Origin of the sequence: Roseateles saccharophilus (genome assembly GCF_031458095.1) — a bacterium.
Lineage (GTDB): Bacteria > Pseudomonadota > Gammaproteobacteria > Burkholderiales > Burkholderiaceae_C > Pelomonas > Pelomonas saccharophila_A.
Window position 1 is genome coordinate 1,684,051 of record NZ_JAVDXU010000001.1, and the last position, 57,226, is coordinate 1,741,276.

The 57,226-nt window shown below is 67.6% G+C and carries 48 protein-coding genes (2 of these 48 running past the window's edge); 29 read left to right on the forward strand and 19 right to left on the reverse strand.

Features of this window, described 5'->3' with window-relative positions; translation table 11 throughout:
- From J2X20_RS07805 to J2X20_RS07825, 5 genes are all read right to left on the reverse strand, one after another.
- Positions 1–655 carry the 5' portion of a methyl-accepting chemotaxis protein gene (locus J2X20_RS07805; RefSeq protein ID WP_310263107.1) on the reverse strand. The gene continues 1,721 nt to the left of window position 1, outside the view, so the window shows 655 of its 2,376 coding nt (coding positions 1–655); the start codon lies at positions 653–655; its stop codon lies off the left edge, out of view.
- Between the two features lie 81 nt (positions 656–736).
- A complete protein-coding gene (locus tag J2X20_RS07810) occupies positions 737–1,267 on the reverse strand; it encodes a chemotaxis protein CheW (protein WP_310263109.1) in 531 nt (176 codons plus the stop codon).
- Positions 1,268–1,269: 2 nt separating this feature from the next.
- On the reverse strand, positions 1,270–1,635 hold the full coding sequence (locus J2X20_RS07815; protein WP_310263111.1) for a response regulator: 366 nt from the start codon (positions 1,633–1,635) through the stop codon (positions 1,270–1,272).
- 26 nt (positions 1,636–1,661) lie between these two features.
- Positions 1,662–2,051, reverse strand: coding sequence for a response regulator (locus tag J2X20_RS07820; protein ID WP_293501545.1), 390 nt, complete (start codon positions 2,049–2,051; stop codon positions 1,662–1,664).
- 52 nt (positions 2,052–2,103) lie between these two features.
- Entirely contained in the window at positions 2,104–2,256 is a 153-nt protein-coding gene (locus J2X20_RS07825; RefSeq protein WP_119043521.1) for a rubredoxin, read from the reverse strand.
- 181 nt (positions 2,257–2,437) lie between these two features.
- Between J2X20_RS07825 and thiD the strand changes: the two genes are divergently transcribed.
- Genes thiD through mpl form a run of 3 tightly spaced genes read left to right on the forward strand, consistent with a single transcriptional unit; the run spans position 2,438 to position 6,080 of the window.
- Positions 2,438–3,385 carry a bifunctional hydroxymethylpyrimidine kinase/phosphomethylpyrimidine kinase gene (gene thiD, locus J2X20_RS07830; protein WP_310263114.1) on the forward strand — a complete coding sequence of 316 codons (948 nt, stop codon included), beginning with the start codon at positions 2,438–2,440 and terminating at the stop codon, positions 3,383–3,385.
- An 18-nt stretch (positions 3,386–3,403) separates the two neighbouring features.
- Positions 3,404–4,690 carry a glutamate-1-semialdehyde 2,1-aminomutase gene (gene hemL, locus J2X20_RS07835; RefSeq protein WP_310263116.1) on the forward strand — a complete coding sequence of 429 codons (1,287 nt, stop codon included), beginning with the start codon at positions 3,404–3,406 and terminating at the stop codon, positions 4,688–4,690.
- 28 nt (positions 4,691–4,718) lie between these two features.
- A complete protein-coding gene (gene mpl, locus J2X20_RS07840; protein WP_310263118.1) occupies positions 4,719–6,080 on the forward strand; it encodes a UDP-N-acetylmuramate:L-alanyl-gamma-D-glutamyl-meso-diaminopimelate ligase in 1,362 nt (453 codons plus the stop codon).
- 602 nt (positions 6,081–6,682) lie between these two features.
- Here mpl and J2X20_RS07845 read toward each other — a convergent pair.
- A complete protein-coding gene (locus J2X20_RS07845; protein WP_310263120.1) occupies positions 6,683–7,093 on the reverse strand; it encodes a PaaI family thioesterase in 411 nt (136 codons plus the stop codon).
- Positions 7,094–7,177: 84 nt separating this feature from the next.
- Complete coding sequence (locus tag J2X20_RS07850; RefSeq protein ID WP_310263122.1) at positions 7,178–9,865, reverse strand: zinc-dependent metalloprotease; 2,688 nt, start codon at positions 9,863–9,865, stop codon at positions 7,178–7,180.
- Between the two features lie 113 nt (positions 9,866–9,978).
- Here J2X20_RS07850 and J2X20_RS07855 point away from each other — a divergent pair, with 113 nt between their 5' ends.
- The 13 genes from J2X20_RS07855 (at position 9,979) to J2X20_RS07915 (ending at position 21,358) form a co-directional block, all read left to right on the forward strand.
- On the forward strand, positions 9,979–10,572 hold the full coding sequence (locus J2X20_RS07855; RefSeq protein ID WP_310263124.1) for a YqiA/YcfP family alpha/beta fold hydrolase: 594 nt from the start codon (positions 9,979–9,981) through the stop codon (positions 10,570–10,572).
- A gap of 5 nt (positions 10,573–10,577) precedes the next feature.
- Positions 10,578–11,318 carry a 3-oxoacyl-ACP reductase FabG gene (fabG, locus tag J2X20_RS07860; RefSeq protein ID WP_310263126.1) on the forward strand — a complete coding sequence of 247 codons (741 nt, stop codon included), beginning with the start codon at positions 10,578–10,580 and terminating at the stop codon, positions 11,316–11,318.
- Positions 11,319–11,336: 18 nt separating this feature from the next.
- On the forward strand, positions 11,337–13,442 hold the full coding sequence (locus J2X20_RS07865) for a ribonuclease catalytic domain-containing protein (protein ID WP_310263129.1): 2,106 nt from the start codon (positions 11,337–11,339) through the stop codon (positions 13,440–13,442).
- Between the two features lie 2 nt (positions 13,443–13,444).
- On the forward strand, positions 13,445–14,299 hold the full coding sequence (locus J2X20_RS07870; RefSeq protein ID WP_310263131.1) for an energy transducer TonB: 855 nt from the start codon (positions 13,445–13,447) through the stop codon (positions 14,297–14,299).
- A gap of 2 nt (positions 14,300–14,301) precedes the next feature.
- The gene (gene aroE, locus J2X20_RS07875) at positions 14,302–15,114 is read left to right on the forward strand and encodes a shikimate dehydrogenase (RefSeq protein ID WP_409034159.1); all 813 of its coding nucleotides are present in this window, start codon (positions 14,302–14,304) and stop codon (positions 15,112–15,114) included.
- Entirely contained in the window at positions 15,114–15,827 is a 714-nt protein-coding gene (gene mtgA, locus J2X20_RS07880; RefSeq protein ID WP_310263134.1) for a monofunctional biosynthetic peptidoglycan transglycosylase, read from the forward strand. Before aroE ends, mtgA begins: the two co-directional genes overlap by 1 nt.
- Positions 15,824–16,408: a hypothetical protein gene (locus tag J2X20_RS07885; RefSeq protein WP_310263136.1), complete on the forward strand. Its 585-nt coding sequence runs from the start codon at positions 15,824–15,826 to the stop codon at positions 16,406–16,408. Before mtgA ends, J2X20_RS07885 begins: the two co-directional genes overlap by 4 nt.
- The gene (locus J2X20_RS07890) at positions 16,405–16,926 is read left to right on the forward strand and encodes a TlpA family protein disulfide reductase (RefSeq protein WP_310263138.1); all 522 of its coding nucleotides are present in this window, start codon (positions 16,405–16,407) and stop codon (positions 16,924–16,926) included. Before J2X20_RS07885 ends, J2X20_RS07890 begins: the two co-directional genes overlap by 4 nt.
- 116 nt (positions 16,927–17,042) lie before the next feature.
- Entirely contained in the window at positions 17,043–17,492 is a 450-nt protein-coding gene (aroQ, locus tag J2X20_RS07895; protein WP_310263140.1) for a type II 3-dehydroquinate dehydratase, read from the forward strand.
- 56 nt (positions 17,493–17,548) lie between these two features.
- Positions 17,549–18,016: an acetyl-CoA carboxylase biotin carboxyl carrier protein gene (gene accB, locus J2X20_RS07900; protein ID WP_310263142.1), complete on the forward strand. Its 468-nt coding sequence runs from the start codon at positions 17,549–17,551 to the stop codon at positions 18,014–18,016.
- Between the two features lie 13 nt (positions 18,017–18,029).
- Positions 18,030–19,379, forward strand: a complete 1,350-nt coding sequence (accC, locus tag J2X20_RS07905) for an acetyl-CoA carboxylase biotin carboxylase subunit (RefSeq protein WP_310263144.1) — start codon at positions 18,030–18,032, stop codon at positions 19,377–19,379.
- A 39-nt stretch (positions 19,380–19,418) separates the two neighbouring features.
- Positions 19,419–20,306 carry a 50S ribosomal protein L11 methyltransferase gene (prmA, locus tag J2X20_RS07910; RefSeq protein WP_310265132.1) on the forward strand — a complete coding sequence of 296 codons (888 nt, stop codon included), beginning with the start codon at positions 19,419–19,421 and terminating at the stop codon, positions 20,304–20,306.
- A complete protein-coding gene (locus J2X20_RS07915; RefSeq protein WP_310263146.1) occupies positions 20,303–21,358 on the forward strand; it encodes a zinc-ribbon and DUF3426 domain-containing protein in 1,056 nt (351 codons plus the stop codon). The genes prmA and J2X20_RS07915 overlap by 4 nt, the downstream gene beginning before the upstream one ends.
- Before the next feature lie 332 nt (positions 21,359–21,690).
- On the opposite strand, the gene J2X20_RS07920 is transcribed toward J2X20_RS07915, so the two are convergent.
- The 7 genes from J2X20_RS07920 to J2X20_RS07950 all read right to left on the reverse strand — a co-directional run bounded on the left by J2X20_RS07920 (position 21,691) and on the right by J2X20_RS07950 (position 31,512).
- Positions 21,691–22,248 (reverse strand): histone, encoded by a 558-nt coding sequence (locus J2X20_RS07920; protein ID WP_310263147.1) that lies wholly within the window; start codon positions 22,246–22,248, stop codon positions 21,691–21,693.
- A gap of 208 nt (positions 22,249–22,456) precedes the next feature.
- Positions 22,457–23,629: a ribonucleotide-diphosphate reductase subunit beta gene (locus tag J2X20_RS07925; protein ID WP_310263149.1), complete on the reverse strand. Its 1,173-nt coding sequence runs from the start codon at positions 23,627–23,629 to the stop codon at positions 22,457–22,459.
- Positions 23,630–23,786: 157 nt separating this feature from the next.
- Positions 23,787–26,690, reverse strand: coding sequence for a ribonucleoside-diphosphate reductase subunit alpha (locus J2X20_RS07930; RefSeq protein WP_310263151.1), 2,904 nt, complete (start codon positions 26,688–26,690; stop codon positions 23,787–23,789).
- A gap of 587 nt (positions 26,691–27,277) precedes the next feature.
- Positions 27,278–28,726 (reverse strand): sigma-54-dependent transcriptional regulator, encoded by a 1,449-nt coding sequence (locus J2X20_RS07935; protein WP_310263153.1) that lies wholly within the window; start codon positions 28,724–28,726, stop codon positions 27,278–27,280.
- On the reverse strand, positions 28,723–30,396 hold the full coding sequence (locus tag J2X20_RS07940) for a sensor histidine kinase (protein WP_310263155.1): 1,674 nt from the start codon (positions 30,394–30,396) through the stop codon (positions 28,723–28,725). Before J2X20_RS07940 ends, J2X20_RS07935 begins: the two co-directional genes overlap by 4 nt.
- Position 30,397: 1 nt before the next feature.
- The gene (locus tag J2X20_RS07945; protein WP_310263157.1) at positions 30,398–30,640 is read right to left on the reverse strand and encodes a PP0621 family protein; all 243 of its coding nucleotides are present in this window, start codon (positions 30,638–30,640) and stop codon (positions 30,398–30,400) included.
- Entirely contained in the window at positions 30,637–31,512 is an 876-nt protein-coding gene (locus tag J2X20_RS07950) for a cytochrome C assembly family protein (protein ID WP_310263159.1), read from the reverse strand. The genes J2X20_RS07945 and J2X20_RS07950 overlap by 4 nt, the downstream gene beginning before the upstream one ends.
- 59 nt (positions 31,513–31,571) lie before the next feature.
- On the opposite strand from J2X20_RS07950, the gene ffh reads away from it, so the two are divergent.
- Positions 31,572–32,951: a signal recognition particle protein gene (gene ffh / locus J2X20_RS07955; RefSeq protein WP_310263160.1), complete on the forward strand. Its 1,380-nt coding sequence runs from the start codon at positions 31,572–31,574 to the stop codon at positions 32,949–32,951.
- 114 nt (positions 32,952–33,065) lie between these two features.
- Positions 33,066–33,602 carry a hypothetical protein gene (locus J2X20_RS07960; protein ID WP_310263164.1) on the forward strand — a complete coding sequence of 179 codons (537 nt, stop codon included), beginning with the start codon at positions 33,066–33,068 and terminating at the stop codon, positions 33,600–33,602.
- A gap of 4 nt (positions 33,603–33,606) precedes the next feature.
- On the opposite strand, the gene J2X20_RS07965 is transcribed toward J2X20_RS07960, so the two are convergent.
- Together J2X20_RS07965 and J2X20_RS07970 are read right to left on the reverse strand one after the other, a co-directional pair.
- Complete coding sequence (locus J2X20_RS07965) at positions 33,607–34,206, reverse strand: LysE family transporter (RefSeq protein ID WP_310263166.1); 600 nt, start codon at positions 34,204–34,206, stop codon at positions 33,607–33,609.
- On the reverse strand, positions 34,203–35,105 hold the full coding sequence (locus J2X20_RS07970; RefSeq protein ID WP_310263168.1) for an NAD-dependent epimerase/dehydratase family protein: 903 nt from the start codon (positions 35,103–35,105) through the stop codon (positions 34,203–34,205). The genes J2X20_RS07965 and J2X20_RS07970 overlap by 4 nt, the downstream gene beginning before the upstream one ends.
- A 101-nt stretch (positions 35,106–35,206) precedes the next feature.
- Here J2X20_RS07970 and J2X20_RS07975 point away from each other — a divergent pair, with 101 nt between their 5' ends.
- On the forward strand, positions 35,207–36,118 hold the full coding sequence (locus J2X20_RS07975) for a LysR substrate-binding domain-containing protein (protein WP_310263169.1): 912 nt from the start codon (positions 35,207–35,209) through the stop codon (positions 36,116–36,118).
- On the opposite strand, the gene ftsY is transcribed toward J2X20_RS07975, so the two are convergent.
- Positions 36,081–37,223 (reverse strand): signal recognition particle-docking protein FtsY, encoded by a 1,143-nt coding sequence (gene ftsY, locus J2X20_RS07980; protein WP_310263171.1) that lies wholly within the window; start codon positions 37,221–37,223, stop codon positions 36,081–36,083. The two genes, J2X20_RS07975 and ftsY, sit on opposite strands and share 38 nt — an antisense overlap.
- A 123-nt stretch (positions 37,224–37,346) precedes the next feature.
- Between ftsY and J2X20_RS07985 the strand changes: the two genes are divergently transcribed.
- The 8 genes from J2X20_RS07985 to J2X20_RS08020 all read left to right on the forward strand — a co-directional run bounded on the left by J2X20_RS07985 (position 37,347) and on the right by J2X20_RS08020 (position 51,999).
- Positions 37,347–41,222 (forward strand): beta-galactosidase, encoded by a 3,876-nt coding sequence (locus J2X20_RS07985; RefSeq protein WP_310263173.1) that lies wholly within the window; start codon positions 37,347–37,349, stop codon positions 41,220–41,222.
- 27 nt (positions 41,223–41,249) lie between these two features.
- Positions 41,250–42,413 (forward strand): beta-galactosidase BglB, encoded by a 1,164-nt coding sequence (bglB, locus tag J2X20_RS07990; RefSeq protein WP_310263175.1) that lies wholly within the window; start codon positions 41,250–41,252, stop codon positions 42,411–42,413.
- Complete coding sequence (locus J2X20_RS07995) at positions 42,413–44,068, forward strand: MFS transporter (protein WP_310263177.1); 1,656 nt, start codon at positions 42,413–42,415, stop codon at positions 44,066–44,068. Before bglB ends, J2X20_RS07995 begins: the two co-directional genes overlap by 1 nt.
- The gene (locus J2X20_RS08000) at positions 44,065–46,791 is read left to right on the forward strand and encodes an exo-rhamnogalacturonan lyase family protein (protein WP_310263178.1); all 2,727 of its coding nucleotides are present in this window, start codon (positions 44,065–44,067) and stop codon (positions 46,789–46,791) included. Before J2X20_RS07995 ends, J2X20_RS08000 begins: the two co-directional genes overlap by 4 nt.
- 76 nt (positions 46,792–46,867) lie before the next feature.
- Complete coding sequence (locus J2X20_RS08005) at positions 46,868–48,082, forward strand: rhamnogalacturonan acetylesterase (protein ID WP_310263179.1); 1,215 nt, start codon at positions 46,868–46,870, stop codon at positions 48,080–48,082.
- Positions 48,083–48,087: 5 nt separating this feature from the next.
- On the forward strand, positions 48,088–49,320 hold the full coding sequence (locus tag J2X20_RS08010; protein WP_310263181.1) for a serine hydrolase domain-containing protein: 1,233 nt from the start codon (positions 48,088–48,090) through the stop codon (positions 49,318–49,320).
- A gap of 179 nt (positions 49,321–49,499) precedes the next feature.
- Entirely contained in the window at positions 49,500–51,329 is a 1,830-nt protein-coding gene (locus J2X20_RS08015; protein ID WP_310263182.1) for a rhamnogalacturonan lyase B N-terminal domain-containing protein, read from the forward strand.
- A 4-nt stretch (positions 51,330–51,333) separates the two neighbouring features.
- Positions 51,334–51,999, forward strand: coding sequence for a PEP-CTERM sorting domain-containing protein (locus tag J2X20_RS08020; RefSeq protein WP_310263184.1), 666 nt, complete (start codon positions 51,334–51,336; stop codon positions 51,997–51,999).
- A 53-nt stretch (positions 52,000–52,052) separates the two neighbouring features.
- On the opposite strand, the gene J2X20_RS08025 is transcribed toward J2X20_RS08020, so the two are convergent.
- Complete coding sequence (locus J2X20_RS08025; RefSeq protein WP_310263185.1) at positions 52,053–53,435, reverse strand: FGGY-family carbohydrate kinase; 1,383 nt, start codon at positions 53,433–53,435, stop codon at positions 52,053–52,055.
- Positions 53,432–54,460 (reverse strand): DeoR/GlpR family DNA-binding transcription regulator, encoded by a 1,029-nt coding sequence (locus J2X20_RS08030; protein ID WP_310263186.1) that lies wholly within the window; start codon positions 54,458–54,460, stop codon positions 53,432–53,434. Before J2X20_RS08030 ends, J2X20_RS08025 begins: the two co-directional genes overlap by 4 nt.
- Positions 54,461–54,763: 303 nt before the next feature.
- On the opposite strand from J2X20_RS08030, the gene J2X20_RS08035 reads away from it, so the two are divergent.
- Both J2X20_RS08035 and rhaI read left to right on the forward strand, forming a co-directional pair.
- A complete protein-coding gene (locus tag J2X20_RS08035) occupies positions 54,764–56,872 on the forward strand; it encodes a bifunctional rhamnulose-1-phosphate aldolase/short-chain dehydrogenase (RefSeq protein ID WP_310263187.1) in 2,109 nt (702 codons plus the stop codon).
- Positions 56,873–56,895: 23 nt separating this feature from the next.
- Positions 56,896–57,226 carry the 5' portion of an L-rhamnose catabolism isomerase gene (gene rhaI, locus J2X20_RS08040; protein ID WP_310263189.1) on the forward strand. 965 nt of this gene lie beyond the right edge of the window, so the window shows 331 of its 1,296 coding nt (coding positions 1–331); the start codon lies at positions 56,896–56,898; its stop codon lies beyond the right edge, outside the window.

Genomic DNA, 57,226 nt, shown 5'->3' on the forward strand with positions numbered 1-57,226 from the left:
ATTCCAGCGTCGGCTGCACGGCGGCCGGCGCGATGGCCAGCTCACCCTCGCCGGTGCGCAGGTTGTTGACGACGCCGCTCAGCGTGCTGACCGACTCGCGCAGTTCGGCGAAGGCGGCCGGGTTGCCCACCAGGGCCGCGGACACCGACTTGGCCATACGCTGCGAATGCATCAGCGCTTGGCCGGAAGCGCGCACCTGGGCCGCGCTGCGGTTGGAGCTGGCCAGCACCAGGGACACCGAAACCGCCGTACCGACCAGGCCCAGGGCCACCAGGCCCGTCAGCACGCGCTGGCGATGCTTGCCGAACAGCTCGATCAGCTTCTCGGCGCCGGTGGCGGCCGCGGGCGTCGGCAGCATGGTCGGGTCGGCCGCCTGCGTCGTCGGCGCGAAGCTCATCGTGCTGCTGGGCGGGAACTCGCTGTTCGGGCCCGGCTCCGTCGGCACGGCCGGCGAAATGATGGACGGCGCCTCGGTGCGCGGGTAGATGTCGGTGCGCGCGGGGATCTCGACCCCCGCGAGCGTCGAGTCGGCGTTGCGGGTCGCGTCGAAACCGATGTTGCTGCGCGAGTCGATCGTCGTGTCGGCCGCCTCCGGCACTGCCGGCGGCAGCTCATCGACTTCGGACTTTCCCCTGATTTTGTCCAGCAGGCTCATCTCACCCTCGTCCTTCAGTGTTTGTGATGTCCGCGTTTTGCAGCGGCTCGGAGCTTGGTAGCTTGGAAATGGATGCGTGCATCACGCGACGATGTGCAGGAAATTCTCCTGCCGCGACAACGCCTCGAGATTGATTTCTTGCCAACTGCGACCGGCTTCGTCGCGGCGCAGCGCGCCAGCAAAACGGGGCAGCGGCCCGACGGGCTGCTGCGGGGCCAGAGGCAGTTGCTCGTCGCTGCGCAGGCCGGCCAGGCGGTCCACGAGCAAGGCGCAGTTCAGGTTCAGCTCGCCGCCCAGCGACACCAGGCGGCTTTGCGCCGGCAGGGCGCGGCCCGGCGCGGGATCGCGCAGGCCCAGGTAGACAGCCAGGTCGACGACGGTGAACAGGCCGCCGCGCAGATTGGCCACGCCGGCCAGCCAGGGCTTGGCATAGGGCACGGGCTTGATGGGCACGGGCGCGAAGATTTCGCTGGCCTGCTTCAGCGAGAACAGCAGGCCGACACCGGCGCATTCCACGGCCAGCCAGTTCGCGATCAGCGTCTGTTCACGCGCGGCCTGCATGCGCTCGGCCAAGCGCTGCTGGAGCTCACGGAGTGCCGTCTTGTTTGCCATGTTCAGCCGAGGGCCTTGATCTTGGCCAGCAGCTCTTCGGCCTTGACGGGCTTGACGACGTAGTCGCTGGCGCCCTGGCGCATGCCCCAGACCTTGTCGGTCTCCTGGCTCTTGCTCGTGCACATGATGACGGGCACGCCGGCATAGCGCTCGTCACGCGTGATGGCGCGGGTCAGCTGGAAACCGTTCTGGCCGGGCATGACGACGTCCATCAGGATCAGGTCGGGCTTGGCCTCGGCCAGGCGCTTCATGGCCTCTTCGGCGTTCTCGGCCGTGCGGACATTGAAGCCGCGCTTGACCAGCATCTCCGACAGGGCATGCAGCTCGGTCTTGGAGTCGTCAACCAGCAGGATGTTTTGAATGCTCATGGCAGTTCTCTCTCTAAAGATGCTTCTCAGGGCCGGTGCTGCAGCACCGCTTGAAGCAGCTGGTCCTTGGTGAAAGGCTTGGTCAGGTAGTCCTGCGAGCCCACCATGCGCCCGCGGGCCTTGTCGAAGAGGCCATCCTTGGATGACAGCATGATCACCGGCACGCCCGAGAACTGCGGGTTGCGCTTGATGATGGCGCAGGTCTGGTAACCGTCCAGGCGCGGCATCAGGATGTCGCAGAACACGAGGTCGGGATGAAAGTCGCCCAATTTGGCCAGCGCATCGAAGCCGTCCTCGGCCAGGGCCACCTCATGGCCGCCCTGCTTCAGGAAGATCTCCGCGCTGCGGCGGATGGTGTTGCTGTCGTCGATGACCAGGATGCGGGTGGGTCCTGCACCGGAAACTTGCTCGTTCAAACGTCGTCTCCTCGGAACTTCAGCTCGGGGCCGGGCCGGCGATGAGGCCGAGTCAGATGCGCACCATCTCGAAATCCTCTTTGCGCGCACCGCAGTCGGGGCAGGTCCAATTCATGTCCACATCGGCCCAGGCGGTACCGGGCGCGATGCCATGCTCAGGATCGCCCGTCGCTTCGTCATAGATCCATCCACAGATCAGGCACATCCAGGTACTGGGTTCGCTCACGGTGCTTAGAGTTTGCTCACTACAATCGAATCATTCTAGCCAGGGCCCGAGAGCGCAATGCTGAGGGCAAACGCCTGTGCCCCGGGCCTCAGAAGCACGCTTTTAGCGGCAGACTCCACGCTTTGCGGCACCAATTGACCGCATCCGCCACGACTTCCCCATGAGCCCAACACCCCTCCCCACCGACCCCGAGGTCGCCGAACCCCAGGACGAGCAGGAGAGCCCGCCGCCGGCTTGCGTGCTCAGTTTCAATGCCAGCGACGCCTCCGGCGCCGGCGGCCTGGCCGGCGATGTGGCCACCATCGCCGCCATGGGCGCCCACTGCCTGCCCGTCGTCACGGCCGTCGTGCTGCGCGACACAGCCGAGGTTTTCGAACACGAGAACCTCGACCCCGACACCGTCGCCGAGCAGGCCCGCCATATCCTGGAAGACGTGCCCATCACGGCCTGGAAGGTCGGCTTCCTCGGCAATGCCGAAGCCGTGGCCGCCGTCGCCGAGGTGCTGAGCGACTATCCCGACGTACCTCTGGTTACTTATCTGCCCTCGGTCGCCTGGATTGACGAGGACGAGCAGCAGAGCTATCTGGACGCGGTGCGCGAGCTAGTGCTGCCGCAGACGGCGGTTCTGGTGGGCAACCACAAGACCATGACCGACTTCCTGCTGCCCGACTGGGACAACGAGCGCGCGCCGTCGGCCCGCGAACTGGCCGTAGCCGCCGCCCAGGCTGGCGCCCAGCACGTGCTGGTGACCGGCATCCAGTTGCCCAACCAGTATGTGGACAACGTGCTGGCCAATGCCCAGGGCCCCATCACCGGCGAGAAGTTCGAGCGCTTCGAGACGGCCTTCGTCGGCTCCGGCGACACGCTGTCGGCTGCGCTGGCTGCCCTGCTGTCGGTCGGCGCCGAGCTGCATTCGGCCGTCAGCGAGGCCCTGTCCTTCCTCGACCAGTCCCTGGACGCTGGCTTTCGCCCCGGCATGGGCAACGTCATCCCCGACCGCTTCTTCTGGGCCCTGCCCGCAGCGGACGAGGAAGGGGGCGAGCCGCCCGACTTCGAACCCGATCCCGAGCCCGAGCAGTCGCCCAAGACGCCGCGGCGCATGCACTGATCTCCTGATTTCCGTTCCATGGCCAGCAATTCAGAGCTCTTCGAGCGCGCCGCCCGCGTCATCCCCGGCGGCGTGAACTCGCCCGTGCGCGCCTTCCGCGCCGTCGGCGGCACGCCGCGCTTCATCGCCCGCGGCGATGGTGCCTATATCTTTGATGCCGAAGGCAAACGCTACGTCGACTACATCGGCTCCTGGGGCCCGATGATCCTGGGCCACGGCCATCCGGCCGTGCAGGAAGCCGTGATGAAGGCAGCCGCAGAAGGCTTCTCCTTCGGCGCGCCGACCGAGCGCGAGATCGAGCTGGCAGAGGAAATCCTCAAGCTCGTGCCCAGCATGGACCAGGTGCGCCTGGTCAGCTCCGGCACCGAGGCGACCATGAGCGCCATCCGCCTGGCGCGTGGCGCCACCGGGCGCGCCAAGTTCATCAAGTTCGAGGGCTGCTATCACGGCCACACCGACGCCCTGCTGGTCAAGGCCGGCTCGGGCCTGGCCACCTTCGGCCACCCCACCAGCGCCGGCGTCACGCCGGGCGCGGCGGCCGACACCGTCGTGCTGGAATACAACAACGTCGAGCAGCTCGAGGCCGCGTTTGCCCAGTACGGGAGTGAGCTGGCCTGCGTCATCGTCGAGCCCATCGCCGGCAACATGAACTTCGTGCGCTCGTCGCTGGCCTTCATGAGCGCCATGCGGCGGCTGTGCAGCCAGCACGGCGCCCTGCTGGTGCTGGACGAGGTCATGACGGGCTTGCGCGTCGGCCTCGGCTCAGCGCAGGCTCACTATGCGAAGCTGATCCCCGGCTTCGCGCCCGACATCTCGGTCTTTGGCAAGGTCATCGGCGGCGGCATGCCGCTGGCGGCCTTTGGCGCCAAGCGCGAGGTCATGCAACACCTGGCGCCGCTGGGCGGCGTCTACCAGGCCGGCACCCTGTCCGGCAATCCGGTGGCCACGGCCTGCGGCCTGGCAACGCTGCGCGAAATCCAGAAGCCCGGCTTCTTCGAATCGCTGTCGGCCAAGACGCGCCAGCTCGTCGACGGCCTCAAGGTGGTCGCCGCCGAGAACGGCGTGCCCTTCAGCGCCGACTGCGAGGGCGGCATGTTCGGCTTCTTCCTGCTGCCCGAACTGCCGCAGAACTACACCACCGTCATGACGACGGACAAGGAGCGCTTCAACCGCTTCTTCCATGCGATGCTGGACGCCGGCATCTATCTGGCGCCCGCCCTGTACGAAGCCGGCTTCGTGTCGGCGGCCCACGGTGCGGCGGATATCGAGGCCACACTGGCGGCCGCACGCACCGCCTTGCGCTGATCTGAGAGCGCCTTCGCGCGCCACTGCCATGCATCTTCACATCCTCGGCATCTGCGGCACCTTCATGGGCGGCCTCGCGGCGCTGGCGCGCGAAGCCGGCCACAAGGTCACGGGCTGCGACGCCAACGTCTACCCGCCAATGAGCACCCAGCTCGAGGCCCTGGGCATCGAGCTGATCACGGGCTTCGGCGCCGAGCAGCTGGAGCTCAAGCCCGACGTCTTCGTCATCGGCAACGTCGTCACGCGCGGCGAGCGCTTCCCGCTGATGGAAGCCATCCTCGACGCCGGCCTGCCCTATGTGTCGGGTCCGCAATGGCTGGCGGAGCATGTGCTGCAGGGCCGCCATGTGCTGGCCGTGGCAGGCACCCATGGCAAGACGACGACGACGTCCATGCTGGCCTGGATCCTCGAGCATGCCGGTCAGAAGCCGGGCTTTTTGGTCGGCGGCGTGCCGCAGAACTTCGGCGTGTCGGCGCGGCTCGGCGAAGGATCAGCTTTCGTCATCGAGGCCGACGAATACGACACCGCCTTCTTCGACAAGCGCAGCAAGTTCGTCCACTACCGCCCGCGCACGGCCATCCTGAACAACCTCGAGCACGACCACGCCGACATCTTCCCGGACCTGGCCGCCATCGAGACCCAGTTCCACCATCTCGTGCGCACCGTGCCGGCCAGCGGCCGCCTGGTCGTCAATGCCCGCGAGGAAGCGCTGCAACGCGTCATCGCCCGCGGCTGCTGGAGCGAGGTGCTGCGCTTCGGCGCCAAGAAGGAAGAAGCGGGCATGCTGCGCGCCCGTGGCGAACCGCAGGCCTTCGACGTGCTGCGCGGCAGCCTCAAGGTCGCCCGCGTGGAATGGGGCTTGATCGGCGAGCACAACCAGCTCAATGCGCTGGCGGCCATTGCCGCAGCCGAGCATGTCGGCGTGTCGCCCGAACAGTCGGCCGCGGCCCTGGCCGAATTCCAGAACGTGCGACGCCGCATGGAGTTGCGTGGTGAGGCGCGCGGCATCAAGGTGTACGACGACTTCGCCCATCACCCGACGGCGATACGCACCACTGTCAACGGCCTGCGCCGCCGCATCGCGCCGCAGGATCGCATCCTGGCCATCTTCGAGCCGCGCTCCAACACGATGAAGCTGGGGACGATGAAGGCGCAGTTGCCCTGGGCTTTGGAAGAAGCCGATCTGGCGTTCTGCAATCAACAGGGGTTGAGCTGGGATGCGAAGGAGGCGTTGGCGCCGATGGGGGCTACGGCTTTCGTCGGTGCGGATGTGGATGCGCTGGTGGCTGCTGTCGTCAAGGCTGCGAAACCGGGAGACCATTTGCTGTGCATGAGCAATGGCGGGTTTGGTGGCATCCACGAAAAATTGCTGGCTACGTTGGCCAAATAGCGCCTGCTCGATGCATTGCCGGGAGTCCGTCCCGGCGGCCGGGTAACTTTGGCGAAACCTTCGGTTTTCTTCTGCGGGGCCAGAAGAAAGTCACCAAAGAAGAGGCCCTGAACCGCACACCATCGCGACGACGCCACCAGCGGCGCGCGAAAACGGCCAGCGGCATTGCGGGAAGAAGCGAACCGCTGCGCTCTCGCGTCTGACTTGTCACGAGCACCATCCATCGCACCAGCAGCCCGTCCGACGCGCGGCTGCACGCCGTGCTCATCAGGAAATACCGAACAGCCGCGTCGCTCGGGCGACGCTGCATTGGGTTTCCTTGCTGATGAGCACGGCGTGCAGCCGGCGTTAACTGGCGTGAAGGTCCGATCGCTGGTGCTCTTCACAAGTGGGAGGCGAGAGCGCAGCGGCTCGCGTGTGGGCATGTCCCACTCCGAGCGCAGCGAGCGTGAGCTACCGCTCGAGTGCGGATTGGATTAGCGCTCCTCTTTTGGTGACTTTTCTCTGGCGCGTCAGAGAAAAGTTACCCGCCCTGCCGGGGCGGACTCCCGGCTCACTGCAACGGGTCGAAAGGCTCGATGCAAAAGCAACCCGCGCCCAACTCACTTCCCATACAGCACCATCTGCGTGCACCTGAACAGCGCCATGGTCTTCCCCGTGTCCTTGTTGGTGACCACCGCATCCCACACCTGCGTCGTTCTTCCCAGATGCACCGCCTTGGCCACGCAGGCGATGGTGCCCTCGCGTGCCGTGCCGAGGTGGTTGGACTTCAGCTCAACCGTCGTGAAGCCCACCGCGCCTTCGGGCAGAGCCTGCACACAGCCATAGCCCGCGCAGGTATCAGCCAGCGTGACGACGCTGCCGGCATGCAGGAAGCCGTTGGGCGCCATCAACTCGGGCCGCACTGCCAGCTCCGCATGGACCTCGCCGTTCTCGACCTTGGTGATGACGATGCCCAGATAGCCGGGCAGGTTTTTGGCGCCGAATTGATTGAGTTTGTCGGGTGTGGACATGTCAAGTCTCTCGAAGTGGCGGCCATGCTAAGACAAGAAAAAAGGCCGGCATGAAGCCGGCCTTTTGGCTAAGCGCGAAGCGGATTAGCTGCGCACCAGCGACGCCTTCAGCATCGAGTTCAGCATGTCCTGCGTCTCGGCCAGGTGGGCGCGCGTCTCGACCGACAGGCCCGGCTTGGCGGAAGCCGTGCGCAGCTCGTTGAGCAGCTGGCTGGCGTGCCAGCGGGCCATCGAGAAGGCATCGGCATAGACCGCGGCGCCGTTGGTGGCGCGGTTCAGCTGGGCCTGCAGGCGGCGCAGGTATTCGCGCTGCAGGCTGCGGCGCATGCGGTCGATCTCGGCACCGGTCTTCAGCTCGCTGAAGATGGCGCCCTGCAGCGTGCCATAGACCTCACTGAGCGACACCGCGCCCTTGCGCTGGGCCTCCGGCAGGTAGGCGCCCTGCTCGATGAGGCGGCGGGCCGTGTTGGGCGACATCAGGCGGTCCAGCACGCGGCCCTGCAGCGCGGCCACGCTGTCGGGGATGGAGATGGGCAGGCCGCGGTCCCACTCGTTGTAGTCCAGCGTCTGCGTGACCAGGAACTCGGGCTTGAACTTGAACGAGTCGCTGGACAGCAGGCCGCTGGCGATGAAGCGCAGGGCTTCGCGCTGCTGGGCGTTGTCCACCGGCTTGAAGGCCGGGCCGGTCGTGACACCCGGCACCACGCGCTCGGCATACAGGCCACCGACGTATTTGCTGATGTTGTTGGCCGTCATGCCGAGCTGGCGGAAGCTCTCGAAAATGGAGCGGCGGTTGCGCAGCGGGTCGTCGCCGACGGCGGCCTGGCGTGTCTGCACGCGCTCCCACAGTTCCTGGCTCAGCTTCAAGCGCTTCTTGGCATAGGCCAGCGGATCGTCGCCCAGGTCGCGCTGGTTGGTGCGCGGGTCGAAGCCGTCGTAGGGGCCGCCGACGCCCTGGTCGAAGTCGTCCCCATAGGCCAGCTGCGGCTCGGTCGAGCGCGCGGCGATCTTGGCCAGCTCGGCCGCTTCCTGCTCGGCAGCGATGGGCTTGTAGGCGTACTCGATGGCCCAGTAGTCATAGGCACCCAGCGTCGTGTTGGTCAGGCTGGCCTTGGGCTCGCCCTTGAGCGGCAGGTTGTAGGCGTTGTAGTCCATCACCGAGTTGGAAATGCCGTGGGCCTCGGTGAAGGCCTTGTCCTTGAGCTGGGCCTGGGTGACGGTGGTCGAGGACCTGAAGTTGTGCTTGAGGCCGAGCGTGTGGCCGACTTCGTGCATGACGACGTCCTTGATGACGGCCTGGGCCAGGGCCTCGGCCTCGGGGCCGTTCATGTCCATGCCGTCCCGCAGGGCCAGCAGGTCCAGCGCGAAGCCGAGCTCGTTGGCCTGGTCGGCCATATAGGTGCAGTTCTGCTCGGACAGCACGCGCAGGCTGCGCTCGCCCATCCAGTTGCTGGCGGCCGCCTGGTCATGGGCGTGCAAGCCCAGCACGTCGTCCGATGCCAGGCGGCGCGAGCCGCGGCCGAAGACGTCGCTCATGCCGATGTCGGCGTCGAGGATTTCGCCGGTGCGCGGGTCACGGTTGCTCGGGCCGATGGCGAAGCCCACGTCCGCGCCGGTAAACCAGCGCACGGACGCGTGGGTCGAGTCCATATTGTCCCAGTCGGCGTCGTCGGGCTGCTGCTTGGCCTGCACGGCGTCCTTGAAGCCGATCTTCTCGAAGGCCTTGTTCCATTCCTCGATGCCGGCCTTGACCGCGGCGCGGTACTTTCCGGGGATGTTCTTGTCCATCCAGTAGACGATGGGTCGGACCGGCTCGGACAGGGCCGCGTTCGGGTCCTTCTTCTCCAGGCGCCAGCGGGCAATCATGTGCACGCGCGGGTTGGCCTTGAGGTCGTCGCCGAAGTCGGCGTAGCTCTCCATGAAGTGGCCCAGGCGCGGGTCGGCATGGCGCATGGCGGCCGGCACTTCAGGCAGCGCGCGGAAGCTGTAGACGAAGCTGAAGAACATCGAGCGCGGGTCCGGCGTGGCCTGGGGCGGCGTGGGCACGGGCACGGGTGCGGGCACCAGCGGAGGCGCCGGGATGCGTGGCGTGGCGAAGTGCACGCGCGAGGTCAGCGTCGTGACCTGGGCGTCGGCCCGGGTGGACTCGATGAAGGAGTTGGCGCGGTCGGGCGCAAAAGGCAGGCGGTAGGCGAACTCCAGGCGCGTCGAGTAGCCAGGGATGTCGTTCAGCAGCAGGCTGCTGGCGTCGATCAGCACCGACTTGCGGTCCGGGTGGTCGGCGCTGGCCACGGGCAAGCCGCCGATCAGGCTGGGCGAGAAGGCCTGCTCGATGGCGAGCTTGGCTGACGGGTTGGCGGTGCGGAACTTGGTGTTCAGCGCGATCAGCTGCACATGGTTGCCGATGCGGCGCCATTCGGCCAGCTCGTCGCCCAGCATCTGGCTGGCGTACAGGCCGCGCTCGCCCACGGCGTTAGCAACGTTGACGCTGAACAGGAAAGGCTTGTTGAAGGCTTCCTTGGGGATTTCGATCCAGACCTTCTCGTCCTTGCGCCAGATCGGGAACAGGCCGGGCTGCTCCTTGGCGCCCTTGATGACGTCAGCAAAGGGCTTGGGCGCTGTGGGATCGGCGGGCGGGCGAGCGGCGGCGGGGCCGGAGGCGGCGCTGCCAGGCGCGGAGGCGGCCGCAGCGGGCGGGGTCTGGGCTTGGGCGACCGCGGCCAGTGCGAGCAGGGCGGCAGTGGCCAGGGCGGTGCGGGGCGTCGGGATCATGGGACAGGTCCGGGATTGCGCAAAGGCAGGCACTGTGGCTGGCGGCGACACTCGCGTCAATCCGATTCCTCCCGCGTCGCAGGGGCACAAAACTTCACATCAAAACTTCCGTCATGGATCTCACACATCTGCTTTATCTGCACGGCTTTCGCTCCTCGCCCGCCTCGGCCAAGGCGCGCCGCATGGCCGCATGGGCGGCCGAGCAGCCGGGCCTGGTTTTCGTGGCGCCGCAACTGCCCCCGTCGCCGCTGGAGGCCATGGAACTGGTCGCTGGCCTCATCCAGGCCTGGCCGGCGCGGGGTGCGGCCGTCATCGGCAGCTCCCTGGGCGGCTTCTACGCCACCTTCGTCGCCGAGCAGGCCGCCCACCGCGGCTGGCGCGCCGCCGTCCTCAACCCCGCCGTCAATCCGGCCCGCGACCTGTCACGCCACATCGGCGTGCAGACCGCCTGGCATGACCCCGAGCTCAAATTCGATTTCACGGCCCAGCATGTGGCGGAGCTGGCCGCGCTGACGCCGCCGGCCCGACTGACCCACCCGTCGCGCTATTACGCGCTGATCGCCAAGGGCGACGAACTGCTGGACTGGCGCGAGATGTTGGCTCGCTACGCCGGTTGCGACGGCGAGGTGCTGGAGGGCAGCGATCATGGTCTGACAGACTTCGACGACCATCTTCAACCCCTCACGGAATTCCTGACGAAGCCATGACGACGATGAAACTCCAGAACAAGGTTTGCATCATCACGGGCGCGGCCCAGGGCATAGGCCTGGCCACCGCGCTGAAATTCGCCCGCGAGGGCGCCACGGTCATCGTGTGCGACCTGCGGCCAGAGGGCGTCGAGGCCGCCGTGAAGGCCTGCGAGAAGCTGGGCGCCACGGCCCAGGGCTACACGGTGGACGTGGCCGACCGCGTGTCGGTCGACCTCATGGTGGCCGCCGTGCTGGCCGATTTCGGCCGCGTCGACGTGCTGGTCAACAACGCCGGCATCACCAAGGACGCCCGCCTGCAGAAGATGACGCTGGCCCAGTTCGACGCCGTCATCGACGTCAACCTGCGCGGCGTCTTTCACTGCGCCCAGGCGGTGACCGACACCATGGTGGCGCAAGGATCTGGCGTCATCCTGAATGCCTCGTCGGTGGTCGGCATCTACGGCAATTTCGGCCAGACCAACTACGCGGCCGCCAAGTTCGGCGTTATCGGCTTCACCAAGACCTGGAGCCGCGAACTGGGCCCCAAGGGCATTCGCGTGAACGCGGTCGCGCCCGGCTTCATCGACACCCCCATCCTCGGCACCATCCCCGACAAGGTGCTGGAGGAGATGCGCGCCCATGTGCCGCTCAAGCGCCTGGGCAAGCCCGAGGAGATCGCCAACGTCTATGCCTTCCTGGCCAGCGACGAAGCAAGCTATGTCAACGGAGCGGTCATCGAGGTCTCGGGAGGCATGACCGTCTGAGGCGACAATCGACCGCTTATGTTTGCGCTTTTTGATGACGCCGGGAAATTCCTCGCCGGCCGGGTGATGTCGGAGGCCGATGCCTCGCTGCAGGTCGAGCTGGACTCGGGCAAGCGGGTCAAGGTCAAGTCCGCCAATGTGCTGTTGAAATTCGAGCAGCCGGCGCCTGCCGTGCTGCTGACGGATGCCCGCAAGCTGGCCGACGACATCGACCTGGACCTGGCCTGGGAGTTCGCCCCCGAGGGCGAATTCGGCTTTGCCGACCTGGCCCGCGACTATTTCGATGCCAAGGCCGGCGTCGTGCAGCAGGCCGCCGCCCTGTTCCGCCTCTATGACGCGCCGCACTACTTCCGCCGCGCCGGCAAGGGCCAGTTCAAGAAGGCGCCCGAGGAGATCGTCAAGGCGGCCCTGCTGGGCATCGAGCGCAAACGCCAGCAGCAATTGCAGATCGAGGCCTGGGCGGAGGAGCTGGTGAAGGGCAGCTGCCCCCAGCCCATCCAGGACCAGATCTACAAAATCCTCTTCAAGCCGGACAAGAACGGCCCCGAATACAAGGCCGTCGTCGAGGCCAGCAAGCGCTCGCACAAGGCCCCGCTGGACCTGCTGCAGGGCGCGGGCGCCATCACCAGCGCCTACCAGTTCCACTGGAAGCGCTTCCTGTTCGAGAACTTCCCCAAGGGCACGGGCTTCCCGGCCCTGACAGCGCCCGAGATCAAGGACGAGCTGGCACTGAGTCCGGCGCATGCCTTTTCCATCGACGACTCGCAGACGACCGAGATCGACGATGCGCTGTCGGTGCAGGGCCTGGGCACGGGCACCGTCATCTTCGGCGTGCACATCGCGGCGCCGGGCCTGGCCATCACGCCGGACTCGGCCGTCGACAAGGTGGCCCGCGAGCGCCTGTCCACGGTCTACATGCCGGGCTGGAAGCTGACCATGCTGCCCGACGACGTCGTGCAGGCCTACACGCTGATCGAGGGCCGCGACTGCCCGGCGGTGTCCATCTATTTCACGATGGACGAGGCGACGTTCGAGATCAAGGCCAAGGAAACGAAGCTGGAGCGCGTGCATATCGCGTCCAACCTGCGCCACGACAAGCTGGACGGCATCGTCACCGACGCCACGCTGTCGGGCGAGGCACCGGCCGACTATCTCTTCGCCCCCGAGCTCGCCTTCACCTGGCGCCTGGCCAAGCATCTGAAGGCCCAGCGCGAGGTGGTGCGCGGCAAGCCCGAGAACTTCAACCGGCCGGACTACAACTTCCGCCTGAAACCTGGCCCCTCGTCGGCGAGTTCGCCGACGGTCCCCCAAGGGGACGCTGCCGCCCTTGGGAACGGCCCGGCGGGCGGCGGCGAGCGCACGGAAGCACCCAACGGCAGTGAATTGGTCCAAATCAGCGTGCGCGCCCGCGGCAGCTCGCTGGACCTCATCGTCGCCGAAGCCATGATCCTGGCCAACTCGGCCTGGGGTGGCTGGCTGGCCGAACTGGGCCTGCCCGGCATCTACCGCAGCCAGGCCAGCCTGGCACCCGGCATCAAGGTGCGCATGGGCGTCAAGGCCCTGCCCCATGCCGGGATGGGCGTGGCCCAATACACCTGGGCGACGTCGCCGCTGCGCCGCTATGTCGACCTGGTCAACCAATGGCAGATCATTGCCTGCGCCCGCCACGGCCGCACGGCGGCTCTGGCCGCGCCCTTCAAGCCCAAGGACGCGGCGCTCTTCTCCATCATCTCGAGCTTCGAGTCCGCCTATGCGGCCTACAACGGCTTCCAGAACGGCATCGAGCGTTTCTGGACGCTACGCTGGCTGCAGCAGAACGGCACGGCCGAGCTGACCGCCACCGTCATGAAGGACGGTCTGGTGCGGGCCGACGACCTGCCCCTGGTCTTCAAGGCCCTGGGCTGCGAGCCCCTGCCGCGCGGCAGCCATGTGAAGGTGCGCATCACCGGCTTGGATGAGATGACGCTGGACGTGCATGCCACGCTGATCGAGCGAATGGATGAAGCCGCAGCGGCCGAGGAGTCGGAAGGCGACGACGACGAGCTGGAGGCCGCGGCCGCACCGATCGCTCTGGCCATTGACGTCAACGAAACAGAGCCGGCCGAAGCCGCATCGTCCAACTGAAGATGCGCAAACCGAGCACGCTGCAGATCGCGCTCGCGTTTTCGCTCGGCGTGCATGCCGCACTGCTGAGCCTGCGCATCGCCGCGCCCGAGGCCTTCAACCGCATCTTCCAGGACACGCCGCTGGAGGTCGTCCTCGTCAACACCCGCTCCAACGAGGCGCCCGTCAAGGCCCAGGCCCTGGCCCAGGCCAACCTGGCCGGTGGCGGCAATACCGAGGTGGGTCGGGCCACATCGCCGCTGCCGCCGGCCCGCCAGAACGAAACGGGCGACGCGGCCGAATCGCAAAGCTCGCAGATCGCCCAACTGCAGCAACAGCAGCAGCAATTGCTGACCCAGGTGAGGCGCGAACTCGCCCTGCTGCCGCCGCCCGACCCGCGCCGCGAGAAGACCGACGCCACCGAGCGCGCCCTCGCCGAGAAGCGCCGCCAGCTCGTCGACCTGCTCGCCGAGATCGAGAAGCGCGTCAACGAGGAAAGCGCTCGGCCGCGCAAGCGTTACGTGAGCCCGGCTACGCGCGAGGTCGTCTATGCGCAGTACTACGACGGCCTGCGCCGCCGCATCGAGGAGCGCGGCACGCGCGACTTCCCGGAGTCGCGCGGCAAGAAGCTCTATGGTGAGCTGACCATGAACATCCACATCGACCACAAGGGCCGCGTCATCGAGACCGAGATCGTCGCCTCCAGCGGCAACCCGACGCTGGACCGCCGCGCCGTCGCCATCGTGCAGGCCGCCTCACCCTTCGGCAACTTCAGCAAGGAGATGCTGCGCGGCGCCGAGGTGCTGGTCATCACGTCGCGCTTCAAGTTCACGCGCGACGAGAACCTGGAAACGACCCTGCAGGGACAACCGCAATGACGATGGATCGATATGCGGTCGTGGGCAACCCGGTCGAGCACAGCCGCTCGCCGGCCATCCACGCCATGTTTGCCGAGCAGACCGGGCAGAGCCTGGCCTATGAACGCCTGCTGGCGCCGCTGGATGGCTTCGAGGCCACGCTGCGCGCCTTCGCGGGCGCTGGCGCCAAGGGCTGCAATATCACCGTACCCTTCAAGTTCGACGCCTTCGCTCTGGCCGCAGAGCACACCGAGCGCGCTGCGCTGGCCCATGCCGTCAACACGCTGCGTTTCGACGAAGGGGGCTGGGTGGGCGACAACACCGACGGCGCGGGCCTGGTCAACGACATCCAGCGCAACGCCCGCCGCCCGCTCGAAGGCCTGCAGGTGCTGCTGGTCGGCGCCGGTGGCGCGGCGGCCGGGGTGCTGGGCAGCCTGATCGCGGCCCGGCCGGCGCGCATCACCGTCGTCAACCGCTCGGTGGACAAAGCCCAGGCCCTGGTGTCCAGCCATGCCCACCTCGGCGTGCCCCTGGCCGCGGCCACCCTGGCCGACGCCCCACTGGCCCAGGACATCGTCGTCAATGCCACCAGCACCAGCCTGGCCGGCGCCGCCTCGCCCGTGGAGGCCGGCGTGCTCAAGCCCGGCACCCTGGCCCTGGACATGATGTACGGCCCCAAGGCGCAAGCCTTCCTGGACTGGGCCGCCGCCCACGGCGGCGAGCCGCGCGACGGCCTGGGCATGCTGGTCGAGCAGGCCGCCGAGGCCTTCTTCTTCTGGCGCGGGCTGCGCCCGGATACGGCGCGGGTGCTGAAAGCCTTGAGGGCCGCGCTGTGATGCGCCACATCGGCCGCCTCCTTGCCGTGCTGGCCCTGGCCGTGCTGTGCCTGCAACTCTGGTTTGCCGGCCGCATCCTGATGATGCGCTTCGTCGCGCCGCAGTCGACCAGCTTCCAGCGCAGCGAGATCGTGCGCCTGCTGAAGGAAAAGCAGCAGGTCGCCTGGAGCCAGCAATGGGTGGACGACACCCAGCTGCCGACGACGCTGAAGCGCGCCGTCATCGCCAGCGAGGACGACGGCTTTGCCGAGCATGGCGGTGTCGACTGGGATGCCCTCAAGGGCGCCTGGAAGAAGAACGAAAAGGCCCAGGCGCGGGCCGAAGCCCGCGGCAAGCCGACGGCCAAGGTCGTCGGCGGCTCGACCATCACCCAGCAGCTGGCCAAGAACCTCTTCCTGTCCGGCGAGCGCACGCTGTTGCGCAAGGGCCAGGAGCTCATCCTGACGCTGATGCTGGAAGGGCTGCTCGACAAGCGTCGCATCCTGGAGATCTATCTGAACAGCGTCGAATGGGGCGAAGGCCTGTTCGGTGCCCAGGCTGCCGCCCGCCACTACTTCCATGTCGACGCGGCCCGCCTCGGCACCTTCGAGGCCGCCCGCCTGGCCGTCATGCTGCCGGCGCCCAAGCGCTTCGAGCGCCAACCCGCGTCGCCTTATGTGCTGGGCCGGGCCGGTGTCATCAGCAGCCGCATGAACAGCGCGCAATTGCCATGAGTGATTCGGAAGAGATCGCCGCAGCTGCTGCCCGCCTCATCGTCGATGAGGGCATGGACTGGGGCCCGGCCAAGCAGCGCGCTGCCCGCGACCTGGGCCTGCCGCGCGCCGCCCTGCCCGGCAACGACGAGGTCGAGGCTGCGGTGCGCGAGCACATCGCCATCTTCCATGCCGACACCCAACCCGGCGAGCTGCGCGCCCTGCGCGAACTGGCGGCGCAATGGATGGAGCGCCTGGCCGAGTTCCGCCCCCACCTGACCGGCGCCGTCTGGCGCGGCACGGCCACACGCCTGTCCAACCTCCATCTGCAGCTCTATTGCGACGACAGCAAGGCCGCCGAGATCGCCCTGATCGACCGGGGCCTGGACTTCGATGTGGCCGAAACGACGGCCGGCCGCGGGCGCCAGGTCGATATGCTGATCCTGGACGCGCCCTGCCCCGCCCTCGACGAGCGGGTGACGCTGTGCCTGACCATCCTGGACTTCGACGATCTGCGCGGCGCGCTGAAGCCCGATGCGCGCGGCCTGACCGAGCGCGGCGACCTCGGCGCCCTGCGCAAACTGCTGGACGAGGAAGCATGAACCCCATCACCCGCCGCCTCATCCTGACCGGCGCCGGCCTGGGCGCAGCGGCCCTGGGCGCCTCCTTCGCCTGGCGCAAGCTCAACCCGCCCCAGGCCTCGGCCGTCGCCCAGGCTTTCTGGACACGCCGCTTCCTTGGCGTGGACGGCGCCGAGCTCGCCGTCGCCCGCTGGCGCGGCCAGCCCCTGCTGGTCAACTTCTGGGCCACCTGGTGCCCGCCCTGCGTCAAGGAACTGCCGGAGATCAACCAGTTCTATCAAGAGGCCAAGGGCAAGGACTGGCAGGTGCTGGGCCTGGCCGTCGACCAGCTGGACCCGGTCAAGGCCTTTCTGCAAAAGACCCCGCTGGACTTCAGCGTCGCCCTGGCCGGCCCCGAAGGCCTGGGCCTGGTGCGCGAACTCGGCAACGCGGCCGGCGGCCTGCCGTTTTCCGTCGTTTTCGATGAATCCGGCGAGATCAGCTGGCGCCGCCTGGGCGTCAGCCGCCTGGAAGAGCTGCGCCAACTGGCCAAAACCTAGGCCACCCCGAGAATTTCCCTATCCGGCGGGAATTCGGCGCCAAAACGCGTAAAGTTCGCCCTTCCTCAATTTAGTGGCGACTCTCTAGACGCTCGCGTCCGGCCGCCGCCACCTGTTTGATGCAAGTTCTCGTCCTGCATGGCCCCAACCTCAACCTGCTCGGCACCCGCGAGCCCGAGGTATACGGCGCGCAGACCCTGGCACAGATCGATGCTGAACTGAGCACGATCGCGAAAGATGCCGGCGCAACCCTGGTGAGCTTCCAAAGCAACCACGAAGGCGCCCTGGTCGATCGCATCCAGGCCGCGCGCACGGACGGCACGCGCTTCATCCTCATCAACCCGGCCGCCTACACCCACACCAGCGTCGCCATCCGCGACGCGCTGGCCGCCGTGGACCTGCCCTTCATCGAAGTCCACCTGTCCAATATCCACCGCCGCGAGGCCTTCCGCCATCACAGCTATGTGAGCGAGCTGGCGGTGGGCGTCATCTGCGGCCTGGGCGCCAACGGCTACCGCCTCGCCCTGCGCCACGCCCTCGATTCGTTGGGAGCCGCCGGCGCCTGAGCGGTGCCGGCCTCCTTTCCCTTCCCCCCACAACAACAACATAGCCTGGAGCCACGATGGACCTGCGCAAGCTCAAAACCCTGATCGACCTGGTCTCGGAATCCAATATTTCCGAGCTGGAAATCACCGAGGCCGACGGCAAGGTCCGCATCGTCAAGGCCGACCCGGCCGCCGCCGTGGCCATGCAGCCGGTTTACGCCGCCGCCCCGGCCGCGCCGGTCGTCCACGCCGCTGCGCCCGTCGCCGCGCCGGTGGCCGCAGCCGCCCCGGCCGCCGCCCCGGTCGAGACCGGCCACATCGTCAAGTCGCCCATGGTGGGCACCTTCTATCGCGCCTCCAGCCCCAACGCCAAGGCCTTCGCCGACATCGGCCAGCAGGTCAAGGAAGGCGAGGCCATCTGCATCATCGAGGCGATGAAGATCATGAACGAGATCGAAGCCGACAAGAGCGGCACGATCACCAAGATCCTGTGCGAGAACGGCCAGGCGGTCGAGTTCGGACAGCCGCTGTTCGTGATCGAGTAATCAAGGACTTCTGATGTTCAAGAAGGTTCTTATCGCCAACCGGGGCGAAATCGCCCTACGCATCCAACGAGCGTGCCGGGAACTCGGCATCAAGTCCGTCGTCGTCTACTCCGAGGCCGACCGCGACGCCAAGTACGTGCGCCTGGCCGACGAGGCCGTCTGCATCGGCCCGGCGCCGTCGGCCCAGAGCTATCTCAGCATGCCGGCCATCATCGCGACGGCCGAGGTGACCGACGCCGAGGCCATCCACCCCGGCTACGGCTTCCTGTCTGAGAACGCCGACTTCGCCGAGCGCGTCGAACGCAGCGGCTTCACCTTCATCGGCCCGACGCCCGAATCCATCCGCATGATGGGCGACAAGGTCTCGGCCAAGCAGGCCATGATCCGCGCCGGCGTGCCCTGCGTGCCCGGCTCCGAAGGCGCCCTGCCCGAGGACCCCAAGGAGATCATCAAGATCGCCCGCACGGTCGGCTACCCGGTCATCATCAAGGCGGCCGGCGGTGGCGGCGGACGCGGCATGCGCGTCGTGCACACCGAGGCAGCCCTGGTGCACGCCGTGCAGACGACGCGCGCGGAAGCGGGTGCGGCCTTCGGCAACCCCGAGGTCTACATGGAGAAGTTCCTGGAGAACCCACGCCATGTGGAGATCCAGATCCTCGCCGACACCTTCAAGAACGCCGTCTGGCTGGGCGAGCGCGACTGCTCCATGCAGCGCCGCCACCAGAAGATCATCGAGGAGGCGCCGGCCCCCGGCATTCCGCGCCGCGCCATCGAGAAGGTGGGCGACCGCTGCGCCGCCGCCTGCAAGAAGATGGGCTACCGCGGCGCGGGCACCTTCGAGTTCCTCTACGAGAACGGCGAGTTCTACTTCATCGAGATGAACACCCGCGTGCAGGTGGAGCATCCGGTCACCGAGATGGTGACGGGCATCGACATCGTGCAGCAGCAGATCAAGATTGCCGCCGGTGAGAAGCTGCCGTTCACGCAGCGTCAGATCGAGATGCGCGGCCACGCCATCGAGTGCCGCATCAACGCCGAGGACCCGGTCAAGTTCGTGCCCTCGCCCGGCCGCATCACGATGTGGCACGCACCCGGCGGCCCCGGCGTGCGCGTGGACTCGCATGCCTACACGAACTACTTCGTGCCGCCCAACTACGACTCCATGATCGGCAAGATCATCGTCCACGGCGACACCCGCGAGCAGGCCCTGGCCCGCATGCGCATCGCGCTGAGCGAGACGGTGGTCGAAGGCATCCAGACCAACATCCCGCTGCACCGCGAGCTGATGGCGGACGCCAAGTTCATCGAGGGGGGAACTTCCATCCACTACCTCGAAGGCTGGATGGCTGCCCACAAGCGATGAAGGCGGCGGCAGTCGCGGGACAATAGGCGCATGAGCAACTTGTTTGAACTTGCGCTGGTCTGCCGCGAGGCCGACGTCGAGATCGTCAGCGACGCGCTGATGGAAATCGATGCGCTCGCCGTGTCGGTTGAAGACGCCGACGCCGACACCGATGCCGAGCACGCCCTCTTCGGCGAGCCCGGCATGCCGGCACCCAAGGCCGGCTGGGAACGCTCGGTCGTCAAGGCCCTCTTCCCCAGCGAGCCCGAGGCCACCGAGGCCGCCACGCTGATCCTGGCCCAGGACTGGGCCGCCGACGTCCACGTGCAGGCCATCCAGGCGGTGCCCGAGCAAGACTGGGTGCGCCTGACGCAAAGCCAGTTCGCGCCGGTCGAGATCACGCCCGAGTTCTGGATCGTGCCGAGCTGGCACGAGGCGCCGCCGCAGGCCCAGCGCGTCATGCGCCTGGACCCGGGCCTGGCCTTCGGCACCGGCACGCACCCGACGACGCGCATGTGCCTGCGCTGGATCGCCAACCATGCACAGCGTTGGCCGCGCGTGCTGGACTATGGCTGCGGCTCCGGCATCCTCGCCATCGGCGCGGCCCTGCATGGGGCTCACGACATCGACGCCGTCGATATCGACCCGGCCGCCATCACCTCCTCGCGCGACAACGCGACGGCCAACGGCGTCACGCTGAATCCGGGCCTGCCGGAGCTGGCCAACGGCGAATACCCGCTGGTCATCGCCAACATCCTGGCCACGCCGCTGAAGCTGCTGGCGCCTCTGCTGTGCGCCCACGTCGCACCGGGCGGCGACCTCATTCTGGCGGGCATCCTGAGCCGCCAGGCTGATGAGCTGAAAGCCGCCTACGCGCCCTGGCTGGCACTCGAAGTCAGTGATGAAGAGGACGGCTGGATCCTGATGACGGCCCGACGCAACGCATGAGTCTGGCGACGCGCTGCACCGCCTGCGGGACGATCTTCAGGATCGTCGAGGATCAGTTGCGCGTGTCCGACGGCTGGGTGCGCTGCGGCCGTTGCGCCGAGATCTTTGACGCGCGCGAACTCCTGTTCGACATCGAGCGCGAGGCCCCTCCGCCCTGGCCTGCGCAATACGCGCCGGCCCCCGTTGCGCCAGAACCCGAGCCCCTGCCACCGCCCCCTCCCCCGCCGCCGGCACCGATCTACACGCCGCCGCAGGATTGGATGCCGCCCCCGGAGCCGGAGCCGCGTGCCGAAGCCCTGCCCACCGGCTGGCCCCCTGAGCCGGGCCGGGCGGAGTCCAGGCCGGAGCCGCGCTGGGTTGAGGATGAGCCTGACACCGCGGCCGTGGCGCAGCCCTCGCCCATGGTGGCGCGTGATGTCGAGCCCGAGCCCTCGATGGCCGATATGGCGCCCATCACAGCCGAACCGGCGGAGCGCCCCGGCAAGCCTGCCAAGGCAGCCAAGCCGCCCAAGCCCAAGAAGCCCGCCAAGACCGAAGCGACCGTGCCCGAGTTCATGCGCCAGGCACAGAGCAGCGCGCGCTGGAACCGCCCGGCCGTGCGCGTGGCGCTCGCAGCGGCGTCGCTGCTGCTCGCTGCCCTGCTGGTCCTGCAGGTCATGCTGCATTTCCGCGATGCCATCGCGGCGCTGCACCCGCCGATGCGCGCGCCGCTGCAGGCGATCTGCGGCATCACCGGTTGCGAGGTCAAGCCCTGGCGGCGCATCGAGGCGCTCAGCATCGATTCGACGTCACTGAGCCCGGTCGGCAGCAGCAGCTACAAGCTCAATCTGTCGCTGCGCAACAAGACCGGCGTCGACGTTGCCGCGCCCTGGGTGGAGTTGAGCCTCACCGATGCCGGCGGCGCGCCCTTCGCCCGCCGCGTCCTCGGTCCCGAAACACTGAGCCCCGTGCTGACGCAGGTGAACGCCGAGTCCGAGCAGGCCCTGAGCCTGGTCTTTGGCACCGGTGGCCAGAAGGTCAGCGGCTACAGCGTCAACATCTTCTACCCCTGAACGCCGCGCCTTTGCGGGCGGCGCAAGGGAAAAGGCGCAGAGCCCCTGCGCGTCCCTGAGACTTGAACACATCGGCCGGGACGCGAGGTCAGGCCAGCACACGCTGTCGTCTGCGGGGAGAGAGGCAAGGGGTCTGCGCCCGAATACCACTCTAGGCAACCGAGCGAGACCGCTGCGTAGGACCACGCCGCGTCGCCGGATCCGGCTGTTAGCAGATGCACGCCCGGCGCGGCCAATAAAAAACCCGGCGCCGAGAGACTCGGGCCGGGTTGTCTGATTCACCGGGCTCCGGGTGGACGAGCCACCCGGCGGCGAGTCAGCGGATTGCCGTATTAGGGCTTGTTGCCGGTCGGGAAGGGCCAGGCCGCTTGCGGGCTCAGAGCCGTCTTGGCGGCAGGAGCGGGCGCAGCAGCGGCAGGCTTGGCCGCAGGGGCAGGCTTGGCAGCGGCCTTCTTCGGAGCGGCGGCCTTCTTGGCAGCAGGCTTCGCGGCAGGCTTGGCAGCGGCCTTCTTGGGAGCAGCGGCCTTCTTGGGCGCAGCCTTCTTGGGAGCAGCCGCCTTCTTGGCCGGAGCGGCCTTCTTGGCGGGTGCAGCCTTCTTGGCGGGCGCCTTCTTGGCCGGAGCAGCCTTCTTGGCCGGAGCGGCCTTCTTCGCCGGAGCGGCCTTCTTGGCCGGAGCCTTCTTGGCCGGAGCGGCCTTCTTGGCCGGAGCCTTCTTGGCCGGAGCGGCCTTCTTCGCCGGAGCCTTCTTGGCCGGAGCGGCCTTCTTCGCCGGAGCGGCCTTCTTGGCCGGAGCGGCCTTCTTCGCCGGAGCAGCCTTCTTGGCCGGAGCGGCCTTCTTGGCGGCGGCCTTCTTCGGAGCGGCCTTAGCCGGGGTCTTTGCAGTTGCCATGGTTTTCTCCTTGATCAAGTGGAAAAGACACCGTCCCGCACGGACCGGTCCGTGCGGCTACGGTTATTCACCATCCGAGAGTCGCTCAGGAGGAACGCCTCGGTACGGTGAATGGGATCGCCATGCAGCCCCGCCACCTCGAGGGTGTTGATGCGGGTTTCGCTCGGTGACTGCATTGGCCAGGTCTTGATCGGGTTGCGGCTGGGGTTCAGTCCCAGCTCAGGGCCCCGCCCGATTGATATTCGATGACGCGCGTCTCGAAGAAGTTGCGTTCCTTCTTCAAGTCGATCATCTCGGACATCCACGGGAAGGGGTTTTCTTCGTTCGGGAACAGGGCTTCGAGGCCGATCTGCACCGCACGGCGGTTGGCGATGAAGCGCAGATAGCCCTTGAACATGGAAGCATTGAGGCCCAGCACGCCGCGCGGCATGGTGTCCTCGGCGTAGCGGTATTCCAGTTCGACGGCCTTCAGGAACAGCGCCTTGATTTCGGCCTTGAACTCGGCCGTCCACAGATGCGGGTTCTCCAACTTGATCTGGTTGATCAGGTCGATGCCGAAGTTGCAGTGCATGGACTCGTCACGCAGGATGTACTGGTACTGCTCGGCAGCGCCCGTCATCTTGTTCTGGCGGCCCATGGCCAGGATCTGCGTGAAGCCGACGTAGAAGAACATGCCTTCCATCAGGCAGGCGAAGACGATCAGGCTCTTCAGCAGGGTCTGGTCGGTCTCGGGCGTGCCGGTGTGGAAGTTCGGGTCCATGATCGCGCCGATGAAGGGGATCAGGAATTCGTCCTTGTCGCGGATGGACTGGACTTCGTTGTAGGCGTTGAAGATCTCGCTCTCGTCCAGGCCCAGGCTTTCAACGATGTATTGATAAGCGTGGGTGTGGATGGCCTCCTCGAAGGCCTGGCGCAGCAGGAACTGGCGGGCCTCGGGCGCCGTGATGTGGCGGTAGGTGCCCAGCACGATGTTGTTGGCGGCCAGCGAGTCGGCGGTGACGAAGAAGCCGAGGTTGCGCTTGATGATGCGGCGCTCGTCTTCGGTCAGGCCGTTGGGATCCTTCCAGAGCGCGATGTCGCGGCTCATGTTCACTTCCTGCGGCATCCAGTGGTTGGCGCAGGTGGCGAGGTATTTTTCCCAAGCCCACTTGTACTTGAACGGCACCAGCTGATTCACATCGGTCTGGCCGTTGATGATGCGCTTGTCGGCGGCCTTCACACGGCGTGCGGTGGTGGCTTCGCCAGTCAGCTGAGGGGCGGGCATCGAGACGCTGGATGCTTCGCGCACAGACGCCGATGCGAGCGTCGCCGAAGGCATGGCCGCGAGAGGTTTCGCGGTGTGGGTATCAGTGGACTTCAGGTCTTCGTCCCAATCCAGCATGGTGTGCTTCCTATCACTTCGAATTATCCGCAGTGCTTGTGCAAATCAACAAGAACTAGCAACTGCTATTTGCATCATTCGCGCAATCTTTGTTGCGCGACGACATCGAAAACATGCAGGGCGAACTTGTCTATACAAGTTCGCCCTGCCGCTTCGATTACTGGCAGGCCTCGCAACCGGGGTCGTCGATGGCGCAGAACTTCATGTCGGTGGCCGGCAATTCGGGCTCGACGACGGCAACCGGCGCGGCCGCAGCCGCCATCACCGGCGCCGCACCGGACGACACGGCGTTGAGCTGGCCGGAGCGCGTGACCGTGCTCTTCTCGGCCTGCGTCGCGCTGATGGTGCGCAGGTAGTAGGTCGTCTTCAGGCCGCGCGTCCAGGCCAGCTTGTAGGTCTCGTCCAGCTTCTTGCCCGAGGCGCCGGCCATGTAGATGTTCAGGCTCTGGGCCTGGTCGATCCACTTCTGGCGGCGTGCGCCGGCTTCGATCAGCCACACGGTGTCGACCTCGAAGGCCGTCGCGTAGAGGGCCTTGATGTCCTCGGGCACGCGGTCAATGCGGCGCAGCGAGCCGTCGAAGTGCTTGAGGTCCATGACCATCACGTCGTCCCACAGGCCCAGGGCCTTGAGGTCACGCACCAGCGATTCGTTGATGACGGTGAACTCGCCGGACAGGTTGGACTTGACCGACAGATTGCCGAAGCAGGGCTCGATCGAGGCGTCCACGCCGATGATGTTGGAGATGGTGGCCGTCGGCGCGATGGCGATGCAGTTGCTGTTGCGCATGCCGAAGGTGGCGATGCGGCCGCGCAGCGAGTCCCAGTCCAGCGTCGTCGAGCGGTCGACTTCGACGTAACCGCCGCGCTGCTCGGCCAGCAGGTCGATGGAGTCGATCGGCAGGATGCCGCGGTCCCACAGCGAGCCCTTGTAGGACGAATAGCGGCCGCGCTCCTCGGCCAACTCGGTCGAGGCCCAGTAGGCGTGGTAGCAGACGGCTTCCATCGAGCGGTCGGCGAATTCGACCGCAGCGTCGGAGGCGTAGGGCGTGCGCAGTTGATACAGCGCGTCCTGGAAACCCATGATGCCCAGGCCCACCGGGCGGTGGCGCAGGTTGGAATCACGGGCCTTCTTGACGGCGTAGTAGTTGATGTCGATGACGTTGTCGAGCATGCGCATGGCCGTGCGCGTCGTCTTCTTCAGCTTGGCCTGGTCGATGGCGCCATCCTTGATGTGCTGGGCCAGGTTGACGGAGCCGAGGTTGCAGACGGCGATCTCGCTGTCGTTGGTGTTCAGCGTGATCTCGGTGCACAGATTGGACGAGTGCACGACGCCGACATGCTGCTGCGGGCTGCGCACATTGCAGGCGTCCTTGAACGTGATCCAGGGGTGGCCCGTCTCGAACAGCATCGACAGCATCTTGCGCCACAGGTCCTTGGCCGGCATGCGCTTGAACAGCTTGAGCTCGCCGCGGTCGACCTTGTTCTCGTAGCCGACATAGGCTTCCTCGAAGGCCTTGCCGAACTTGTCGTGCAGGTCCGGGCAGGTCGACGGGCTGAACAGCGTCCAGTGGCCACCGTCCATGACGCGCTTCATGAACAGGTCGGGAATCCAGTTCGCCGTGTTCATGTCGTGGGTGCGGCGGCGGTCGTCGCCGGTGTTCTTGCGCAGATCCAGGAACTCTTCGATGTCCAGGTGCCAGGTTTCCAGGTAGGCGCAGACGGCGCCCTTGCGCTTGCCGCCCTGGTTCACGGCCACGGCCGTGTCGTTGACAACCTTCAGGAAGGGCACGACGCCTTGCGACTTGCCGTTGGTGCCCTTGATGTGCGAGCCCAGGGCGCGCACCGGGGTCCAGTCATTGCCCAGGCCGCCGGCGAACTTGCTCAGCAGCGCGTTTTCCTTCAGCGCCTCGTAGATGCCGTCGAGGTCGTCGGACACCGTCGTCAGATAGCAGGAGGACAGCTGCGAGCGGCGCGTACCGGAATTGAAGAGAGTGGGCGTGCTCGACATGAAGTCGAAGCTGGACAGCACTTCATAGAACTCGATGGCGCGGGCTTCGCGGTCGATCTCGTTCAGGGCCAGGCCCATGGCCACGCGCATGAAGAAGGCCTGGGGCATCTCGATGCGCACGTCTTCGATGTGCAGGAAGTAGCGGTCGTACAGGGTCTGCAGGCCAAGGTAGTCGAACTGCAGGTCGCGTTCGGCCTTCAACGCGGCGCCCAGCTTGGCCAGGTCGTACTGGGCCAGCTTCTCGTCCAGCAGCTCGGCCTTGATGCCCTTCTTGATATAGCCGGGGAAGTACTCGGCATAGCGGGTCTGCATCTCGGACTGCAGCACTTCGCCACCGATGATCTCGCGGCGGATGGTGTGCAGCAGCAGGCGGGCGGTGGCGCGGCTGTAGCCGGGATCCTTCTCGATCAGCGTGCGGGCGGCCAGGATGGCGGCCTTGTAGACCTCGTCGATGGCGACGCCGTCGTACAGATTGCGCTGGGTCTCGGCCAGCACGGGGTCGGGCTTGACGTCGGCACCCAGGTTCTCGCAGGCGGAGACGATCAGCGTCTTCAGCGCGCCGAGGTCCAGCGGGCGGCGCTCGCCGCGGTCCACCACCATCAGCTGCGGCTCGGCGGCGCGGGTGGCCTCGCCCTGGGCGGCACGCTCCTGGGTGCGGCGCTCGCGGTACAGCACATAGGCGCGGGCCACATCGTGCTGGCCGCTGCGCATCAGGCCCAGCTCGACCTGGTCCTGCACGTCTTCGATATGGAAGGTACCGCCGCTCGGACGCGAGCGCAGCAGGGCGCGCACGACGTTCTGGGTCAGCTGCTCCACCGTCTCACGCACGCTGGCCGAAGCGGCGCCGCTGGTGCCGTGCACGGCCAGGAAGGCCTTCATCAGCGCGACGGCGATCTTGCTCGGCTCGAACGAGACCACGGCGCCGTTGCGACGAATGATCTGGTAGGCCTGGTAGGTCGACAGCGTGGGCTGGGTGGCGGCGGCGGGCGCGTCGGATTCAAACGCGACCGGTGCAGCGGTGGCCGGGGCCTGGCCGGAGACGGCTTGTTGCATGAGGGAATCCTTTATCGAAAAACTGCAAAGCGATGCGCGGCTTCAACCCGGGGGCGGGCCTTCGCATCGTGGGGGGCTTCTAAAGAGGTGTTTCGTCCCTGCCGGTCCATGACGCGGCCGACTGAGCGGCGCGCTTCTCTGGTGCGTCGCCGCGGGCCACAGGCCTCGGCAAACAGCGCGTCCAGAGAGATGGTCATGGGGGGTCGACTGGGTCAGCAGGATAGCACGAGAGACCACTATATATGTGGCACCCGCCCCCCTCAAGCCACTAGGGATAGTGTGAAACCCCGGGTCACAAATCTCCTCAACACTGAGGATCCGCGGCTCTTTCCCCGATCAATACGGCACTCGCAAGCCACAACCCGCATGGGTATTGGGTGCGCGGCCCGAAACTCGGCGCAAGGCCGCGCCAATACTCGATTTGCGACGCAATTGCGCGTCGCGCGACACCACCCACCAAGGATTCAAGCAGGGCAAATCCCGAGAAGGAATTTCGTTGGGGACTTTCAGCGCGCGAACGGCTGGCGCGCAAGGCTTTGGCTGCCGCGACCTGCCCGACTTGCGGAAACAGCGCGCCAAAAGTCTGGTCAGCTGTCACCCGCGCTGATCGCCAGCCGCGCCATGCGATAGCGGATCTGGCGCAGCGACAGCCCGAGGCTGGCCGCAGCCGCGGTGCGGTTGAAGCGATGCAGCTCGAGTGCCCGCAGCAGGATGGCGCGCTCGACCTCGTCCAGGTAATGCGCCAGGTCGGACGGCAGTTCCTCGGGCAGGGACACGCCCTCGGCCACCGGCTCGACCTCAAGCGGCGTCTGGAGTGCGGCGAACTGCGACTCGCTGCGGCCCTCGTCCAGCAGGGTGTCGGGCAGGCCGAGGTCGTCGGCATCAATCCATTCGCCGCCGGCCAGGGCCAGGGCGCGGTGCAACAGGTTCTCCAGTTCGCGCACATTGCCGGGGAAGGCATAGCGCGACAGGGTCTGCAGCGCACCGGCCGTCAGGCGCGGCGCGGGCGACACGCCGGCGTCGTGGGCGATGCGGGTCAGCACCCGCGTGCTGATCAGGCCCAGGTCCTCCAGCCGCTCGCGCAGCGGCGGCACGCGGATCTGGATGACGTTGAGGCGATAGAACAAGTCCTGGCGGAAGCGCCCCGCCGCCACCTCGGCGCCCAGATCCTTGTGCGTGGCGCTGAGGATGCGCACATTGATGGGGCTCTCGGCCGTCGCGCCCACGGGGCGCACCGAGCGCTCCTGGATGACGCGCAGCAGCTTGCTCTGCATCGCCAGCGGCAGATCGCCGATCTCGTCAAGGAACAGCGTGCCGCCCTCGGCCGCCTGGAAGAAGCCCTCGCGGTCCTCGTTGGCGCCGGTGAAGGCCCCCTTGCGATAGCCGAAGAACTCGGCCTCGAGCAGGTTCTCCGGGATGGCGCCGCAGTTGACGGCGACGAAGCGCGCTTCGGCGCGCACGCCATGGTCGTGGATGGCACGCGCCACCAACTCCTTGCCGGTGCCGGACTCGCCCTGCACCAGCACGGGCGCCATGCTGCGCGCGACCTTGTCGATCAGCGCGCGCACCGCGCGTATGGCCGTCGACTCGCCCACCAGGCGCAGTGCCGTGGCCGGCCCGGCGGCGGGCGTCGGTGCCGCAGCCGCCCGCACAGGCTCCGCCACGACACGGCCCAGGGCCGAGCCGACGACGAGGCGGAACTGGCGCAGGTCCACCGGTTTGGTCAGATAGTCGAAGGCGCCGGCCTTCAGCGCCTCGACGGCGTTCTCCGCCGAACCGAAGGCCGTGATGACGATGGCCTTCTCCGTGCGGCCGGCCTGCTCCAGCCAGCGCAGCAGGGCCAGGCCCGAGCCGTCGGGCAGCTTCATGTCGGTGATGACGGCGCTGTAGGTCTGGGCCTGCAGATGCTCCAGGGCCTCGCCCACCGAGCCGGCGCTGTCGATCTCATAGCCTTCGCGCAGCAGGGTCAGCTCATACAGCGTGCGCAGGTCGGGTTCGTCGTCGACGACCAGCAGGCGAGCGGGCGTTGTAGTCATGCGGATGCGGGCGTGCGAAGGCGCACGCAGAACTCGTTGGCTGCCGAGTCGGCGGCGCGGCGGTAGTCGATGTGGGCGCCATGGCGCTCGCACAGCTCACGACAAATATAGAGGCCCAGGCCCGAGCCGCGGCTGCGCGTCGAAAAGAAAGGCTCGAAGAGGTGGCGCTCGATCTCGGGCGGCACCGGCGGGCCGGCGCTGCGCACGACGAGATTCAGCGTCTCGCCTTCGCGGTCCAGGGCGACGCGGATGGCGCCCGCGCCCGGCTCGGCATGGCGATGGGCGTTGTCCAGCAGATTGACGAGGACACGGCGCAGATGTTCGGCATCGAAAAGGCCGATCAAGCCCGGCGCGGCGATCTGCAGCCGGAAGCGGCTCTGCTCGCCGGGCCGCACGTCGTTGACCCGCGTCCACTCGCTGCACGTCTCCTGCACGATCGCGCCGACGTCCAGGGCCTGGGTGTCGGGCTGCACGCCGGGCGCCAGCTCGCTGACGTCGTCCACCAGGCGCTTGAGCCGCTGCACATTGGACGCCACCATCTGCGTCAACTGCTCGGCCCGCATGCCGGCCACGTCCTCCGCGATCAGCGCGTTCGCCTGGGCGATGGCGGCCAGCGGGTTGCGGATCTCGTGCGCAATGCCGGCCGACACCCGGCCCATGGCGGCCAGCTTCTCCTGGCGGGTGCGCGCCAGCAGCTCGCGGTTGTCCTCGACGAAAAGCACGCACAGCTCCTCGCTGCCCTCGCGCTGGCGCGTGAAGCGCAGGCGCAGGCGCAGGCTGCGCGAGGCGCCGCTGTCCAGGGCCAGGGCCACGTCGAGCTCGGCGCCGATGCCGTTCGGGCTGCCGGCGTAGGCCTGCTCCAAGGCCAGCACCAGCGGCTGCCAGTCGCTGCGGCCGCGCAGCTGCCAGCTGAGCTCGCCGCTGGCAGCGCCGAGCAGGATGCGGGCCGCCGGGTTCATAGCCCGCACGCGGCCGCGCCGGTCGACGACCAGGACGCCCTCCTGCATCTCATCGATGACGAGGCGGTTCAATTGCTCCTGCTGGCGCGCGAGCGCGAGGCTGCCCCGCGCGGCCTTCTCCTCGCGGGCCAGTCGGGCACTCAGCTCGCTGGCCAGCAGGCTGACCGCGAACAGGCCGCCCCCCACCAGGCCCGCCTGCGTCATCCTCAGGCCCACACCCACACCCGACAGCAGCGCCCAGGCCGCCGCCGCCAGCAGGCCCAGCGTGGCCATGGCCGCCGTCGCCAGCGCCAGCAGTCGCGGGCTCAGCACCGCCGCCATCAGCACCGGCATGACAAAGAGGGCGCCGTAGTTCACGCCGCTCGGATCCAGCGCATGCAGTGCGCCGAACAGGACCAGGTCGATGCCGATGGCGCTCCACCAATGCGGGCTGCTGATGCGCGCCAGGCTGGGCGCGGAAGCCCCCTGGCGCAGCTGCGGCGCCAGCCACAGGGCCAGGGCCGCCACGGCATAGGAGACGCTCAAGGCCAGGGTCGAACGCGCCGGCGGCGTGCCGAGGATGGCCGTGATCAGCTGGGCCGCCACCAGGGCCAGGCCCAGGGCGGCGCGCGCCGACAGGAAGGCGCGGTAGAGGCGCTCGAACGAAGCACTGGCCTCGGCCGGCGGCTCCGCCAACGGCTGCTCGACGAACCAGCTCGCTGCGCCAGTCAAGTCAGGCCTGGCCCTGACGGGCCTCGAAGCTGGTGCGATGCGCCGCGCTGCAGAACACGCCACCCTTGCCCGGCAGGGCCTCATCGGCCGGCAGATGCATGCCGCATTCGGCGCAGCTCAGCATGGCCTGCGGCGGTGCCGGCGGCGGAGGCTTGCGTGCTTCGGGCTCGCTGGGCCGGCCACGTCGTGCACCCAGCACGAAGAAGAGCACCCCCAGCCCGATCAACAGCAGCAGGTATTTCATGCGCCGCCTCCATTGGCGCCGCGCTGCAGGACGACCTCGAGCACGAAACGTGAGCCGGCGTAGGACAGCAGCAGCAGGGCCGCGCCGGCGTAGAGCCAGCGCGTCGCACGCCGGCCGCGCCAGCCGTAGATGCGCCGGCCGACCAGCAGGCCGGTCAGCACCAGCCAGCCCAGCACGGCGAGCAGGTTCTTGTGATCCCAACGCCAATGCGGCGTGAACCACCAACCGAGCAGGATGGCCAGGGACAGCACGCTCACGCCGGCGGCGACGAACTGGAAGGTCAGGCGCTCCAGCCGCAGCAGCGGCAGCCCGCCCGGCGTCGACTGCTTGCGGCGCAGCTGCGACTCGGCGCGGTTCATCAGCGCCGCATGCAGCACCGCCACGCCGAACAGGCCGTAGGACGCCAGGCCCAGCACCCAGTGCAAGGGCGCCCAGGGCGATGCGGCCGTCGGCCGGCTCTCGCCCGGAAAGCCCCAGGCCAGCAGCACGGCGGCCGCTGCCAGCCACGCCAGCACGCGCCGCACGCTGTGCAGGGGCAGGAAGCGGCTTTCGACGAGATAGACCGTCAGCACCAGCCAGGTCGTCATCGACAGGGCCGGCGCAAAACCGAAGCGCGCGCCGGGCTCGGCCAAGCCGTAGCCGCTGATATCTATATAGAGGGCGACGAACTGGGCCGTCCAGGCCAGGGCCATGGGCGGCACGGAGCGCAGCGGCCGCTGCGCCGCGGCGTCGGCCTCACCCGCCCGTGCGCGCAACAGGCCGACCCAGACATAGCCCAGCAAAGCCAGCGCGCTGGCGATGGCCAATGCAAGGCCCGGCCCGACGGCTCCGACGACGGCGGCCTCTCCAACAGGGGCGGGCGATAAACTCATGGCTGCAGTGTACTTTTGGGCTGTCGCCGTTCTGGCCGCACTCGCCCCTCCCCAACGCCATGGCTTCCACCCTCACCGACCGCCTGAGTCGCCTCGTCAAGACGATGCGCGGGCAGGCCCGCATCACCGAGAGCAATGTGCAGGACATGCTGCGCGAAGTGCGCATGGCCCTGCTGGAGGCCGACGTGGCCCTGCCGGTGGTGCGCGACTTCATCGCCCGCGTGAAGGAGAAGGCCCTCGGCCAGGAGGTCGTCGGCTCGCTGAACCCGGGCCAGGTGCTGGTCTCGGTCGTGCACAAGGAGCTCGCCGCCACCATGGGCGAGGGCGTGGCCGACATCAACCTGGCCGCCCAGCCGCCCGCCGTCATCCTGATGGCCGGCCTGCAGGGCGCCGGCAAGACGACGACGACGGCCAAGCTGACCAAGCACCTGATCGACAAGCGCAAGAAAAAGGTGCTGACGGTCTCCGCCGACGTCTACCGCCCCGCCGCCATCGAACAGCTGAAGACGGTCACCAAACAGGCCGGCGGCGAATGGTTCCCGTCCGAGCCCAACCAGAAGCCGCGCGATATCGCGCTCGCGGCGCTGGACTATGCTAAGCGCCACTACATCGACGTGCTGCTGGTCGACACGGCCGGCCGCCTGGCCATCGACGAAGCGCTGATGGCCGAGATCAAGGAGCTGCACGCCGTCCTGAACCCGGTCGAGACCCTGTTCGTCGTCGACGCCATGCAGGGCCAGGATGCGGTCAACACCGCCAAGGCCTTCAAGGAAGCCCTGCCGCTGACCGGCGTCATCCTGACCAAGCTCGACGGCGACTCGCGCGGCGGTGCGGCCCTGTCGGTGCGCCAGATCACCGGCGCGCCCATCAAGTTCGCCGGCGTGTCCGAGAAGATCGACGGCCTGGAAGTCTTCGACGCCGACCGCCATGCCGGACGCGTGCTGGGCATGGGCGACATCGTGGCCCTGGTCGAGCAGGTCACGCAGAACGTCGACATGGCCAGCGCCCAGGCCATGGCCGAGAAGCTCAAGAGCGGCAGCGGCTTCGACCTCAACGACTTCCTGCAGCAGATCGCGCAGATGAAGAAGATGGGCGGCCTTGGCGGCCTGATGGACAAGCTGCCGCAGAACATGATGGGCAACAAGCAGCCCGGCCAGGCCGACATGGACCGCGCCGAGCGCGACATGAAGCGCATGGAAGGCATCCTGCGCGCCATGACGGCCAAGGAGCGCGCCCAGCCCACCCTGCTGATGGACGGCAAGAGCAAGGCCAGCCGCAAGCGCCGCATCGCCGCTGGCGCCGGCGTGCAGATCCAGGACGTCAACCGCCTGCTGAATCAGTTCGACCAGATGCAGGGCATGATGAAGAAGATGAAGGGCGGCGGCCTGATGAAGATGATGAAGCGCATGGGTGGACTCAAGGGTTTGCCCGGCATGTGATCCGGGCCAATCCTTCGGCGGCCTGTCCGGCGACACAAGTCCTCACACTTGGTCCCAAGGTCCGGGGACAGCCAGGCATGGTCAAGACCCGGCGCGGCCACTAGCCTCGCGCGCATGCTGAACCTCCACCTCCCCCGCGCCGTGGGCGCCTGGCTGAGCAACCTGACCGGACAGAGCCCCGAGCGCCGCCGCGCCGATGCCTCCGACACCGTGATGCACTGGCCGCCCACCGCCGCGCGGGTGCTGGTCAGCGCCGAGCGCCATGCCCACAAGAGCATTGCGCAAGCCCTGGCACTCGAACACCCCAAGGGCTTTTTGCTGGCCCATGTGCCGCTACACAAGCTGGTGCGCGTGCCCAAGCAGTATTCCTATCGCGAATGGCTGTCGCGCACGGGCCTGCTGACCGTCGACTTCGCCCTGTGCGACGAGCACGGCTATGTGCGCTCCGTCGTGCTGCTGCCCATCGCCGAGGACCAGCCCCGCCATTCCCGCAAGCGCGAGCGGCTGCTGCGCGTGCTGGGGGCCACCGAGCTGGCGGTCACGCATTGGGACCGGGAATGGCAGAACGAGGCCAGCGATCGCCTACGCGACAAGCTATTCCCCAAGGCGCGCGCCTCCGGCTACTACGCCGACACACCGCACGCGCACTGAGGCTTCAGCCGAACATCACCAGGGCCGCGCAGCCCAGCAGTCCCAGGCCGCCCAGGCGGTTGAGCCACGGCCCGGCGGGCAGGCTGGCGTGCCGTTGCAGCAGCAGTACGCCTGTGACCAGCAGCGCGAACCAGCCGATATTGATCAGCTCGAAGATCAAGCCCAGACGCAGGAAACCGGCCAGCCAGTCGCCGCTGCCGGGCGCGAGGAAGAGCGGGAAGAAGGCCCCGAAGAACAGGATGGGCTTGGGGTTCAGCAGCGTCAGCCACAGCGCAGGGCCGAAAGCCGCGGCTGGCACCGGCTCAGCCGCGACGCAGGACGGCGCGCTGCGCAGCATGGACAGCCCGAGCCAGGCTACATAGACGGCGCCGACCGTTCTCAAGACCAACAGCGCTGCCGGCCATTGCTGCAGCAGGGCGCCGAGACCCAGCCCGGCGGCCGTGATCAGCAGCAGGTCGCCCACGACCAGGCCGGCTACGGCCAGCACCGCCTGCCGCGCCGCCCGTCGCGCCTGGCCCAGCACATACAGGGTGGCCGGTCCGGGCACGACGATGACGAGCAGGGCCGCCAGCAGGAAGGCAGCGACGTGCTGGACGCCGTTCATGCCCCCACCTGCTGGCCGGAAAGCGCCGCGGCATGGGCATCGACGAGGGCGTCCAGCCAGTCGGCCACGCGGCCAAAAGTCCATCCCAGCGCCGTTGCGCGCCCGGTATCCAGGGCATGGGGCGCGGCGTAGTCGAAGGGGCTTGCGCCAACGCCGCCCACCGGTTCCAGCAAGACCTCGCGCCCCAGCCGCGAGGCGATGCGTGCGTGCAGTTGCGGCGCCGTCAGCGTGCCGCGGCTGCCCACGTTGAGCGGGCCGAGGAAGTCCTGCCGACCCGCCCAGGCCAACAGTTCGACGACGCCAGCTACGTCAATGAAAGAGGTCGCCCCCGGCACGGCCGCATGCCGCAGCGGTTCGCCCAGCAGCACCCGCTCGACATAGCCGCGCAGCCGCCCGGTGAAGTCTTCGGTGCCACCCAGCACATGGGCCAGCCGCAGGGTCGCGACGGGCAGGCCTCGCGCCGCCAGCAGCACGGCCTCGGCGCGGCGCTTGCCGTCTCCGTAGGCGGTGGGCGGGCTCGCCACCGGCTGCGCCAGGTCGAGATCGTCTTCGCGATAGGCGCGCGTCGAGCGGCCATGCAGCACGTCATAGACCTCGATGGTCGACGTCATCAGATAGCGGCCGACCCGGCCGGCGAAAACCCGCGCGGCGAGTTCGGCCGCCTCGGGGCCGTAGCACATCTGGTCATAGACCACGTCGAAGCGCGCCCCGTGAAACGCTGCCTGCATGGCCGTGGCGTCGCCGCGGTCTACGGCGATGCGACGTACGCGGCTGCCAAAGGAGTCGGGCGTGCGGCCACGCGTCGCGATCGTCACGCGCTCGCCTGCCGCGAGCAGGGCCTCGACGAGGCGGATGCCGAAGTAGCGCGTGCCACCGATGACCAGGATTTCTTGACCCATGGCATGTCCTTGAAGTGATGGTCCGCAGTTTTTCTCTGCTGAGATCAAGGCGAAAGCGGGAATTGGCTATCCTGAGGGATAGAAAAACCAATCCTGCATCCATGGCCAAGCCTTTTGCCAGCCTGTCCGGCCTGCTCGATTTCGAGGCCGCGGCCCGCCATGGCGGCTTTCGCGCGGCAGCTGTGGAACTGCACAAGACACCGGCAGCGCTGAGCCAGCAGATCAAGCTGCTGGAGCGGTCCTTGGGCCTGGCCCTGTTCGTGCGCCATGCGCGCCATGTCGCGGTCACGCCGGCCGGACGGGCGCTGGCCGTCAATGTCACGCGCATGCTGGGCGAGCTGCGCGAGCAGGTGCAGGCGCTGCGTGAAACCCAGGACCCGCATACGGTGCGCGTGTCGGGCACGCATTCGCTGACGATGAAATTCCTCGTGCCGCGGCTGCATGCCTTCACGGCCGCGCATCCGGCGGTCGATGTGCGCGTCGAAGCCAGCGACCAAATGGCCGACCTCGCCGGTGGCGGCTGCGATATCGCGCTGCGCTACCAGGCCCTGGATGCCATGGAGGGGCCACCGCTGTATGCCGAGCAGCAAGTGGTGGTCTACAGCCCTGCCCTGCTAGCCAAGCCCTTGCCGCTGGCCGGGCTGCTGCGCCAGCCGCTGCTGCATGAGGAAGGCGGGCTGGATGCCTGGCACCGGTTGCTGGCCCGCGAGGGCCTGGCGGCGCGGCGACATCTGGATTTCTCTCGCGCCTACAGCCACGGCGGTCTGCTGGTGCAGGCGGCAACCGCAGGGCTGGGCGTGGGCCTTGTGCCGTTTGCCCTCGCTGCCGAGGACCTGGCCCAGGGCCGCCTGGTGCGCGCCGACTGCCCACCGCTGGCTTCGGCCTACGGCTACCGCCTGCTGCGTGGCAGCGCCCGCAGCGACGCGCCGGCCGTCGACGCCTTCGAGGCCTGGATCCGCGCCGAGTTCGGGCGGCTTACTCCAGCAGCGCCCGCGCGAACTCGCGGGCGCTGAAGGTCTCGAGGTCCTCCAGCTTCTCGCCGACACCGATGAAATAGACCGGCACGGGCCGCTCGCGCGCGATGGCCGCGAGCACGCCGCCCTTGGCCGTGCCGTCGAGCTTGGTGACGACCAGACCGGTCAAGCCCAGGGCCTCGTCGAAGGCCTTGACCTGGTTCAACGCGTTCTGGCCGGTGTTGCCGTCCACCACCAGCAGCACCTCGTGAGGCGCGCCCTCCTGGGCCTTGGTGATGACGCGCTTGATCTTCTTCAGCTCCTCCATCAGGTGGATCTGCGTTGGCAGGCGGCCGGCGGTGTCGGCGATGACGACATCGGCGCCGCGGGCGCGGCCGGCGTTCACGGCATCGAAGGACACGGCCGCCGGGTCGCCGCCCTCCTGGCTGATGATCTCGACCTTGGCGCGATCGGCCCAGACACCCAGCTGCTCGCGCGCCGCGGCACGGAAGGTGTCGGCGGCGGCCAGCAGGACCTTCTGGTCGGCTTCGGCCAGATGACGGGTCAGCTTGCCGATGCTGGTCGTCTTGCCGGCGCCATTGACGCCGACGACCATCATCACCGTGGGCGTGAAGCGACCGACTTCCAGGCCTTTTTCCAGGGGAGCCAGCAGCTCGGCCAACGCATCGATGAGCAGGCCGCGCACGGCCTGCGGGTCGCTCACGCGCGCATCCTTGACGCGGCGCTTCAGGTCATCGAGCAGAAACTGCGTCGCCTTGACACCGGCATCGGCCAGCAGCAAGGCCTCTTCCAGCTCCTCGTAGAGCTGGTCGTCGATCTGGGTGCCGCTGAAGACGCTGGCAATGCTGCCGCCGGTCTTGCGCAGGCCGGCACGCAGCCGGTCCATCCAGCTGGCGCGAGGCGGCGGCGCGGGCGTGGCGACGGGTGCAGGCGGCGGTGCCGATACGACAACGGGAGCCGGAACGGGGGCTGCCACTGGGATCGGGACGGGCGCGGCCACGGGAGGGGCGACCGGTGCAGCCACCGGAGCCGGCTCGGGCGCCGGCTGGCTGGCGGGCTTGGTGACCCAGCCCTCGGGCAGCAGGGTCGGCGCCTCGTCGGCGGGCGCGGGGGGCGGGGGCGCCTTCTTGAAGAAACTGAACATAGGCCGCCATTTTCGCCTGCCCTGGTGAAAGCCCTCCGGCGGACGTTTCTCGCACGCGCTTGATTTTTTGGCGACGGGGAACCGGGTGACACTGAATCAGGCTCCCCGCACTCCCGGTCCGCTATGCCCGCTGCCCTGCCCTTCGCCCTCCGGTCGCTCCCGCTCGCCGCGCTGCTTTTGTGCGCCGCCGCCGGTGCCCAGGACCTTCCTGGCCAGCAGGCGCCCACGGCCGTCAGCACGCCGGCTCTGGCGGTCAAGCCCGCAGTCAAGGCCGAGCGGACCTTCCTGATGTCGGCCTTCATGGCCACCTCGCAGAACAAGCTCAGCCTGTTCTCGTCGACCGACGGGGTCACTTTCACGTCGCTGGGCTCCGAGGTCTACCAGCCGCCCAAGGACCTGCTGCGCGACCCGTCCATCATCCGCGCGGCCGACGGCCTCTACTACGTCGCTTACACGACGAACTGGAGCGGCTCGACCTTTGGCATCGCCAGATCGGCCGATCTGAAGACCTGGACCCATGTGGCCGACGTGCCGGTGAAGCTGCCCGGCGTCAGCAATGTCTGGGCGCCCGAATGGTTCCGCGACAGCGACGGCGGCCTCAAGCTGGTCATGAGCCTGTCCAAGACGGGCACGTCGGGGCCCTTTGCCGCCTATTACGTCAAGGCGCTGGACGCCGGCTTCACGAAGTTCTCCGACCCCGTGCCCATGCGGGGGCTGGAGAACAACTGCATCGACACCTTCGTCATCCAGCACGACGGCCGCTACGTCGCCTTCACGAAGAACGAGACGACCAAGTTCATCGAGCTGGCCACCGCGCCGTCGCTGGACGGCCCGTGGATGATGCAGAAGACCGGCGACTGGGCCGGCTGGGGCGGCCCGTCGGAAGGCCAGGCCTTGGTGCCCATCCAGGGCGGCTGGCGCATCTACTTCGACGACTACACCACCAAGCGCTACTGGTATTCCGACAGCTTCGACGGCCTGCAGACCTGGACGGCCAAGAAGGAATTGGGCGGCGTGTCGGGCACGGTGCGCCACTTCACCGTCATCTCTGAAGAGACAGCGCAACTGGAGCGCGCGACGGCGCCCAAGCACAAACCCAAGTCGATTGCCTGGGACCGCCATTCGCTGATCATCGACGGCAGGCGCGAAATGATCTTCGCCGGAGAGATCCACCCTTTTCGCCTGCCCTCGCCCAGCCTGTGGCGCGACGTGCTGCAAAAGATGAAGGCCTCCGGGCTGAACGCCGTGTCCTTCTATTTCAGCTGGGGCTACCACTCGGCCAAGCCGGGCCATTACGACTTCACCGGCGTGCGCAATATCGAGCGCGCGATCCAGATGGCCGAGGAGGAAGGCCTCTACGTCATCGCCCGCATGGGGCCGTACGTGAACGCCGAGCTGACGGCGGGCGGCTTCCCCGGCTGGCTGCTGCGCCAGCGCGCCGAGGCCCGCACCGATGCGGCCGAGTACCAGGACGCGGCCGACGAATGGATGACGCAGATCAACGCCATCCTGGCCCGCCACCAGATCACCAATGGCGGCGGCAACGTCATCGCCTACCAGCTGGAGAACGAGCTGTTCTCGGTGCAGCCCAAGAACATCCGCCATATGCAGCATCTGGCGGACAAGGCGCGCGCCGACGGCATCACCGTGCCCCTCTTCCACAACGCCGCGTCGCGGCTGCCTGACTGGACACCGAAGAACTCCACGGCGCCCTTCGCCAACCCCGGCCCGACCGACCTCTATGCCTTTGACGGCTATCCCGGTGGCGTCTGCGGCGTGGACGGCCAACCCGGCGCGCCGGCCCCGGCGCCCGACTGGGGCCTCTACGGCAAGAACTTCCCCAAGGTCGGGTCGCAAGCCTCCCCCAACACGCCGGGCTTTGTCGCCGAGATCGGCGCGGGCTGGTTCGACTACTGGGGCAGCAACGGCACCTACGAGTGCACGGCCCGGCGCCAGGGCCCGGGCTACCAGCGCGTGTTCTACGGCAGCAGCCTCATCAATGCGCTGACCATCCACTCCATCTACATGGCCTATGGCGGCACCAGCTGGGGCTGGCAGCCGGGCCCCATCGTCTACACGAGCTACGACTACGGCTCGCCCATCAGCGAGGCCCGCGTCATGCGCGACAAGGCCCTGGTGCTCAAGCAGATGGGCGGCTTGGTGCAGGCGGCCACGCCGGTGCTGGCGCAGATGGACAAGGGTGAGGTGTTGGACCCGGGCAATGCCAAGGTCAGGCTTTATCACAACGTCAACAACGCGCTGGGCAGCCATGTGCTGCTGGCCCAGCACAACCAACTGTCTGGCACCGAGGCTTTCGGTTTCAAGCTGCAGACGCGCGACGGCACGTATCAAATCCCGCAGGCCGGCAAGCTGACGCTGACGGGCCAGGACGCCAAGATGCTGCTGGCCAGCTATGCGCTGGAGCGCCAGCACCTCGTCTACAGCACCAGCGAGCTGCAGGCGCAACTGCAGCAGGGCATGCGCGATGTGGCCTTGTTCTACGGGCGCAACGGCGACGACGGCGAGACCGTGCTGCGCTACGCCGCCCAACCAGGCGTGAAGCTGCTGCGCGGTCAGGCGCAGGTGACCTGGGATGCGAAGAGCGGCGACCTGCGGCTCAACTACCGGCACGCCGGCCTCATTGAAGTGCTGATCAGCAGCGCGGGCCGCGCGCCCTTGTTGCTGCTGCTCGCCGACGAGAAGACAGCCCAGGAGTTCTGGCGGCTGCCGGCCGTGCTGGTGCGCAGCCCGGCCCTCATCCGTACCGCAGCCATTGCCGGCAAGACATTGGAGTTGAGCGGCGATACAACGGCACCGAGCGCGCTGCGCGCCTGGGTGCCCGACGGCATCACCGGCTTGAGCTTCAACGGCCAGCCGGTCGCCGCTTCGACGCTGGACTTCAGCCTGGCCGCCCGCACGCCCCTGCCTGGTCCTGAGGCAATCAAGTTGCCCGACCTGATGCAGTTCACCTGGACGCGCCGCTTCGACTCCCTCGAAGCTGCCCCCGGCTTCGACGACAGCGCCTGGCGCAAGGCTGATGCCAGCGCTTCCGCCGCCAACGTCTACACCGCACCCGACAAGGGCCAGCCCGTTCTGGCCATGAGCGACTACGGCTTCCACCATGGCGACGTCTGGTACCGCGGCCGCTTCACGACGACGGCTGAGACCAAGCCGCTGCAGCTCGAGCTCTTCTTCGGCGCGGGCGGCGCCGGCATGATCCAGGTCTGGCTGGACGGCAAGTTCCTGGGCCAGCAGGAGAACGACACCGGTCGCCCCTTCCCCGAGACGACCGACAGCTTCAAGCAATGGCTGAAGGACCTGCCGCCCGGCGAGCATGTGCTGGCCGTCGTCGTGCGCAACAACTCGCACAACTGGGACCTGTTCGCCGACGACGCGCACAAGGAAGGCCGCGGCCTGCTCGCCGCCTCGCTGGCGACCCGGGGTGGCCAGCGCTTCGGCATTCCCATCGCCTGGAAGATCCAGGGCAACAAGGGTGGCGAGGACATTGCCGACCTCGTGCGCGGCCCCATGAACAACGGTGGCCTGCAGGGCGAGCGCATGGGTTGGCATCTGCCGATCGACGCGGCCAAGCCCCAGCCCGGCTGGGAGGCCACGACCGTCAGCGCCGCACCGCCGGCGCCGGGCAGCTATTGGCTGCGCACCAGCTTCAAGCTCGACCTGCCCCAAGGTCACGATGTGCAGCTGGGCCTGGCCTTTGGCGACACGAGCAAGCCGCGCTCCGAGGTCGAGAACCGCGCCTTGATCTTCGTCAACGGCTGGAACCTGGGCCAGTTCATCGCCCACATCGGCCCGCAGCGCGTCTTCGTGCTGCCGCCGGGCATCCTGAACCCCAACGGCGAGAACACGCTGACGCTGGCGGTCACCACCGATGGCCAGGCGGCCAACGCGTTGGAGGCAGTGCGCCTGGTGCCTCTGGCCGTGGCCCGCGGCGGCGTACCGTTGGAACCTGTGCCGCAGCCCCGAAACCTGCAGCGCTGACTTCCAAGATTTCACCGAGACAAGACCATGTCCAAGCAGATCCTCAAGCCCGTCGACTCCTCGCGCATCCACCCGCTGCTGGCTCACCACACCGCCGGCCTGGGCGCGGACCGCAACGACATCCGCGGCGCCATCGATAGGCTGATCCACAACCTGGTCAACATCGAGGACAAGGACGGCAAATTCCTGCTGCGCCTGGACGATGGCCGCGTGCTGGACACCAAGGGCTGGAACGGCTTCGAGTGGACGCATGGCGTGGGCCTGTACGGCGTCTACAAGGTCTGGGAGCTGACCGGCGACCCCAAGGCCTGGGACATCATGACGAGCTGGTTCGAGGCCCGCTTCGCCGAGGGCATGCCCAGCCGCAACATCAACACGGTCGCGCCCTTCCTGACCCTGGCCTATCTGTTCGACCGCAGCGGCGAGCGCCGCTTCCTGCCCTATATCGACCGCTGGGCCGAGTGGGTCTACAAGGACCTGCCGCGCACCGAGGAAGGCGGCTTCCAGCACATCGTCTACAACAGCGTGAACCACCAGCAGCTGTGGGACGACACGCTGATGATGTCGGTGCTGCCGCTGGCCAAGTTCGGCCTGCTGCTGAACCGGCCGCACTACGTCGAGGAGGCCAAGCGCCAGTTCCTCGTCCACATCAAATATCTGGCCGACCGCAAGACGGGCCTGTGGTTCCACGGCTGGACCTTCGAGGGCCGCCACAACTTCGCCAATGCGCTGTGGGCGCGCGGCAACTCCTGGGTCACCATCGTCATCCCGGAGTTCATCGAGCTGCTCGACCTGCCCGAGGGTGACGCCTTCCGCCAGTTCCTGGTCTCGACGCTGGAGGCCCAGGTCAAGGCGCTCGCCGCCTGCCAGTCCGCATCCGGCCTGTGGCCCACCCTGCTGGACGACCCGACCTCGTATGACGAAGCCGCCGCCTCCGCCGGCTTTGCCTACGGCATCCTGAAGGCCGTCCGCAAGGGCTATATCTCCAAGGAGTTTGAGGCCGTCGGCCTGAAGGCCGCGCTGGCCGTGCGCAGCAAGATCAACGAAGCGGGCGAGCTGACCCAGGTCAGCTTCGGCACGCCGGTGTTCAACACCCTGCAGGAATACAAGGACATCCCGCTGACCTCCATGCCCTTCGGCCAGGCGATGGCCCTGCTGGCCATGGGCGAACTGCTGGTGCGCTTCATCTGATGAAGAACCTGCACCCCGCGGCCCGCGAGCCGAACTGGATCAACTACTGGGGCTGGGGCTCGGGCGACATGCTGGGCGCCGGCGCCCAGGCCGTGATCACCGGCTGGCTGTTCTATTTCTTCACCACCTTTTGCGGCCTCTCCGCCGTCGAGGCAGGCCTCATCCTCGGCCTGCCGCGCCTGCTGGAAGCCATCACCTGCCCGCTGATCGGCTATGTGTCCGACAACCTGCGCCACACCTGGGTGGGCCGCAAGATCGGGCGGCGCAAGCTCTTCCTGCTCATCACCATCCCGCTGCTGCCCAGCTTCGCGCTGATCTTCCGCACCGGGCACAGCTTCAGCTACTACCTGCTCGCCTTCATCTTCTTCGAGCTGCTGTACACGATGTTTCTCATCCCTTGGGAGACGCTGGCGGCCGAGATGACCAAGGATTACAAGGCCAAGGCCAAGTTCGCCGGCGCGCGCATGATCGTGGCGCAGAGCTCGGCCATCCTGGCCTCCTACCTGCCCACGCTGCTGATCAGCCAGTTCGGTGGCAAGGACTCGCCCGACACCTTCTTCTGGATGGCGGCCATCTTCGGCGTCATCTTCTCGGTCGTCGTCACCCTCGTCGTGCTGACGACCTGGGAGCGGCCTTACGGCACACGCGAGCAGGCCGTGCTGTCGCAGACCTATGGCGGCGTGACGCTGAAGGCCGCGCTGGCCCTGCCGGTCAAGATGTTCGGTGACCTGTTCTCGACGCTGAAGATCCGCGCCTTCCGCCAGCACCTGTCCATCTATCTCGGTGGCTATCTGTCGCAGGACATCTTCAACACCGCCTTCCCCATCTTCGTGGCCACGGTGCTGATGGGCGCGACGCTGGTGATCTCGCAGCTGATGACGGTCATGTACGTGGCCCAGCTGATCTCGGTGATGGTGGCCATCCAGATCGTCATCCGCACCGGCCCCGTGCTGGCCTATCGCCTGGCCATCTCGTTGTTCGGCGCCGCGCTGCTGCTGTACTTTGGCTTCTACCTGACGCGGCCCGAAGGCTTCCAGGCCGGCTTCAAGGCGCTGGGCGCCAACCTTTTTACCGCGCTCGATCCCACCAGCCCCAGCTTCTCCTTCAGCCTGATCTTCTGGCTCTTCGTGCCCATCGTGCTGGCGGGCCTGGGCCGCGGCACGCTGAACTTCGTGCCCTGGTCGGTCTACAACTACCTGCCCGACATCGACGAGGCCGTCACCGGCCAGCGTCGCGAAGGCATCTTCGCCGGCGTGATGACGCTGGTGCGCAAGATGGCCCAGAGCGCCGCCATCATCGCCAGCGGCTGGATCATCGACCTGGGCGGCTATGTCTCGCCCAAGAGCCGGCCCGGCGAAGCCATCGTGCAGACGCCCGAGGCCATCCAGACCATCACGCTGCTGATGGTGGGCGGGCCGCTGCTGATGATGCTGTTTGGCCTGCTGGCGTCCTGGCGCTTCCGACTCAACGCCAGCACGCACGCGGTCCTCGTGCATGAGGTGGAGCGCCTGCGCAGCGGCGCCACCGAGGCCAAGAGCGAAGCGAACCGCCGCATCGTCGAAGACCTGACCGGCTGGTCCTATGACCGCCTCTGGGGCCGCGGCAGCGGCCACGCCGCCGACTCCTCGCTGCAACCCTTGCAAGCCCGCCCATGACCGATTTCAGTCGCCGCAATTTCTTCAAGACCGCGTCCCTGCCTCTGGGGCTGACGGGCCTGGCCACGGCCGCCAGTGCCGCACCGGCGCCCGCACCGGCTGCTTCCGTCACCGCGGACACGAACGCACTGCGCTGGCTGGACGGCTCGGCACCCGAGCTGATGTTGGGCGCCACGCTCGGCCTGCCCTGGCCGCGGGGTCAACACAAGAAGAACCAGGAGTTCAACGCCGTCGACGCCCAAGGCCGCCCGCTGCCGCTGCAGACCTGGCCGCTGGCATGGTGGCCCGATGGCTCATTGAAGTGGACGGCACATGCGTTGCCAGCCGGCGTCGACGCAAGTGTGGCGCCCAGCATCCGCCCCGGCAAGGGTGCGACCATCGTCGGCGCGAAAGTGACTGTGCGTGAAGAGAAGGACTTCATCGAGGTCGATACTGGCGTCATCCGCGCCAAGCTGCCGCGCAGCGGAGCGCAGCTCGTGCACAGCGTCGAGCGCGACGGCCGCGAGATCCTGCGCGCCGCCACGTTGATCGCGCAGACCGATGACAAGCCCGATGCCGAGAACGGCCCGGTCACCCAGACCCGCTTCGACAGCCGCATCAGCAAACTGACCATCGAGCAGACCGGCCCGGTGCGCGCCGTCATCAAGGTCGATGGCCAGCACCGCAGCAGCGCCGGCCGCGAATGGCTGCCCTTCGCGGTGCGCTTGTATTTCTATGCCGGCGCCGAGTCGCTGCGCGTCATGCACAGCTTCATCTTCGATGGCGACGACCAGAAGGACTTCCTGCGCGGCATCGGCCTGCGCTTCGACGTGCCGCTGCGCGACGCCCTCTACGACCGTCACGTCCGCTTCGCCGGCGAGTCCGGCGGCCTGTGGGCCGAGGGCGTGCGCAACCTGACCGGCCTGCGCCGCGACCCCGGCGCCGCCGTGCGCGAGGCCCAGCTCGCTGGCCGCGCCACGCCGCCGCTGGCGCAATGGGGCAAGCAGGTGCGCGATCTGCATCACCGCATCCCGGCCTGGGGTGATTACAGCTTGACCCAGCTCAACGCCGACGGCTTCCAGATCAAGAAGCGCACCAAGGCCGGCCACGGCTGGATTCCCGCTGCCTTCGGCAAGCGCGCGCCGGGCACGGGCTATATCGGCGGCGCGACCGGCGGCGTGGCCTTCGGCCTGCGCGACTTCTGGCAGCGCCACCCGACGCAGCTGGACATCCGCAACGCCATCGGCGAGGCCGCAGAAGTCACCGTGTGGATGCACTCGCCCGAGGCGCCGGCCATGGACTTGCGCTTCTATCACGATGGCCTGGGCCAGGAGACCCACGAGCAGGAGCTCGAGGGCCTGGAGATGACCTACGAGGACTACGAGAAGGGCTTCGGCACGCCGGTCGGCATCGCGCGCAGCAGCGAGATCACGCTGTGGGCGCTGGCCGCCACGCCGACGCGCGAACGCCTGGTGCAGATGGCCGCCGCCGTGCAGACGCCGCCGCAGCTGGCCGCTTCACCGCAGCGCTATCTGCAGGCCGGCGTCTTCGGCAAGCTGTGGAGCCTGCCCGACCGCAGCACGCCGGCGCGCCAGAAGATCGAGGACAAGCTGGACTTCCTGTTCGGCTTCTATGCGAAGGAAGTCGAGCAGCGCCACTGGTACGGCTTCTGGGACTACGGCGACATCCGCCACACCTATGACAGCGACCGCCACGAATGGCGCTACGACGTCGGCGGCTTCGCCTGGGACAACTCCGAGCTCTCGCCCGACCTCTGGCTCTGGTACGCCTACTTGCGCAGTGGCCGCGCCGACATCTTCCGCTTCGCCGAAGCCATGGTGCGCCACACCAGCGAGGTCGACATCTATCACGCCGGCCGCTTCCAGGGCCTGGGCACGCGGCACAACGTCCAGCACTGGGGCTGCAGTGCCAAGCAGGCGCGCATCTCGACTGCCGCCTACCGGCGCTTCTACTATTACCTGACCGCCGACGAGCGCATCGGCGACGTCATGCGCGAGGTGCTGAGCGCCGACACCAAGATGGACGAGGTCGACCCGGTGCGCAAGATCGCCGGCCGCGTCGACAAGGGTCCCTGGCCGGCCCGCATCGGCTTCGGCACCGACTGGGGCTCGGTCGTCGCCAACGTGCTGACCGAGTGGGAGCGCACCGGCGACGTGCGCTGGCGCAACAAGCTCTTGCGCGGCATGAAGGGCATCGCGGCCATGCCGCATGGCTTCTTCACCGGCAGCGGCGGCTACGAGCCCAGCGGGCCCAACGAAGGCGCCTTCCACAACGTCAGCGGCGACAAGCTCAGTGCCAGCCACCTCAGCGCCGTCTTCGGTGCGGTCGAGATGATGGCCGAGCTGGTGGAGTTGATCGACGAACCCGCGTTCAAGCAGGCCTGGCTGCAGTACTGCGAGCTCTACAACGCACCGCGCGAGCAGCAGGTCAAGGCCCTGGGCGCCCCGCACGGCGGCGGCACGGTGCTGAGCGTGGGCCACTCGCGCCTCAGCGCCTACGCCGCCAAGCACAAGCAGGACAAGGCCCTGGCCCAGCGCGCCTGGCGCGAGTTCTGGGCCGACGACCCGCGCGGCCACAAGACGCTGAAGACGACACGCATCGCCGGCCCGCTGGCGCTCAATCCGGTGGACGAAGCGCCGTGGATCAGCACCAACGACACGGCGCAATGGGGCCTGGCGGCGATCCAGAACCTGGCGCTGATCGGCGATCAACTGACCGACTGACATGCCTGCAATGAACACAACCACAGAGGCACTGAGACACAGAGGAATGAAGGTTCTTCTTTCCTTGCTTCTCTCTGTGCCTCTGTGTCTCTGTGGTTGCATTTCGCAGCCGCTTGCGGCACACGCGCTGCGCTTCGACTTCGACGGCAAGGCCGAGCCGACGTACAGCCGCGAACGCGGCAACGGCTTCGAGCCCGGCGCGCCGCCCAATGCCGCCGGCCAGCCCAGCTTCTTCTCGGTCGACCTGCCCGAAGGCAATTACCGCGTGACTGCGACGCTGGGTGGCGCGGCAGCGAGCGACACGACGATCAAGGCCGAGCTGCGCCGGCTGATGCTGGACAGCGCCAGGCTGCCCGCCGGCGGCACCGAGACCCGCAGCTTCATCGTCAACGTGCGCACGGCCGACATCGCCGCCGCCCCGGGGATTGAAGCCGGCCGCGTCAAGCTCAAGGAGCGCGAGATCGCCAGCGAAGCCTGGGCCTGGGACCGCCGCCTGACGCTGGAGATCAACGGCGACCGTCCCGCCCTGCGCCGCTTCGTCATCGAGCCCGTCAGCGTGCCCACCGTCTTCCTGCTGGGCGACTCGACGGTCGCCGACCAGAGCGGCGAGCCCTATGCCAGCTGGGGCCAGATGCTGACGGCCCTGTTCAAGCCCACGGTGGCCGTGGCCAACCATGCCGAGTCGGGCGAGACCTATCGCGACTCGCTGGCGCGCCGGCGCATCGACAAGATCCTGTCCGTGCTGCGGCCCGGCGACACGGTGCTGCTGCAGTTCGGCCACAACGACCAGAAGCAGCAGAAGGACGGCAGCGGCAACGCCCAGACCTACAAGGCCGAGCTGCGCACCCACGCCGAGCGCATCCTGGCGCGCGGTGGCGTGCCGGTGGTGATGTCGTCGATGGAAAGGCGCAACTTCGATTCGCAAGGCAAGCTCAAGCCCAGCCTGACCGAGTACGCCGACGCGGCTCGCGCGGTGGCCCAGGACATGAAACTTGCCTTCATCGACCTCAATGCGATGAGCCAGCAGTTCTATGCCGCCCTCGGCTCCGAACGCTCCCAGGCCGCCCACCCACTGAACAACGGCAAGCTGGACAACACCCACCACAACAACTACGGCGCCCTGCAGTTGGCGCGTTTGGTGGCCCTGGGCTTGAGGCAAGCCCGGGTGCCGGTGGCTGATCAGCTGCGGGATGATCTGGGCGCCATCGAGCCGGGCCGGCCGCAGGCGCCGGAGCAATTCCGCGTCGCTACCAGCCCCGGCTTCACCAACCAGCGCCCGCTGGGCGACTAAGCCGCATGAAGTCTCTCGTCCTCGCCGTGGCACTGGCCGGTGCCACGCTGGTCCACGCGCCCGTCGCTTTCGCAGCGCCACCGGCCCTCGTCGCCGGCTTCTCGGTCGAACGCCTGAAGCGGCTGGACGCGGCCATCGACGAGCAGATCAACGGCAGACAGCTCGCGGGCGGCGTCATGGTGGTGCTGCGCGACGGCAAACCCGTCGTCTTTAAGGCCTATGGCCAGCAGGACATCGAGAGCGCCCGGCCCATGCAGAAGGACACCATCTTCCGCATCGCCTCCATGACCAAGGCCCTGACCACCGTCGCGGCCATGATGCTCTACGAGGAAGGCCGCTTCCTGCTGAAGGATCCGGTGGCCCGCTATCTGCCGGCCTTCGCCAACGTGCAGGTGGCTCTGCCCGGCGGCGGCACCGAGAAGCCGCGCCGGCCGCTGACCATCCACGACCTGCTGACCCATACCGCCGGCATGAGCTATGGCGGCGGCCCGGCGGCCTCGGCCTATGCCAAGGCCGTGCTGACGGACTGGTATCTCGTCGGCAACGACGAGACCCTGGCGCAGTGGACCGAGCGCTTCGCCGCCCTGCCGCTGCAGGGGCAGCCGGGTGATGCCTTCATCTACGGCTATGCGACCGACGTGCTGGGCCGGCTGGTGGAGGTCGTCTCAGGCATGCCGCTGGACCGCTTCATCAAGCAGCGCATCACCGATCCGCTGCGCATGCCCGACACCAGCTTCTTCCTGTCGCCGGACAAGCTCTCGCGGCTGGCCAATGTCTATGGCCTGGAGGGCGGCCAGCTCAAGCTGATGGAGACGCCGGCCCGCAGCGACTTCGTCAACGGCCCGCGCAAGCTGCTGTCCGGCGGCGCCGGCATGTTGTCCACGGCCGGCGACTACACGCGCTTCCTGCAGATGCTGCTGAACCAGGGCGAGCTGGACGGCGTGCGCCTGCTGTCGCCCCATACCGTGGCGCTGATGACGGCCGACCACCTCGGAACGAAGTCCGGCGGCGATGCCGACGGCTTCGGCCTGGGCTTCTGGGTCAATGTGCGTCGCGGCGGCTTCAAGGAACTGGGCAGCGAAGGCGCCTTCGGCTGGGGCAGCGCCTATTTCCCGCAGTACACGGTCGATCCCAAGGAGAGACTGGTCATTCTCTTCATGACCCAGCTGCGTCCCGCGGGCAACTCGACGCTGCATCTGCGTGTGCGCAACCTCACCTATCAAGCGTTGATGAAGTGAGCGCGATGCCGCATCGGCTATCGCAAACACCGTGTTAGCGCGCATCAAGGCGCCCCTTCAACGGCGCGTTTGAAACGACGTCCAAACGCTCAGCGGGTTGAGTACACGCACCGAGGTCCCCTGCCTAGAGTCCGTTCCCGGTCATAGACCGTGAACAAAGACACCAACCAGGAGACCTCATGAACACGACGACAAGCGCGCGCCCGCCCTGGACGCGCTGGCTGGCCGCAGGCCTGCTCGCCGCCTGCGCACCCGCGATGGCGGCCTTCAGCATCACCACCGTGCACGACAGCGGCAATGCCGCCAAGCCGCAATACATCATCGACACCGATGGCGGCCTCGTGTTCAAGGTGCGCGCCTATGACAACGGCGCCAGCACCACGTCGGCGGGCGACATCTCCAGCCTGGTCTACAAGGGCGTGGAGTACGCCGACCCGGCACGCGGCACCCAGCTGAACTCGGGCGCGGACTGGCTCTACACCAACGTCAGCGCGCTGACCGTCAAGGCCGAGCTCGTCGACGCCAACGGCGTGGCCACGCCCGCCGCCAACATCAACGGCGGCGTCGTCACCGGCAGCGACTACATCAAGATCACGCTGACCAGCACCAGCACCAAGGGCGGCGTGCTGACCCACTACTACCTCGTCAGGAAGGGCCAGCCCCATATCCACATGGGCACCCACTTCACCGAGGAACCCGACGTGCACGGCCTGGTGCGCTTCATCGCCCGCGTGCCCATCGCCAAGCTGCCCAGTGGCGGCCCGGCCAGCACGGCCGGCGGCCTCGTCAGCTACAACGGCGCCAACTTCTGGGCCGAAGACCTGCGCGGCACCAGTGGCGCCATCGAGTCGGCCGACGTGTTCGGCTTCACCGCGCCCGATGCGCGCGCCGGCGAGTCGCGCTCCAAGCACTACTCCAACCGCCGCCTCAAGGACTGGCAGATCCTCGGTGGCACCGGCCCCGGCGTCGGCCTCTGGTTCTGGCGCGACAACCATGAGGGCGACTCGGGCGGCCCGTTCTACCGCAGCCTGCTGCAGCAGATCACCGACACCACCAACGAGCTGACCTATATGGTCAATTACGGCGAGGCCCAGACCGAGGCCTTCCGCCTTGGCATCCTGAACACCTACATCCTGATGTTCACCGACGGTGCGCTGCCGACGGTGCGCCCGGACACGAGCTGGTACGGCGCGCTGAACCTGGTGGGCTATGTGCCGCCGGTGGGCCGCGGTTCGGTCAGCGTGGCCGGCCTCAACGGCCGCGTCGCGGGCGTGCCCTACACGGCGGGCTTCGCCAACAGCAAGGCGCAGTACTGGGTGGATGCCGATCCGGCCGACGGCCATTTCACGGCCGAAGGCATGCTGCCGGGCGTCTACACCATGACCATCTACAAGGGCGAGCTGGAAGTGCAGACCGCCCAGGTCACCGTGACGGCCAATGCCAATTACGCGCTGAACCCCATCACCATCACCGCCGACCCTGCCGCCACGCCGGCCCTCTGGCGCATCGGCCAGTGGGACGGCTCGCCGCAGGAGTTCATCAACGGCGACAAGCTGACCTTCATGCATCCGGGTGACGTGCGCATGGCGTCGTGGAATGTCGGGCCCTTCGTCATCGGCCAGTCCAATGCCGCGACGCAATGGCCGGCCTACCAATGGAAGGACGTCAACAACGGCCTGCAGGTGCGCTTCATGCTCAAGCGAGGCCAGAACGCGGCGCCGCTGCGGCTGCGCGTCGGGCTCACGGCCGACTTCGCCGGCGCCCGCCCCCAGGTCAGCGTCAACAGCTGGACGTCGGCCATTCCCCCGGCGCCGCCCAAGGTGTCGCGCAACATGACGGTGGGCACGTACCGCGGCGTGAACCGCATCTACAACTTCGACATCCCGGCCAGCCAACTGGTCGTCGGCACCAATGTGCTGACCATCAACACGGTCAGCGGCACCGCCGGCGCGCGCTTCCTCAGCCCCAGCATCTCCTTCGATGCCATCGACCTCATCCAGCTGCCCTGACATCATGAAAACCCGACTCCTTTCGCTGATCGCCGCCCTGTTCGCCGCACCGGCCATGGCTTCGGTCGTCCAGACCACCGGCGTCGGCAGCGCCACGCCGGGTGCAGCCCACCTGACCTACGCCGCCGACTTCACGGCCAACGTCAACCTCGACAGCCCCTGGTCGGAAGGCGGCCTGCTGTTCAGCCACACCGGCCTGGCCAACGACAACGGCGGCTGCGGCTATGCCGGTGGCAACTGCGTGGACCTCAATGCCGGCGAGAGCTACAGCCAGTCCTTCTCAGGCAACTACTTCGCCACCGCGGGCATGAACGCCTATCTGTCCATCCGCAGCGCGGCGCGCGACCTCAACGGCATTGAGTTCGCCGTCGATTCGGGCTACGCCAGCATCTATCTGATGTGGCAGACCTGGCTGGACGGCGTGCAGACCGGCACCGGCCGCGTGTCCCTCGGCGCAGCAGGCATCGGTGGCGTGCTGGGGCTGAGCGATCTCGTCGGCTTTGACGAAGTTCGCGTCTATGCCTTCGACAGCGCGACCGACACGAGTGGCTACAGCGTGCCGGCCATCGACAGCGTGCGGGCCTTCAGCATTCCGGAGCCGGGCTCGCTGGCCCTGACCGCGCTGGCCGGCCTGGGTGTCGCCGGCATGCGCCGTCGCCGGCGCGGCTGATCGTCAGCGCTCAAGTCAAAGGGCCGGTCTCGCGAGAGACCGGCCCTTTTCGTTCAATGCGCGCCGGCCTGCGTTCGCCAGGCGTCGCGGTAGGCCCGCCAGCCCATCGGGTTCAGCGCTGCCACCGGCTCGCCGGCCGGCTCGGGCGCAGTGCCCCAGGCATCCAGCAGCCAAGCACCGCAGGTCGTGCCGCTGCTGTCATCCGACACACTCACATCGCGGCCCTCACGCAGGCCGGCCAGCAGCGGGCCGAACCAGGGATTGGCCGTGAAGGCGCCTTCCACGACGACGCGGCCCTCGGCGCCGAGGGCGTTCAGGCAGTGGTCGGTCATCAGCACGACGTAGAGGGTGGCCAGCGCCGCCTGCTCGGCGGGCGTGGCCGGTGCGGGGCCGGCGATGCGGCCGGCCTGACCGGCGAGGGGGCCGCCGGTCTCGGCAAAGCAGGGCAAGGCCAGGCTGCGCTGGGCGATCAGCTTCTCGACCTCCGCCTGCCCGAAAGCTGCCGGCCGGGCACCGGCGATGGCACCGAACTCGCGTCCGCCCATGAAGCGCATGCAGGGCACGGCGTCGCCGAAGACATCGCAGTTGGCCAGCATGTCCTGGGCTTCGACAAGCGGCCGCGTCGCCGATCCCAGGGCCGCGGCAATGACCCAGGTGCCGGTGGACAGCACCGTGCAGGGGCCGCTCTGTTGCAGCGTCAGCAGATGGCGCAGCAGCGACGCATTGCTGTCGTGGATGCCGCAGACGATCTCGCAGTCTGCGGGCAAGCCGGTATCGGCCGCCAGTTCCGGCCTCAGCTTGCCGAGCCGCGCCCAGGCATCGCGCCGGGGCGGGAACAGGGGTTCCCAACCCAGCCTTTCGACCAGGCTGGACCACCGCGCCACCCGGGGCCGCCACAGATCGGTGTGGCAGCCCAGGGACGTCACCTCGCTGGCCGCGACGCCGCAGAAGCGCCAGGCCCAGTATTGCGGATACATCAGCACATGCGTGGCGCGGGCGACCTCGGCAGGAAAGCGCGCCTGCAGCCAGTCCAGCTGGCGGCCGAGGTTCAGCCCCGCCGGCAATTGCGGCGAGCCGCTTTCCTCGAAGGAAGGACGCAGCGATTCGTAGCGCGCCGCGTCGGTCGCGTCACCCGGCACATGCTCGTAGTCGAGCACCGGCAGCACCAGGCCCGCGTTGTCGACCAGCGCCGCCGTGGCGCCATGCGTGACCGGCACGATGGCGCGGATCTGCGCCAGCGCTGACAGCCCGCGCAACTCACCCAGCATCCAGCTCCACAGCCTGTCGGTGTCGTGGTGGGGATAGGGGCCATCGCGGCGCACGGTGTTGGGCGTGCGCCGCTCGGCCAGCGTCTTGCCGGCCGCATCGATCAGGGTGAGCTTGGCGTTGGTCTTGCCGATGTCGAGGACAACAGTGCCGGGCGACGCAGCGCTCAAGAGACCAGCCCCGCGTGCCGGTGGTAAGCGCCCGACTCCAGCACGGCCGCGTAGTCATGCGAGCTCATGGCCGAAGCCTCCACCACCCGGGGGTCCACCGCTTCGGGCTCCACGGTGATGACGCGCACGCCGTAATGCTCCAGCAACTGCACGGCGCTGTCCGACGCGCCGGTATCGGTGATGACGGTGGAGACGCGGTTCAGGCCGCACAGCACCAGGCCGGCCTTGCGCTGGAACTTGGAACTGTCCACCAGCACGACCAGCTCCTCGGCCTGGCCGATCAGGCGCTTCTCGGCCTGGATCAGCAGCGGGTCGGCCTCCATCAGGCCCAGGATGGACAGGCCATAGACGCCCATGAACATCTTGGCCGCGTAATGGTGCTGGGCGACGTCGTTCTCGAAGGGGCTGAGGATGACGTTCTGCTCGCGATAGACCTTGCCGCCGGGCAGGATGATTTCGTTGTCGCTGGTGACGAGCAGGCGCTCGGCCATCAGGAAGGAGTTGGTGAGAATCTTCAGCTGTTTCTCGACGAGAAACTCCGCCATCATGAAAGTGGTAGTTCCGCCATTGATGATGATGGTTTCGCCGTTATTGCACATCGACGTGGCATAACGGGCGATGGCACGCTTGGCCGCAGTATTCTGCTGGGCATTGCTTTGAAAAGTCTCGCTGGACAGCGTGTATGACTTTTTCTTTTGCTCCAGCCTTTGCGCGCCGCCGCGGGTGCGCGTCAATTGGTTTTTGGCAGCCAGCCAGGAAATATCCCGGCGCACGGTTGCGGCCGAGGCCGACAACCATTCCATCAATTGTTGGACGCTGGCGTGCTCGCGCTCGTCCAGCAGTTTGAGAAGCCGCTTGTGACGCTTGTGATTGATCATCGGATCACCTTTATCGGGCGCCCCTTCGATGCCGGCGGCGACCGTTGTCTCATCGTTATGGCATCCAGCCTCTGCAGGGCGGATGTCGCTTGGCCTGACGGCCCGGCTCGGGCCAGGTCTTGAGTCACGGCCGGTGAGCGTAGGCACCGGCCGGCGCAGCCCGCTTCACTCACGCTCAGAAGCAATCAAAGCCTGGGTGAAACGCTGTTCCAAGTGCAGATTACGTCAGCTGCATGACAGCGTCAATCAACAAACGCTCATGAGCTTGAGCGTTTCGTGAGCGGAGCCGCCGCCGTGCCCGCTTTCGCTCATCCTTTTGATTTACTGCGCCGGCACCGCGCAGGGCGCCCGGTTTGAGCCCACACTGCGTTCCGCCAACCCGCAAAAGGCGGGCCCCGCAGCGCAAGAAGCGCTCATGGGGATGATTGACGACTGAATACAGGCCAGCTGATGACTGCAAATTCCCAAACTCCCGCACAAACCCCCATCGCCTCGAAATGGGATGACGCCGTGGCAGCCAAAATGAGCGAGCCCGAACTGCTGCTCTATCGCTCCAATCTGCTCGGTTCGGATTTGCGCGTGACGAATTTCGGCGGCGGCAATACGTCGGCCAAGGTGAAGATGCGCGACCACCTGAGCGGTGAAGACGTCGACGTGCTGTGGGTCAAGGGCTCGGGCGGCGACCTCGGCAGCATCAAACTCGATGGGTTTTCCACCCTCTATATGGACAAGCTGCAGGCGCTGAAAAAGCGTTATCGCGGCCTGGCCCATGAAGACGAGATGGTGGACTATCTGCCGCACTGCACCTTCAACCTGAATCCGCGTGCGGCGAGTATCGACACGCCGCTGCATGCCTATATTCCGAAGGCGCATGTCGACCACATGCACCCCGACGCCATCATCGCCATCGCCGCCTGCGCCGACAGCCGCCGCCTGACCGAGGTCATCTTCGGCGGCCAGCTGGGCTGGCTGCCCTGGCAGCGGCCCGGCTATGACCTCGGCCTCAAGCTCGAGGCCCTGGCCACGTCCCAGCCCAAGTTGAAGGGCATCATCCTGGAAGGCCATGGCCTCTTCACCTGGGGCGACACCGCCAAGTCCTGCTACGAGATCACGCTGGAGATGATCCGCCTGGCCGAGCAATGGCTGGCCGAGAACATCAAGCAGCCGGTGTTCGGCGGCGTGAAGACCCTCACCCTGCCGCCCGAGCAGCGTGCCGCTCTGGCCGCCAGGCTCATGCCCGCGCTGCGCGGCCGCATCAGCGCCGGTGAACGCAAGCTGGGCGATTTCAACGACAGTGCCGCGGTGCTGGAGTTCGTCGCCAGCAACGACCTGGCCAAGCTGGCCGCGCTGGGCACCTCCTGCCCCGACCACTTCCTGCGTACCAAGATCCGCCCCCTGGTGCTGGACTTCGATCCCGCCCAGCCCGACGTCGACAAGCTGCTGGCCGGCCTGGACCGGCAGCTCTCGGACTACCGCGCCGACTACACGGCCTATTACGAGCGCTGCAAGCGCGCCAACAGCCCGGCCGTGCGCGACGCCAATCCCGTCATCTATCTGATCCCGGGTGTCGGCATGCTGTCCTTCGCCAAGGACAAGGCCACGGCCCGCATCGCCGGCGAGTTCTACATCAACGCCATCAACGTGATGCGCGGCGCCAACGGCGTGGACACCTATGTCGGCCTGCCCGAGCAGGAGGCCTTCGACATCGAGTACTGGCTGCTCGAGGAAGCCAAGCTGCAGCGCATGCCCAAGCCCAAGAGCCTGGCCGGGCGCGTGGCCCTGGTGACGGGCGGCGCCGGCGGCATCGGCCAGGCCGTGGCCCGCCAGCTGCTGCAGGAAGGCGCCTGCGTCATGCTGACCGACATCGATGCCGGGGCACTGGAAGAAGCGAAGCAGGCCCTGATCAAGGTTGGTGGCAAGGACTGCGTCGCCTCCGTGCAGGGCGACATCACCTCCGAAGCCCAGGTCGAGGCCCTGCTGTCGGCCACCTCGCTGCGCTTCGGCGGCCTGGACATCCTCGTGTCCAACGCCGGCATCGCCTCCGCCGCGCCGCTGGAAGACACCACGCTGGAGATCTGGAACCGCAATCAGAACATCCTCGTCACCGGCTACTTCCTGGTCAGCCGCGGCGCCTTCCGCCTGATGAAGCAGCAGAAGATCGGCGGCAGCATGGTCTTCGTCGCCAGCAAGAACGGCCTGGTCGCCTCGGCCGGCGCCTCGGCCTATTGCACGGCCAAGGCGGCCGAGATCCACCTGGCCCGCTGCATCGCGCTGGAGGGCGCCGCCATCGGCGTGCGCGTCAACGTCGTCAACCCCGACGCCGTCATCCGCGGCTCGCGCATCTGGGACGGCAAGTGGAAGGAAGAACGCGCCGCCTCCAACAAGATCGAGGCCGACAACATCGAAGAGTTCTACCGCCAGCGCAGCATGCTCAAGCTCAGCGTGCTGCCCGAGGACATCGCCGAGGCGGTGTACTTCATGGCCAGCGACAAGTCCGGCAAGAGCACCGGCAATGTCCTCAATGTGGACGCCGGCAACGCCGCCGCGTTCACCCGCTAACAATCGGCGGGAAGGAGACAAACATGACGACGCAAATCATCGACTCAGGCCAGGTCGAACAGCACAACGCCAGCCAGCGCGCCACACTGCAGGCCGACTACGACGCCCTGGGCGGCATGCTGTCGCGCCGCGGCGTGGACATCGAGGCCCTGACGGCCAAGGCCCAGACCTTTGCCGTCGCCCTGCCCAGCTGGGGCGTGGGCACGGGCGGCACGCGCTTCGCGCGCTTCCCCGGCAAGGGCGAACCGCGCGACGTGACCGAGAAGCTGGAGGACTGCGCCGTCATCCACCAGCTCACGCGCGCCACGCCCACGGTGTCGCTGCACTTCCCCTGGGACAAGCCGGCCGACCCCA

What these genes read in the sequence shown, in the direction of transcription:
- J2X20_RS07810 (WP_310263109.1), bottom strand. Translation starts at nt 1,267, where the DNA reads ATGGCAAACAAGACGGCACTCCGTGAGCTCCAGCAGCGCTTGGCCGAG.
- J2X20_RS07815 (WP_310263111.1), bottom strand. Translation starts at nt 1,635, where the DNA reads ATGAGCATTCAAAACATCCTGCTGGTTGACGACTCCAAGACCGAGCTG.
- J2X20_RS07825 (WP_119043521.1), bottom strand. Translation starts at nt 2,256, where the DNA reads ATGTGCCTGATCTGTGGATGGATCTATGACGAAGCGACGGGCGATCCT.
- thiD (WP_310263114.1), top strand. Translation starts at nt 2,438, where the DNA reads ATGAGCCCAACACCCCTCCCCACCGACCCCGAGGTCGCCGAACCCCAG.
- hemL (WP_310263116.1), top strand. Translation starts at nt 3,404, where the DNA reads ATGGCCAGCAATTCAGAGCTCTTCGAGCGCGCCGCCCGCGTCATCCCC.
- mpl (WP_310263118.1), top strand. Translation starts at nt 4,719, where the DNA reads ATGCATCTTCACATCCTCGGCATCTGCGGCACCTTCATGGGCGGCCTC.
- J2X20_RS07845 (WP_310263120.1), bottom strand. Translation starts at nt 7,093, where the DNA reads ATGTCCACACCCGACAAACTCAATCAATTCGGCGCCAAAAACCTGCCC.
- J2X20_RS07850 (WP_310263122.1), bottom strand. Translation starts at nt 9,865, where the DNA reads ATGATCCCGACGCCCCGCACCGCCCTGGCCACTGCCGCCCTGCTCGCA.
- J2X20_RS07855 (WP_310263124.1), top strand. Translation starts at nt 9,979, where the DNA reads ATGGATCTCACACATCTGCTTTATCTGCACGGCTTTCGCTCCTCGCCC.
- fabG (WP_310263126.1), top strand. Translation starts at nt 10,578, where the DNA reads ATGAAACTCCAGAACAAGGTTTGCATCATCACGGGCGCGGCCCAGGGC.
- J2X20_RS07865 (WP_310263129.1), top strand. Translation starts at nt 11,337, where the DNA reads ATGTTTGCGCTTTTTGATGACGCCGGGAAATTCCTCGCCGGCCGGGTG.
- J2X20_RS07870 (WP_310263131.1), top strand. Translation starts at nt 13,445, where the DNA reads ATGCGCAAACCGAGCACGCTGCAGATCGCGCTCGCGTTTTCGCTCGGC.
- aroE (WP_409034159.1), top strand. Translation starts at nt 14,302, where the DNA reads ATGGATCGATATGCGGTCGTGGGCAACCCGGTCGAGCACAGCCGCTCG.
- mtgA (WP_310263134.1), top strand. Translation starts at nt 15,114, where the DNA reads ATGCGCCACATCGGCCGCCTCCTTGCCGTGCTGGCCCTGGCCGTGCTG.
- J2X20_RS07885 (WP_310263136.1), top strand. Translation starts at nt 15,824, where the DNA reads ATGAGTGATTCGGAAGAGATCGCCGCAGCTGCTGCCCGCCTCATCGTC.
- J2X20_RS07890 (WP_310263138.1), top strand. Translation starts at nt 16,405, where the DNA reads ATGAACCCCATCACCCGCCGCCTCATCCTGACCGGCGCCGGCCTGGGC.
- accB (WP_310263142.1), top strand. Translation starts at nt 17,549, where the DNA reads ATGGACCTGCGCAAGCTCAAAACCCTGATCGACCTGGTCTCGGAATCC.
- accC (WP_310263144.1), top strand. Translation starts at nt 18,030, where the DNA reads ATGTTCAAGAAGGTTCTTATCGCCAACCGGGGCGAAATCGCCCTACGC.
- J2X20_RS07915 (WP_310263146.1), top strand. Translation starts at nt 20,303, where the DNA reads ATGAGTCTGGCGACGCGCTGCACCGCCTGCGGGACGATCTTCAGGATC.
- J2X20_RS07920 (WP_310263147.1), bottom strand. Translation starts at nt 22,248, where the DNA reads ATGGCAACTGCAAAGACCCCGGCTAAGGCCGCTCCGAAGAAGGCCGCC.
- J2X20_RS07925 (WP_310263149.1), bottom strand. Translation starts at nt 23,629, where the DNA reads ATGCTGGATTGGGACGAAGACCTGAAGTCCACTGATACCCACACCGCG.
- J2X20_RS07930 (WP_310263151.1), bottom strand. Translation starts at nt 26,690, where the DNA reads ATGCAACAAGCCGTCTCCGGCCAGGCCCCGGCCACCGCTGCACCGGTC.
- J2X20_RS07935 (WP_310263153.1), bottom strand. Translation starts at nt 28,726, where the DNA reads ATGACTACAACGCCCGCTCGCCTGCTGGTCGTCGACGACGAACCCGAC.
- J2X20_RS07945 (WP_310263157.1), bottom strand. Translation starts at nt 30,640, where the DNA reads ATGAAATACCTGCTGCTGTTGATCGGGCTGGGGGTGCTCTTCTTCGTG.
- J2X20_RS07950 (WP_310263159.1), bottom strand. Translation starts at nt 31,512, where the DNA reads ATGAGTTTATCGCCCGCCCCTGTTGGAGAGGCCGCCGTCGTCGGAGCC.
- ffh (WP_310263160.1), top strand. Translation starts at nt 31,572, where the DNA reads ATGGCTTCCACCCTCACCGACCGCCTGAGTCGCCTCGTCAAGACGATG.
- J2X20_RS07960 (WP_310263164.1), top strand. Translation starts at nt 33,066, where the DNA reads ATGCTGAACCTCCACCTCCCCCGCGCCGTGGGCGCCTGGCTGAGCAAC.
- J2X20_RS07965 (WP_310263166.1), bottom strand. Translation starts at nt 34,206, where the DNA reads ATGAACGGCGTCCAGCACGTCGCTGCCTTCCTGCTGGCGGCCCTGCTC.
- J2X20_RS07970 (WP_310263168.1), bottom strand. Translation starts at nt 35,105, where the DNA reads ATGGGTCAAGAAATCCTGGTCATCGGTGGCACGCGCTACTTCGGCATC.
- J2X20_RS07975 (WP_310263169.1), top strand. Translation starts at nt 35,207, where the DNA reads ATGGCCAAGCCTTTTGCCAGCCTGTCCGGCCTGCTCGATTTCGAGGCC.
- ftsY (WP_310263171.1), bottom strand. Translation starts at nt 37,223, where the DNA reads ATGTTCAGTTTCTTCAAGAAGGCGCCCCCGCCCCCCGCGCCCGCCGAC.
- J2X20_RS07985 (WP_310263173.1), top strand. Translation starts at nt 37,347, where the DNA reads ATGCCCGCTGCCCTGCCCTTCGCCCTCCGGTCGCTCCCGCTCGCCGCG.
- bglB (WP_310263175.1), top strand. Translation starts at nt 41,250, where the DNA reads ATGTCCAAGCAGATCCTCAAGCCCGTCGACTCCTCGCGCATCCACCCG.
- J2X20_RS07995 (WP_310263177.1), top strand. Translation starts at nt 42,413, where the DNA reads ATGAAGAACCTGCACCCCGCGGCCCGCGAGCCGAACTGGATCAACTAC.
- J2X20_RS08000 (WP_310263178.1), top strand. Translation starts at nt 44,065, where the DNA reads ATGACCGATTTCAGTCGCCGCAATTTCTTCAAGACCGCGTCCCTGCCT.
- J2X20_RS08010 (WP_310263181.1), top strand. Translation starts at nt 48,088, where the DNA reads ATGAAGTCTCTCGTCCTCGCCGTGGCACTGGCCGGTGCCACGCTGGTC.
- J2X20_RS08015 (WP_310263182.1), top strand. Translation starts at nt 49,500, where the DNA reads ATGAACACGACGACAAGCGCGCGCCCGCCCTGGACGCGCTGGCTGGCC.
- J2X20_RS08020 (WP_310263184.1), top strand. Translation starts at nt 51,334, where the DNA reads ATGAAAACCCGACTCCTTTCGCTGATCGCCGCCCTGTTCGCCGCACCG.
- J2X20_RS08035 (WP_310263187.1), top strand. Translation starts at nt 54,764, where the DNA reads ATGACTGCAAATTCCCAAACTCCCGCACAAACCCCCATCGCCTCGAAA.